Here is a 46,297-nt window from a genome sequence, read left to right on the forward strand (position 1 = left end):
GCGCACGTGCCGGTCGGCGTCGCCGACGGGGACGGAGACGGAGACAGAGAGGGAGACGGGGAGGGAGACGGGGAACGCGTCGGCGACGCGCTGGGCGACTGCGTCGGGGAGGGGCTGGGCGTGCCCGGGCTGCCGGTGCAGGCCACACCGTTCAGAGAGAACGAGGTGGGCACCGGGGTGGAGCCGTTCGAGGAACCGTTGAACCCGAAGTTGACGCTGCCTCCGGAGGGAATGGAGGCGTTGTAGGAGACGTTGGAGGCGGTCACCGACGCGCCCGACTGGGTGTGGGTGGCGTTCCAGATCTGCGTGATCTGCTCGCCGGCGCCGAACGACCAGGTCAGCCGCCAGCCGTCGACCGCGTCACCGAGGTTGTTGATGGTGACGCTGGCGTTGAAGCCGCCCGGCCAGCTCGAACTGACGGTGTAGTCGACCCGGCAGGCGACGGCGGCCTGGGCGGGCTGTGTGGCCACCAGGCCGCCGGCTCCGGCCAGCAGCACCGGGATGGAGCCGATCACGAGGCCGCGGCGCGAGGCCCGCCGGGGCGGCGCCGCGGTCGTGCCGGCGGAGGGGCGCGGTGACCGCGCTCGCCAGGGCAGACGCATCTGTGTTCTCCTCATCATCATGTCCGGCCGCCGTCAGGGGCTGTGCGGGTAGCGGTCGGGGTGGCCGCGGTGCCGTTCGCGGTGAACCCGAAAGTCGTGGAGCCGCCGACGGCGACGGAGCCGTTGCAGGAAAAGCGGACACGCGGGGTCACCCGCGCGATCGACGCCGCGCTCCGTGATCGGGGAACGCACACCACCAGGGCGTCGCGAACGGCGGTCCTCACCGCGCACCACCACATGGCAGGAGGAGGCCGCCTCTGGGACAGAGTTTGGGAAACCACGCCGAAATGTGTCAAGACCCGCAAGAAAGTTTCAGAGCCGTCGCGGCGGAGACCCTCGATAACGCCTGGTGAGCCGCACGCCCGTCCGCCGCCCCTCAGGGGTGCGAGGCGCGACCCTTGACATCGCCTCTTGGTCTTGTATTGGCTCCGACCTGTCACCACGGCCATCTGACAGAGAAGGAATCGCGCCAGGAAAATTGTTAGCGCTAACAGCCGACCCGTGGCCACCACCCGGCGGCATGGTGCGGGCGGTCCGGCGGACAGACACCACGTCCCTGGAGCCGCTCTCTCTCACCGATGAGGAGGTTCACGACGCCAAAGACGAACGTTACGGACGGTCGCCTTCGTCGCGTCGATCATCACCAGCGCAGCCGCGGGCCGTCCGGTGCCCGCGCGCGGACAACGTGCCTGATATCCGGCCCCACGCCGGCGGCGTACGGTCGTACGGTCGCGGGGCGCGTCCGCGCATGGCCCGCGGAGCCGGTCGCGCTCCCTACCACGTCCTCGCGCCGGTTCGGTCCTTGCCGCGGACCGCGAGGCGCGCCACAAGCACAGTGACGAGGGCGTTGCCGGTTACGCGGAGGGCCGGGGCCCCGCGGCGCGGCGGAGCCGGTTGGCGATCGCCAGTCCCAGCCCCTCCTCCACCGGCAAGGACGCGACGATGAGGTCGCACCCCCGCTGGTCGAGCTCGCGCAGGAACCCGTACAGCCCGCGCGCGTAGGCGGCCATCGAACCGGGGACCGCCACCACGGCGTGCGCCTTCACCGGAGCGTCGGCGAAGGCGGGAGGAAGAAGGACACCCACCCGGTGCCCGAGCTCCTGCGCGAACTCCGCTTCGGCGACGACCTTCTCGGGCTCGACGAGGACGACCCGCGCACGCGGCGCGTAGTGCGACGGATGCTGGCCCGGCACCCGAATGCGGCTCGTCGCGGGGACCGCAAGCGGGAATCCCAACACCGCTTCGAGGTCCTCGCGGGTCACCCCACCGGGCCGAAGGACGCTCGGGGTGTCGCCCGTGGCGTCCACGATGGTCGACTCGACGCCGACCTCGCAGGGGCCGCCGTCCAGCACGAAGTCGACGGCGTCACCGAGCTCCGTACGGACGTGGTTCGCCGTCGTGGGGCTGACCGAGCCGAAGCGGTTGGCGGACGGGGCCGCGACGCCTCCGCCGAAGGCCGACAGCAGCGCGAGCGCGACGGGGTGATCGGGCACCCGTACGGCCACCGTCTCCAGGCCACCGGTCGTTTCGAGGGGCACGCGGGGACCGCGTCGCAGGACCAGCGTGAGCGGCCCCGGCCAGAACCGTTCGGCCAGCAGGCGCGCCGTCTCGGGCACGTCCTCGACCCAGTCGCCGAGGTGCTGCGCGCCGGCGATGTGGACGATCAGGGGGTGGGAGGGCGGGCGCCCCTTGACCTGGAAGACGCGTGCGACGGCGGCGGGGTTCTCGGCGTCGGCGCCCAGACCGTAGACGGTTTCGGTCGGGAAGGCCACGAGGCCTCCGGCGCGCAGCACGCCGGCCGCGTTCTCGATGTCACTGGTTCTTGCCGTCACCCTCGCAATCCTCTCACTGTTCCGCTCTCCGCATGTCGGGGTGTCGTCGGCGGCCGAGCAGGGCCGCAGGCGCCGTATGAGCGCCCGGCGCACGAAATCCGTCACAGCTTAGAACCGTGTACGCGGTGGTGGCGCGCCAGACCATGTAGCCGGGCGTGGGCGGTGAGCGGCACGGCCGCCCTCCTCGCGCAATACGCACCCCGAAATGCGTGCCGTACGCACTTCCGCTGATGTCAGGGACGTGAGCGATCGCGAGAATCGTCGTCATCGCGGTGATATGCGCCGATTTCCAGGAGCACCTCAGGCAGCCGTGCGCGGGGAGACGAATGAGATACGAATTGCTCGGGCCACTACGCGTGGTGGACGAGGAGACGCACACGATCAGCGCGCCCAAGGTCGAGACGCTGCTGGCCGCGCTGCTGATCCGGGCGAACCAGCCGGTGTCGACCGACGAGCTGCTCGACGAGCTGTGGGGCAACGAGCCCCCGAAGCGCGCTCGCGCCGCCCTGCACGTGTACATCTCGCATCTGCGCAAGAACTACGTACAGCCCGCGGTGGACGGGGCCGCCATCCGGACGCACGCCCAGGGCTACCTGCTGGAGACGGACCGCGCGTCGGTTGACGTGTTCCGTCTGCAGTGTCTGCACGCCGCGGGCCGGGACGAGGCGGACCGCGACCCGGAGCGGGCGCTGGAGTCCTTCGCCGCCGCCGCTGCCCTGTTCCGCGGGCCCGTGCTCGCCGGGATCGACAACGGGCTCATCGTCGGAACGTTCGCCCGCTGGGCCGAGGAGGTCCGGCTGGAGTGCCTGGAGGCGATCGCGATGTGCTCGCTGCGGCTCGGGCGGCACCGCGAGGTGATCGGCGACCTGTCGCGGTGGGTCGAGCAGTACCCGTTGAACGAGAACCTGCGCGAGCAGCTCATGCTGGCGCTCTACCGCTCCGGGCGGCGGGCCGAGGCTCTGGAGGTCTTCCAGTCGGCCCGGCAGGTGCTGCGGGAGGAGCTGGGGCTCGACCCCCGCGTGACCATGCGCCGGCTCCAGTTCGCGATCCTCTCCGCCGACGCGGATCTCGCCATCGCCGGATGAACGTGGTCCACGGCACGGATACGACGCGGAGAAACGACACGAGGGGCGAGCCGGCTGCGGACGGCTCGCCCCTCGCCATGGGGCGCGGGAGGGACGGCCCCTTCAGCCCCCGGCGGCGGGTGTGGCCCCCCGCGCGCCGGGGCGATACCAGAAGACCAGCGCGACAAGCAGGGCGATCACCAGGGCGCCGCAGGCCCAGAGGAACACCGACGAGATGGTCCCGGCGAGACCACCCGTGCCCTGCGAGAGCGGGATCAGCATCGCGGCCAGGCCGAGCGAGCCGCCGATCGTGAGCGCCGTCTGCAGCACCCCCGCGGCGACCCCGGCGTACTCCTGCGGCGCGGTGGTCAGGACGATCATGTTGAAGGGGATGATCGCCACGCCGACGCCGAGCCCCATGACGATGAGGGCGGGGAGCACGCCGCCGGCGTAGGTGCTGCCGCCGTCGAGGCGGGTCAGCCAGGCCACCCCGGCCAGCACCACGAGCAGGCCGACGACGGCACGCGTCTTGAGACCGATCGTGGCGATGTACTTGGTGAGGATCTGGGTGCTGACGAGCAGCGCCAGGCCGAAGGGCAGGATGGCCAGGCCGCTCTGCAGCGCGTTGAGGTGCAGCACGCCCTGGAGGTACTGGACCAGGTAGATCAGGAAGCTCGTGAGCACGGCCGCGAGCAGCAGCAGGGCGAGGAAGGCGCCGGCCCGCTCGCGGCCGGAGAAGAGGGCCAGGGGCAGCAGCGGCTCGGCGGCCCGCCGGTCCACCAGCAGGAGAACCACGGCCAGCACGACCGCGGCGCCGAGGGCGGTCAGCGTCCAGCGGTCGCCCCAGCCCTTCTCCGCGGCGTGGACGAGGCCGTACACGGCGGCGGCGAGGGTGGCGGTGCTGAGCAGCGCGCTCGGCAGGCCGAGCGGGCGGGACCGGGTCGCCTCGTCCCGCAGGCCGAGGGCCCGGGCGGCGACCGCTATGATGACCAGGCCGATGGGTACGTTCACCAGCAGGCTCCAGCGCCAGTCCCCCGCCCACGTGAGCACGCCGCCGAGGACCATGCCGGCGGAGGCGCCGAGTCCGGTCACCGTGGAGTAGAGGCCGAAGGCCCGCTGCTGCCGTTCCCCCTGGAAGACGATCGCCAGCAGCGCCAGCCCGGTGGGACCGGCGATCGCCGCGCCGGCGCCCTGCAGGACCCGGCCCGCGAGCAGCACCTCCACGTTCGGCGCGAGACCGGCGACCAGCGACGCCACCACGACCAGCCCGATCCCGGAGAGGAAGACCTTGCGGTGCCCGAGCACGTCGCCGAGGCGGCCGGCGAACAGCAGGAGGCCGCCGAAGGCGAGGAAGAAGCCGTTCGGCACCCACGATCCCCCGGCCACCGACAGGTGGAGGTCGGACTGGAGGGTCGGGAGCGCGACGTTCACGATCGTGCCGTCGAGCTGGAGCATGAACTCCGCCCCGACGATCGCCGCGAGCACGAGGGCCCAGGCGCGGTCGGCCCGCGGCACGCCGGCCGAGACGTCGCCGGAGACGCTTTCGGTGGTCATGGAACCTCCACGGTCCGCTGACAGGGGGAATCAGGGTGAGGCGACCTCAGGTTAGTGGGCGCATTTATACTGAGGTCGTCTCAGGTTAAGTGAGAGGATTTAACCTGAGGCGACCTCAGGATGTCAAGCGGGAGGTACCGGTGGACGGCAAGCCCTACATCGCCCAGCGCCCCAAGCGGGCCGACGGCCGGCGCAACTACGACGCGATCCTGGCCGCGGCCCGCAAGGCGTTCGAGAGCGCCGGGGCCGACGCCTCCCTGGAGGACATCGCGAGCCAGGCCGGCGTGGCGATCGGCACGCTGTACCGGCACTTCCCCACGCGGGCCTCGCTCGTGGAGGCCGCGACCCGGGACGGCTTGGAGAACCTGGTCGCCCACGCGGAGCGGCTGACCGCCGGGCCCGACCCGCTCGGCGCGCTGGTCGCCTGGATGCGTGAGGCGGTGGTCCACTTCAGCACCTTCCGCGGCCTGGTGGGCATCCTCGCGCAGAGCATGTACGACGAGGGCACGCCCTCCCACACGATGTGCAGCGCGATGCACCGCAGCGGCGCGGACCTGCTGCGCGCCGCCCAGGCGGCCGGCAGGGTGCGGCCCGACCTGACCCCCGACGAGCTGTTCGACCTCCTCAGCGGCGCCGCCTGGGTGCGCGAGCAGGCGACCCCCGACCGGGACGGCAGCGCCCGCTTCCTGGAACTGGTGCTGGAGGGCATCACCACACGGGACTGACTCTCCGCACAATCGCACCAGCCCTTCGTGAGACGTACGTCACAAAACCAACTAAGCAGCTAGGTAATGTAGAGTAAAAGGACATCCCGTCCCGCACAGCCGGATCGACGAAGACCGGCGCCCGAACCTCCGCCCTCTGCTCCCACGGGAAGTTTCGGCCCAGATGCGAGAAAGGAGCGCAATTAGGGCCGTAAAGCTCTTTTCGGTCACCAAATGCCTGGGGTCGTCACAGAAGATGAGCGTGTACGAAGACAGACTGACCGACACCGCGTCGACCAGGGTGGTGCGCACGGCCGAGTTCGACCTGCTGCGGTCCCTGACCCAGGAGCCCGGCTCCGAGGGGCGTCTCATCGCCGTCCTCGGGGAGCCGGGGTCCGGCAAGACCCACCTGTTGTCGGCGCTCGTCCGGGAGCGGCAGTGGACCGCCCTGCCCGCCACCGTCTACCGATGCTCCTCGGGCGACCGGGAGCGGGCGATGAACGCCGTCAGGAAGCTGCTGTGGCGGGCGCGCCGGGCCGGCGAACGCGAGGAGGGCGACCGGCCCGTGATCGGCCTCGCCCGCCGGCGCCACCGGCCCGACCGCGAGCTCGTGGTCATCGAGGACGCCCACCTCGCCGACGACCAGACGATCGGCGAGCTGGTGGGCATCGCCGGGGGCGACCCCGCGCCGCTGGTCGACGTGATCGTCTCGCTGCGCCCCCGCCAGACCCCCGACCGCCTGGCCGAGGCGGTGTCCGTCACCGCGGCCTTCGGACGCACCGTGCGGATCGAACTGGGGCCGCTCGACGACGAGCAGATGCTCGCCATGTCGCCCGTCCCCGCGCCGTACGAGCTTCGCCACCGCAGCGGCGGCAACCCGTTCAACCTCCGGGCACTGCAGGCGCTGGAGCACAGCGCCCGCTCGGGCGGCGACGGCGCGCTCGCGCCGTACGAGTTCGCCGTGATGAGCGAGGTGCGCGACCTGGCGCTCGCCGAGCGGTACGCGCTGCACGCCGCGGCGATCCTGCGCTCGCGGTTCGACGCGGACCTGCTCGCCGAGGTCGCCGAACTCGACCCGCTGGTGGCCTCCGCCGCGCTGCGCCGCCTCGTCCGCCGGGACCTGGTGCGGGTGGAGCCCATCGGGACGCTCTTCTCGATCAGGGACGAGGTATTCGGCACGCTGCTGCGCCAGATGATCGACCCCTGCTGGGCCGCGCAGGCCCACCAGCGGGCGCTGCACCGGCTGTCCGCCCGCGGGCAGGCCGGCACCCAGATCGGCTTCCACCTGGTCAGCTCCCTGTCGCGGGCCCGGGCGAGCGAGCTGGCGCAGATCGTGGACGCGTCCCAGGAGATCATGGAGACCGACGTCAGCGAGTGCGTCTCCTGGCTCACGCCGGTGCTCGGCGAGGCGCCTGCCTCGACCGAGATCGGAGCGCGGGCCCGGCTGGCGCTCAGCACGGCCTTCGGCCGCCTGGGACGGATGGCCGAGAGCCGCGACCTGCTGTTCGTGGTGCACGAGTCGGGCGCGGCCGTGGACCCGGCGGCGCTGGCGGAGCAGGTCGCGTTCGTCTCGGTGGTCGAGGGCGTGCTCAGTCAGGACGTGCAGACGCTCGACCTGCTCGGCGACCTCCTCAGGCGGCCCGACCTGCGCGACTCCCCCGTCTGGCCGCGGCTGGTCCTGGCGCGCGGCTTCCGCGTGTCGATGCTGGGCCGTACGGCCGGCCGGGCCGAGACGGAGCCCGCGCTGCGCGCGGCGCGGGCCGCCGGCGACGACCCGGTCGCCGCGGGGCTGCTCGGGCTCGGCGCGCTGGCGTCGGTCGCCGCCGGAGACGTGGAGCGGGCCCTGGCCGAGGCCGACGCCGCCGCCGAGTCGCTGGACCGCACCCCCGAGCACCTGATGGCGCGCCACATCGAGTGCCTGCTGCTCGCCGGGCTCGCCTACATCTACCTCGGCCGCAACGCCGACGCCCAGCGGCAGGTCGGGCGAGGCGTGGAGATCGCCCGGCGGCGCCAGCGGCCGTTCCTGCTGCCGACGCTCCTGGTGCTGCTCAGCGAGGCCGAGCGCCACCTCGGCCGGCTCAGGCAGGCCAGGGACGCGGCCGACGCGGCCATCGTCGAGTCCGATGCGGGCAACCCGCTGCGGCACGCCCAGGCGGTCGCGCTGAAGTCCGCCGCCGAAGTGTGGATGCAGCCCCCGGGCAGCGGGCGGGCCAAGTCGCTCGCCCAGCAGGCGCTGGCGCAGCAGGCGCTGACCGGCGCGCACGTGAACGGCAGCGCCTCGATCGCGGCGCTGACGCTGGCCAAGTGCGCCTGGCTGGACGGCGACCCGGCCCACTGCGTCACGCTCCTGCTCAACGAGGGCCGGGGCGCCGACATGCGGGTGATCCCTTCGGGCAGCCGCCTCACGATCTGGGAGACGCTCTGCGCCGCCGGGATGGACGCGGGCATGCCCCTGGACGACTGGGCGCGCCGGGCCCAGGAGCACGCCCAGGCCGTGCCCGTGCCCCCCAACCTGGCGTACGCCGCCATGACCCGCGGCCACCTGCTGCGCGTGCAGGGGTCGCCGGGCGAGGCGGTGCGGTGCTACCGCGAGGCGGCCGACCTGTTCGCCTCGGTCGGCATGCCGGTGGAGCAGAGCTACGCCCTGGGGCAGGCGGCGCGGGCGCTCGGCGAGCAGGGCCGCGCCGAGCAGGCGGCCCACACGGTACGGCTCGCCGCCGAGATCGCGCGGCGGTCGGAGGCGGTGACCCTGCTCGACTGGCTGGGCCGGCGGACCGGCGGGCCGCCCGCGGCCGTCGCCCCGCACTCCGGGGCGCGGCAGGAGGTGTTCGGGCGACTGGAGGTGTTCGGCCGCCTGACCCACCGGGAACGCGAAATCGCGTTGCTCATCTGTTCGGGAATGAAACGGCGGGACATCGCCGACCGGCTCACGATAAGCATGCGAACGGTCGACGTCCACCTGACCCGCATTTACCGCAAGACCGGGGTCAGCTCGCGCATGGAACTCGCGCTGGCGATTCAGCGGAAGACGGCCGGGCAGGAATACGCGGCCCGCTTTTAGGGTCGCTTGAGCGCCTCCTTTTAGTGTCGGAACACGTTGTTTCCGCCCCGGGAGGCGAATATGGATCTGCGCGCGCTGTCCGACCGGATCGCGCCGGTGCACGAAGCGGTGAGCTCCTTCCTGCTGCCGTTCCTGGCCGCGCCGCCGGAGACCACCTCCGACCGGGTGGGGGCCCTCGCCCGGCCCGGCCGGTCGCTCATCCTGCGCGACCTCACCGAGAAGGTGGTGGAGTACCGCTCCAACAACGCCGACCCCACCGGGACGACCCCGACCGAGAAGGACTTCGCAACGGTCAGACTGGAGATCTTCGGCCCGGACGGCGAACCGCTCGGCGAGACGACCGGCGCGGGCCGCATGCTCTACAAGCAGGAGCACGACGGCCACTTCATCGCGTACTTCGGCGAGGAGATCCGGCTGCGGGACGGCAACGTCATCCGCTCCGGCGGCCTGGTGGACGACGCGCGGCTGACGGCGGGCGAGGCCGCGCACTTCCCGGCCGTCGTCGTCGCCGGGCCGCTGCGCGGGGCCGTCGGCGTCCGCTGGTTCCGCCCGCTGGTCAAGGAAGCCCACGACGCGTACGAGTCCGCGATCGTGGTCTACCGGTAGCGGAGGGACGCCATGACTCTGACCCGGCTGCCCGCCCGCAGAATCGGCTCCCTGACGGTCGGCGCCCAGGGGCTCGGCTGTCTCGGCATGTCCGAGTTCTACGGTCCGGTCTCGGAGGCCGAGGCGATCGCGACCATCCGGCGCGCCCTCGACCTCGGCGCCACCCTGCTCGACACCGCCGACGTGTACGGCCACGGCGCCAACGAGGAACTGGTCGGCCGCGCCGTCGCCGGGCGCCGCGAGTCGGCGGTGGTGGCGACCAAGTTCGGCGTCGTGCGCCCCGGCCCCGGCGTCGGCTCGGGGGTTCGGGGGGACGCGCCGTACGTGCGGCGGGCGTGCGACGACTCCCTGCGGCGGCTCGGCCTCGACCACGTCGACCTGCTCTACCTGACCCGGATCGACACCGAGGTCGGCGTCGAGGAGACGGTCGGCGCGATGGCGGAACTCGTGGCCGCGGGGAAGGTGCGCGAGATCGGGCTGTGCGAGGCGGCGCCGGAGACCATCAGGCGCGCCGCCGCCGTGGCCCCGATCGCCGCGCTGCAGACGGAGTGGTCGCTGTGGTCCAGGGACATCGAGCGGCGCGTGCTCCCCGTGTGCCGTGAACTCGGGATCGCCGTGGTGCCGTACGCGCCGCTCGGCCGGGGCTTCCTCACCGGCACCGTACGCTCCCGGGACCGGTTGGACGACGGCGACTTCCGGAGCTTCGGCCTGCCCCGGTTCTCGGCGGAGAACCTCCCCCGCAACCTGCCACTCGCCGACCGCCTGGGCAAGCTCGCCGAGGAGTTGCGGATCACCCCGGCCCAGCTTGCGCTGGCCTGGCTGCACCACCAGGGCGAGGACGTCGTCCCGATCCCCGGCGCGAAGCGGCGGGCCCATCTGGAGGAGAACGTCGACGCGGTGTTCCTGAGCCTGTCCCGGGCCGACCTGGCGGCGGTCGAGGCCGCCGTGCCGGCGGACGAGGTGCACGGAACCCGTTGGAACGAGCAGAGCATGCGTTTCGTCGATCTCTGACGCGTGCCGCGTCACCGGGCGGAATCGGGGGCGCGCACGCGGCGGAGATCGCCGCAGGCTCGCCGAGCCCGGCGAGCCGGAGGAGCGGAGCCGCGGGAGGGGCGGCGCCGCGGGAGGTCGTCCCGCGGCGCCGCCCCTCGCCCGTCAGTCCGCGGGCGCGGTTTCCGGGGCGGCCGCGTCGGACGAGGCCGCCACGGCGGCGGTGCGGAGGATGGCGATGGCGCGGGACGGGCACAGGTCCTCCGCCACCTCCACCTCCCGGCGCCGCTCCTCCCCCGGCTCCGCGTCCAGCACCACCACCAGCCCGTCCTCGCCGTGGTCGAAGACGTCCGGCGCGCTGATCGCGCAGTGCCCGGCGGCCATGCAGCGGCTCCGGTCGGCGGTCACCTTCATCGCTTCTCCTCTCCCGCCCCTGCCGGGGCTCACCACTCGATCGGCAGGGTGTGGACGCCCTGCATCGTGCCGCCGCTGCGCGTGGGCAGCGCCTCCAGCGGGACGCCGAGCCGCAGGTCCGGGATCCCCTCGAACAGGACGGAGAAGGCGACCTCCAGCTCCATGCGGGCGAGGTTCTGCCCGAGGCACTGGTGGATGCCGAACCCGAACGTCAGGTGCTGGCGGCCCGACGCGGCGTTCCCGCCGCGGGTGCGGTGGACGTCGAACTCGTACGGCCGGGGGAAGACGGCGGGGTCGCGGTTGGTCATCGAGGACGAGACCAGGACGCCGTCCCCTGCCCTGATCACCTCTCCGTCGATCTCGATGTCCTCGGTCGCCACCCGGACGCCGGAGACGTCGGTGATGGAGACCAGGCGCAGCAGTTCGTCGACGGCGGCGGGCAGGACGCCCGGGTCCGCGCGGAGCGCGGCGAGCTGCTCGGGGTGCTCCAGCAGCGTGACGACGCCCAGCGCGATCATCTGGGAGGTCGTGTCGTGCCCGCCGATGAGCAGCGCGAGCGCGATGCGCAGCAGGTCCTCGCGGGTCAGGTCGCCGTCCTCGTCGACCTCGCCCGCGAGCCGGCTCAGCACGCCGGCGCCGCCGGGCTCGCGCTCCTTGCGCGTGATCAGGCCGTCGAGGTAGTCCCACAGCTCCCGGCCCGCCCTCTCGGCGTCCTCGGCCGACTTGGCCTGCAGCAGCCCCACCGTCTTCGCCTCGAAGAACTCGTGGTCGTCGTACGGCACGCCGAGCAGCTCGGAGATCACCATCGAGGGGATGGGCAGCGCGTACGCCTCGACGAGGTCCACCGGCGGCCCCGCCCTGAGCATGTCCGCCACCAGCCGCCTGGCGAGGTCCTCCACGTGCGGGCGCATGGCGCGCACCTGCTTCAGGCTGAAGTCCGGGGCGAGCAGCCGGCGGTGCACGTCGTGGACGGGCGGGTCGAACCCGATGATCGCGATGGGCTTGAAGATGGGCGCGTCCAGCCGGGGCAGGACGGCGGGGAAGTCGTCGCGGGACCGGTCGGCCGACATGCGCGGGTCGGCGAGCAGCCGGCGGGCCTGGCTGTGGCCGGTGACCATCCAGATCCACCTGCCGTCCCAGAGCCGGACCCGGTGGAGCGGCCCCTGCCGCCCCAGGTCCTGGTAGCCCGGGGACGGCTGCCAGGGGCAGGCCCGGTCCTGCGGGTAGGCGAACAGGTCCTCGTTCGCGGTGGTCGTCGGAGCGTTCACGTGGGGGTACCTCGGTTCCTTCCGTGTCGAAGCCGGTCTCGAAGTGGTGAGGGTGCGTCCCGGTCAGGCGGTGGGCTCGGGCGAGCGGGCTCCCGGCAGCGGCGCGGCCCCGTGCCCGCCGACGGGCCTCGCGCCGGCCCAGGCCCGCATCGCCGGCTCCTCGACGAACCGCGTCAGCCCCCAGGCCAGCAGCGTCGTGACCCCGAACAGGGCCGTGACGAGGAACAGGGCGGACGGCGCGTCCCACGTCCGGCCGGCCCCGAGGGCGACGTGGGAGTACGTCAGGACCAGGTAGTGGACCAGGTAGGAGGCGTACGAGATGCCGCCGAGCCAGACCAGCGGGCGGGAGCGGAACGGGCTGAAGCGCCGCCGGTGGTCGGCGACGGCGACCGCGGTGATGAGCAGGGCGATCGGCAGCGCGACGGGCGCGGTGAGCCCGTAGACGGTCGGCCACAGGAACATCTGCAGGCCGAAGGCGGCGGCGAGGATCGCCAGCGCGGGCGCCCAGCCCAGCCGGATCCACCGGCCGGTGACCACGATCCTGGCCAGCAGGATGCCGAGGACGAAGTCCAGCGCCCGGGTCGGCGGGAACGACACGAGGAACCAGTTCTGGGTGAGCGACATCTCCTGGCCGGGCAGCTTCGGCGTCCCCGGCAGGACCGCGAGGGCGATCGCGGGCAGCACGGCGATCACCACGGCCACCGCGCCGGCCGCCGGCCACAGCCGCGCGGCCGGGATCCGCCGGACCAGCCGGTACAGGAACGGGAACGCCAGGTAGAACAGCACGTCGCAGGCGAGCGACCAGGTGACCACGTTGATCGAGAGGATGAAGTCGGCCCGGGGCAGCCAGGTGTGCACGAGCAGCAGGCTCGGCAGCGCCGTCAGGAGGTCGACGGACTGGCCGGCCCAGAGGGCGAGCCCGAGCGCGGCGAGCCAGGTGACGACGTGGTTGGGGTAGACCTTGACGAGCCGCCGCCGCCACAGGCGGGCGCGCGGCTCGCCCTCCCGGACCGACCAGGTCAGCACGAACCCGCTCAGCACGAAGAAGAACTCCACGCCGAGCCAGCCGGAAGTGAAGGCGTAGGTCTGGAGCGAGGCCGCGACGTCCTGGTGGAAGTAACCCAGCACGCAGGCGTGGCAGACGAACACGAGGAACGCCGCGACGAATCTCATTCCGGTCAGCGAGGGGAGAGGAGAGGCTTCCTGTGCCGTTTCTGTCATTTACGTCCGCCTGTTTCGGTTGTGCGTGAGCCATGGACCCCGGTGGGGCCCGGCGGATGGGGATCAGCCCTCGGAGGGGCCGTCGCCGATCCGGATCGCCCGCGACGGGCAGAGGTAGGCCGCCTTGCGGACCCGGTCCTCCAGCTCCGGCGCGACCTGCGGGGTGAGGACCACGACCAGGCCGTCCTCGTTCTGGTCGAAGACCTCGGATGTGGCGGCCATGCAGCGGCCGCCGCTGATGCAGCGCTCCTGGTCGGCCGACACCCACACGGCCGTCACCACGCGACCGGGAGTTGGAGCACCCGCTGCACGGTCCCCGCGCCGAGGATGGGCAGCTCGCCGACCGGGGCGGCCAGCCGGATCCCGGGTATCCGGGTGAACAGCTCCTTGAACGCGACCTCCAGCTCCAGCCGGGCGAGGTTCTGGCCGAGGCACTGGTGGATGCCGAAGCCGAACGTGAGATGGTGGCTGTCCTCGCGCAGGACGTCGAGCTCGTCGGCGCGCTCGTGCACGGCCGCGTCGCGGTTGGCCAGCGTCCCGGAGACGAGCACGCCCTCCCCCGCACGGATGAGGTGGCCGGCGATCTCGATGTCGCCCTTCGCGACCCGCGTGGCGACGAGGTCGGTGGTGGCGATGTAGCGCAGCAGCTCCTCGACCGCGCCCGGGAGCCGGTCGGGGTCCTCGCGCAGCAGCGCGAGCTGCTCGGGGTGCTCCAGCAGCGTGATGACGCCCAGCGCCAGCGAGGAGGAGGTGGTCTCGTGCGCGGCGATGAGCAGCACCAGCGCGATCGACACCAGCTCGTCGTGGCCGATGTCGCCGGTGACGACGCGCTCGCGGACCAGCGTGCCGAGCAGCCCGTCGGACGGGTCCTTGATCTGCTCGGCCACCAGCCGGTCGATGTAGTCGAACAGGTCCTGCGCCGCCGTCGCCGACTCCTCCTCGGTGCCGAGCATCACCTTGCCGCTGGCGTCCTGGAAGAAGTCGTGGTCCTCGTACGGCACGCCGAGGTGTCGGCAGATGACCAGGGACGGCAGCGGCACCGCGAGCAGCGGCACCAGGTCGGCCGGCGGGCCGTGCTCGACGATCCGGTCGACGAATCCCGCGACGATCCGCTCGATCTCCGGCCGCATCCGGCGGACCGACTTGAGGCTGAAGTGGGGGTTGAGGTAGCGGCGGTAGACGTCGTGGACGGGCGGGTCCATCGCGATGAGGGCAAGCGTGCGGGCGATCTGCGAGCGGAACCGGGGCGCCACGATGGGGAACCCGGGATGGGTGCGCTGCGAGGACAGGTTCGGGTGGGTGAGGATCTCCCGGGACTCCCGGTATCCCGTCACCATCCACGCCTCGCGCCCGTCGAAGAGGGTCACCTTGAGCACCGGTCCCCGCTCTCCGATCTCGCGGTAGCCGGCGGGCGGCTCGTAGGGACAGGTGCGCTTCTGCGGGTACGGCGGAGCTTCCGTCATTTCCCTTTTCCTTCGGCGAGAGAGAGGGACCGGACGTCATTCGTTGCCGGACGACGCCGCGATGTTAAGCAGCCGGGCAATTCAGGAACAAGGCGAATTAAGCGCCGCTTCAGAATGGCTTATGGGCCGGTCACGCCCGCCCTCCCGGAACGCGACGGAAACGGGACGAGAAACGGGGAACCGCGTCGATGAGCGCTTTCGTGTACGGATGCTCGGGATGGTCGAATACCTTTTCCATTTCGCCGCTCTCCACCACCCGGCCGTCTTTCATCACCACCACACGGTGGCTCAGCCGGCGGATGACACCGAGATCGTGCGAGACGAACACGTACGCCACGCCGAGCCGCTCCTGGACGTCCTCCAGCACGTCGAGGACCTGGGCCTGGATGGACGCGTCGAGCGCGGAGACCGGCTCGTCGCAGACGATGACCTGCGGTCCGGGGGCGAGCGCGCGGGCGATGGCGAGGCGCTGCCGCTGCCCCCCGGACAGCTCCCTGGCGCGCCGGCCGAGCACGTCAGGGGCGAGTCCGACGTGCTCCAGCAGCAAAGCCACCCGCCGGTCGCGCTCCTCGCGCGGCGTGCGGTCCGCCCGCAGCGGCTCCTCCAGGATCTGCCGGGCGGTGTAGCGGGGGTCGAAGGACGACAGCGGGTGCTGGTAGATCATCTGCACGCCGCGCCGCGCCGCGCGCCGTTCCGGGCCGCGCAGCCCGTCCCAGGGCCGCCCGTCGAGCAGCACGCGCCCGGCGTCCGGTTCCAGCAGGCCCATGAGCAGCCGGCCGAGGGTGGTCTTGCCCGAGCCGGACTCGCCGACGACGCCGAGGGTCTCCCCGGCCCCGACCGTGACCGACACGTCCTCCACGGCGGTGAACTCGCCCCGTCCCGGCAGGGTGTAGCGCTTGACCAGGCCCTCGGCGCGCAGCACCTCGCGGGCCGTCCCCGCGGCCTCCGGCGCGGAGGGGCTCACGCGTCCCGGCCGAGCCCCGCGCGCGTGCCCGGCGACCGCGCCCACGAGCGTCTTCGTGTGCGGGTGTGACGGCGACTCCAGCACCGCGGCCGCCGGGCCGTCCTCGACGAACCGCCCGTCCTTCATCACGTACACGTGATCGGCGATCTCGGCGACCACGCCGAGGTCGTGGCTGATGAGCAGCACCGCGGTGCCGTCGCCCACGCGCTCGCGCAGCAGCGCGAGCACCTGACGCTGCACGGTGGCGTCCAGGGCCGTCGTCGGCTCGTCGGCGATGAGCAGGTCGGGCCGCGCGGCGAGCGCCGAGGCGATGAGCGCGCGCTGGCGCAGCCCTCCGGAGAGCTGGTGGGGGTACTGCCGCGCACGGCTTTCGGGGGCGGGGATCCCCGCCTCCCCGAGCAGCCGCACGACCTCGGCGTCCACCTGCCGTCCCGGCACGATCCGGTGGGCGCGCAGCGGCTCGGCGACCTCCGCGCCCACGCGGCGCAGCGGGTCGAGCGAGCCCAGCGCGTCCTGCAGGACGAACCCCACCCGGCGCCCGCGCAGCGCCCGCCAGGCCCGTCCCCGCACCTGGCGGAGGTCGGCGCCGTCGAACGCCAGCTCGGCCGCGCCGACCCGCGCGCCCTCCCCCGCGAGTCCGACGAGGCTGCGGGCCGTGACGCTCTTGCCCGAGCCCGACTCGCCGACGATGGCGACGACCTGCCCGCGGTCGACGCGGAACGACACGCCCCGCACCGCCTCCACCACCCCGTGGCGGGTGGGGAAGCGCACCGTGAGGTCCCGTACGGCGACGAGGGGGCCGCCGCCCGCCGGCGTCACGAGAGCCTCCCCTCGACGCGGCGGTTGAGGTGCTGCCCGACGAACGTGACGGCCAGCACCGCGACCGTGATGGCCACCCCGGGGAACACGGCGGGCCACCAGGCGAGCGCGAGGAACTCGCGGCTGTCGGAGAGCATGGCCCCCCACTCGGCCGTCGGCGGCCGCGGGCCGAGGCCCACGAAGCTCAGCGAGGAACTCGCGACGATCATCGCGCCGAGGCTCACGGTGGCGAGCGCCAGGACCGGGCCCGCCGCGTTGGGCAGCACGTGCCGGGCCACCACCTGGGCCCGCGACCAGCCGAACCCGTGGGCGGCCTCGACGTACTGGGCCGAGCGCAGGCGGATCACCTCGCTGCGCGCCACCCGGGCGAAGCCGGGCATGGAGACCACGGCGAGCCCGACGGCTGCGGTGCCGCTCCCCGGACCGAGCACGGCCACGACGAGGAACACCAGCAGCAGGCCGGGGACGGACAGGACCACGTCGAGCGACCGGCTGAGCACCTGGTCGGCGACGCGGCCGAGCTGGGCGGCGGCGACCCCGATCACGACGCCCGCGGCGAGCGCCAGCAGGACCGCGCCGGTCCCGATGAGCAGGGACGGCCGGGCGCCGTACACGATCCGGGCGTACAGGTCGCGGCCGTTCTGGTCGGTGCCGAGCCAGTGCTCGGCGCTCGGCGGGTGCAGCGGGGCGTTCAGGTCCGCCGCGTCCGGGTCGATCCCGGTGAACAGCGACGGCACCGCCGCCATGACGGCCAGCACCACCAGCACGGCCGTCCACGGCCACAGGCTCCTGGGCATCGGCTACCTCCCCGCGTCCCGCGTCCGGGGGTCGATCACCCAGGTGAGGATGTCGACCGCGATGGTCACCAGCACGAACGCGACCGCCGTCACCAGGACGACCGCGATGACCATGGGCATGTCCTTGTTCGCCACGGCCGACAGCGCCAGCCGTCCGATGCCCTGCCGGGAGAAGACGATCTCGATGATGACCGCGCCGCCGATCAGCGAGCCGGCGATCCACCCGAGCAGCGTGGTGACGGGGAGCAGGGCGTGGCGCAGCACGTGGCGCAGGCGCAGGGCCGCCTCGCCGATGCCCCGGGCGCGTGCGGTCACCACGAACGGCTCGTCCATCGCGCGCAGCAGCCCCTCCCGCAGCACGCCTGCCACCACGGCCGCGGGCCCGGCGGCCAGGGCGGCGGTCGGCAGGACCAGCCCGGCCGGCGAGGAGGATCCGATGGCGGGGAACCAGTGCAGCGTGAAGGAGAAGACGGTCAGCAGCAGCAGCCCGAGCCAGAACGGGGGCAGGGCCACGACCAGCGACTCGGCCGACGCGAACAGCGAGCGCACCCACGCCCGGCGGTTCGCGCTCACCACGCCGTGCACCACCGCCGCGACGGCCGTGGCCAGCAGGGTGGTCGCCACCAGCAGCAGCGTGCCGGGAAGCTGGGCGGCGATCTCGTCCCACACCGGCCTGCGCAGCACGTACGACTCGCCGAACTCGCCGCGGACGATCCGGCCGAGGTAGGTGAGGTACTGCAGCGGGAGCGGGTCGTCGAGCCCGTACTCCGCGATGATCGCCGCCCGCACCTCGGGGCCCACCGCGGAGCGCGCGAGCAGGACGTCGGCGGTGCTGCCCGGCATGACCTGCAGCAGCACGAACGTCACCGTCACCGCGCCCCAGAGCACTCCGGCCGAGGCGGCCAGGCGCACCAGCACGAGGCGCACGAGCGTCTTCCGGCCCCGGCCGGAGCGGCGGCCGTTCCGCGCCGCCGCCGCCCCGGCCGGGGACGTCTTCAGGACGCCAGCCATATGCCGGACAGGTCGGGGGTGCCGTCGACGTTGAACCGCACGTCGCGGACGCCCTCGCGCGCCGCCAGGGTGGACAGCGGCGAGTAGATCGGCAGGACCGCCGCGTCCTCGGTGATCCTCCGCTGCACCTCGGCGTAGACGCCGAACTGCTCGGCCTGGTCCTTGGCGCCGAGCGCCCGCTTGAACGCGGCCTCCGTCTCGGGGTTGTCGTACCTGGCCATGTTGTTGCTGATCCCGCGCTTGGGCGTGGGGATGTTGTCGGCGCCGAACAGCACCCGCAGCACGTCGGGCCCGGGCGAGGAGAAGCTGGTGTCGATCAGGTCGTAGTCGCCGGCCAGCAGGCGGTTGACGAAGGTGCCGCCGTCGAGGTTCTCCTCGACGAGCTCGACGCCGAGTTGCTTGGCCGCGGCCTGGATCTGCACCGCGAGGTTGCCGACCGACGGGTCCGACCACATGTGGCGCAGGGTCAGCCTCTTGCCGTCCTTCGTCCGGTAGCCCTGCGCGTCCCGCTGCGTCCATCCGGCCTGGTCGAGCAGCCGGTTCGCCTCGGCGGGGTCGTAGCCGTACGCGGCGGCCACCGAGTGGTCGTAGCCCGGGGTGCTGGCCGACAGCGGCCCGTCGGCGCCGTCGTACACGCCGAAGTAGACGTTCTTCACGATCCGCCGCCAGTCGATGCCGGCGCGCAGGGCCTTGCGCACGTTCACGTCGCTCAGCGGGCCCTTCGCCGTGTTCGGCCAGTAGCTGTAGTTGGCGCCGGGGAACCGGGTCGTGTGCAGGGCGAAGCCGGGCGTGTTCTTCAGCGTGCCGATGCCGGCCGGGGCGAGGCCCGTGACCGCGTCGACCTGACCGCTGGTGAGCGCCCCCAGGCGGGCCGAGTTGTCCGGCACGACCGTGACCTCGATGCGGTCGAGCAGCGCGGGACCGCCGCGGGCCGCCCCCTCGGGCGCCCACGCGTACGCCGGGTTCCTGACGTAGTCGATGCCCTTCTGCGGGGTGAACCCGCCGTCGCTCTTGAACGGCCCGGTGCCGACGACGACGGCGCACAGCTTCGAGGCCGGTCCCTTCAGCGTGGCCGGGGACTCGATCCCGAGGTTGGGCTGGGCGAGCGCGGACAGGAACCCGGAGTCGGGCCGCTTCAGCTTCACCTCGACCGTCAGCGGATCGACGGCCTTCGCCGACTCGTACGCCGCGATGAGGCTGCCGGCGAGCAGCGACTTGGTCTTCGGGTCGACCACGTGGTCGAGGTTCGCCACCACCGCCGACGCGTCGAACTTCCGCCCGTCGGTGAAGGTCACGCCCTCGCGCAGCCGGAAGGTGTAGGTGAGCCGGTCGTCGGAGACCGTCCACTCACGGGCGAGCCAGGGGTGCAGGCCGCCGCGCGGGTCCTGGTAGACCAGCGAGTCCACGAGCGGCCGGGTCAGCAGCCGGGCCGACTCGGTCGGGCTCTGGTGGGGGTCCAGGCACTCCGGTTCCTTCTCCACCGCCAGGCGCAGGGTCCCCCCGCTGCGGGGGGACGCGACGCCCGCCCCGCCACCGCTCGCCGCGCCTCCGGCGACGCGGGCCGTCCCGTCCGCATCGGAGGAGCAGCCGGCGGCGAGAGCCAGCACCAGCATGGCGGCCCCCGCCGTCACGGCGGGGGCGGTGGTTCCGCGCCTCCTGGTGGTTCCGGGCCTCCTGGCAGCACCCATGTTCGTCTCATTCCTCGCCACGTCGCTCACGGCCGGAAGGGATCTCCGGCCCGTACACACAGTGGTGGCCGGTTCTAAAGCGGGACTGAACCGGCGGCGGCGCGGCCGTGCGGGACTACAGGGACGAGACGATCTTGGCGACGAGTTCGTAGGAGCGGATCCGGGCCTGGTGGTCGGGCACCTGCGTGAGCACGAACAGCTCGTCGGCGCGGGTGCGGCGCAGGAGGTCGCCGAGCCGGGGGGCGATGCGCTCGGGGCTGCCGACGAACTGGGGGTCGATCTTCTCGCGCAGGAACCGCTCCTCTGCGGCGGTGAACCGGTGGGCGGCCGTCTCCTCCTCCGTCGGCAGGACGGTGGCCGGGTCGACCGTGCGCATGAGGATCTGGCCGTACACGAAGGAGGCGGCGAGCCGGTGCGCGCGCTCGTCGCTGTCGTTCGCGACGGCGATCACGGCCACGCAGGCGTGCGGTTCCGCCAGGGCCGGAGAGGGCCGGAACGCCTGCCGGTACGCCTCCAGCGCCTCCGGCGCCCCGCCGCCCACGATCGCGTGCGCGTACACGTACGGCAGGCCGAGCCGGCCGGCGTAGGCGGCGCTGGAGGCGCTCGACCCGACCAGCCAGATCTCGGGCGGGGTGCCCGGCTCGGGGATCGCGCGCACACCGCCGCTGCCGCCGGCGAAGTACTCGTTCAGCTCGCGCAGCGCGTCGTCGAAGTCGAGCCGGCGCGGGTCGCCGAGGCGGGCCGCGGCCTCCCCCGAGCCGCCGGGCGCGCGGCCGAGGCCGAGGTCGACCCGCCCGGGGTGGAGCCCGGCCAGCACGCCGAACTGCTCGGCCACCACGTACGGCGAGTGGTTGGGCAGCAGCACCGCGCCCGAGCCGACCCGGATCGTGGAGGTCGCCGCGAGGATGGAGCCCGCGAGCACGGCCGGGCTGGAGGTCGCGAGCGCGGGCGTGTTGTGGTGTTCGGCCACCCAGTAGCGCCGGTAGCCCAGGGCCTCCACGGCCCGGGCCAGGTCGACGGAACGGCGCAGCGCGTCGCCCGCGGTGTCGCCGCGCCAGACGGGGGCGGTGTCGTGCACGGAGACGGCGATTCCCTCGGCCAACGTCCTCTCCTTCGCAAGGGTGATAGAGGGGGTCAACGGGACGTATCCGGAGGTTTCCTCACTTTACGTCGCGGCACAGTCAACCTGAGGTAGCCTCAGATTGTCAACGCCTCTGGGGACGCCTCCGGGACCACCGGGCCCTCGGCGTGCAGCGTGAGATGGGCGGGCACGCCGACGATCTCGCCGAGGTCGTGCACGAACCGCGCCCCCTCCTCCACGGGCGCGAAGCCGTAGTGCGGATAGAGATCGCGGACCTTGCCGTTCTTGGCGGTCGGCAGGTAGCGGCCGTGGACCTCGGCGAAACCGGCCTCCCGGGCCGCGTGGAGCACCGCCGACAGCACCGCCTGCTCGATGCCGCGGGAGAAGACCCGGCAGCTCAGCAGGAAGTTCTCGATCACCAGGCCCTCCGGCCTGGCGCGCAGGAAGACCGCGCCGACGACGCCGTTGCTCCCGAAGCGGTCCGCCGCCGAGATCGCCAGCACCCGGGAGCCGGGCCGCTCCGCCCGCTCCCGGACCTCCTCCGGCGACAGGCGCTCGGTGGTGAGGTTGAACTGGTTGGTCCGCAGCGTGATCTGGGAGAGCCGCGCGATCTCCCCCGGCTCCGCGGGGGCCAGCCGTACGGACACGTCCAGGCCGGCCAGGAACTCCTCGGCCGAGCCGGCGGCGGCGAGGAACTCCGACCGCGCCGCCTCCTCGTGGTAGCGGCGGGTCCGCGCCCGGTCCTCCGCGGTGATCTCGGTCGTGGTGAACCATCCGTCGGCGAGCAGCGTCGCCGCGTGCAGCGCCGGATCGTCGCCCAGATGCACCACGACGGTCTCCGGAAGCTCGGCCGCGACGGCGGCGCACTCGTGCACGCTGTCGTCGGCGAAGACGACGCTGTCGCCGCCGAGGTTGAGACCCTCGGCCAGCGCGCGCAGGTTCACCGGCTTGGGGCTCCAGTTGGCCAGGATCCGGACGAAGTCGTCCTCGCGCAGCAGCATGCCGGGATGGTCGCGCAGGGCGGCGAGCACCGTGTCCCGGTCGTTCTTGCTGACCGCGGCGAGCAGCACGCCCTGGGAGGCGAGCTGCTTCGCCACGCCCTGGAAGCGGCGGAAGGCCTCGCCGCGCGGGCCGTGCCCGACCTCGATGCCCTCCACGCCGTCGTCGCCGAGGATCCCGCCCCACAGCGTGCCGTCCAGGTCGAGGGCGAGCACCTTCCTGGCCCGCCCGGTCCTCGCTCTGACGAGGTGGCCCAGCTCCCGCGCGTACGCGCCGAGCAGCCCGTCGGACAGGTGCGCGCCGGCGTAGGTCTCGAAGCGGGGGTCGCTCAGCTCGGTCGCGGCCGACAGCAGCGGGTCGACGTCCACCACGACCACCCGGTCGGCGGACGCGCCGAGCTCCAGCAGCTCGGCGTTGGCCCGGCGCCAGGCCGCGCCCAGCCGGGCCCGCGACCTGTGGTCGAGCAGCCGCGCCTGCCACAGGCGGGGCAGCGGCACGGTGTTGAGCACGAGCGCCCCCGAGCCGCTCTCGCCGTACCGCGCGGCCAGCCCCCGCCACAGGGCCAGCTTCTCCGCGAGCACGCGCTCCACGTCCTCGACCGTGAACGGCACGCCCACCTCGTCGAACACGGTCGCGTGGTCGAGCACGCAGACCACGAGGTCGGGCTTCTCGGCGTACAGCTCGCTGCCGGGGTCGCCCAGCTCGAAGACGTACGAGCCGAAGCCGGTGAGCCGGACGGACGGCACGTATCCGTGGCGGGCCAGCTCGCCGACGAGCGCGACGCGCAGCGCCTCCAGCGTGCCGTGCCCGGTGACGGTCACCCGCACGGCCGGCAGCCGCGGATGGAGTTCGCGGGCGGCGTCCAGGTCGGCGCGGGCGAGCAGCCGCGCCGCCCGGGCGGCGTCCTCGGCCGACATCGCGGCGAGGAGCGGGCCCACTTCGTCGAAGCGCTCGGCGAGCGCCCCGTCCCGGTGCAGCCCGCGCAGCCGCGCGAGCGCGGCGGAGGTGTCGGTGGTCATCGAGGCTCCATGGCGTCGTGCTCGGATCGTCGCTGCAGCAGCTCGTCCAGGCGGGCGGCCAGCTCGTGGGCCATGCGGTGGTCGAGCACCAGGCCGGGCGGCACGTTCACGCCGGTCTCGCGGGAGATCCGCCCGGCGATCTCCAGCGCGCCGAAGGAGGTGATGCCCGCCTGGGTGAGGTCGTCGTGCGGGCCGACCGACCCGGCGGCATGTCCGAGGGCGCCGTCCACGGCCGCGAGGACCATGGCCAGCAGCACGCCGTGCCGCTCCGCGGCGGGCACGCCGTCGAGCGGGGACGACGCCGGCGCCGGGATCTCGCCGGGCCCCTGCCCGCTCGCCTCCGACCGCCAGCGCCGCAGCGCCGCCACCACCTCCCGTACGACCTCGGGAGGCGCGGCGACGCCGCCGACGAGGGCGGCGAACCGCCCGGCGTCGAGGTCGTCCACGGCGCGCCACAGCTCCCGCTCGCGGGGCGAGCCGCCCCGGACGCCGTACGAGGGGGTGATCCAGTGGCGCTCGTGCCGGAAGGGGTAGGTCGGGACGGCCGCCGGGTCGGCGGCCGGGCCCTCGCCGATCACCTTCGCCCAGGCGACCGCGACACCCCGCGCGTACGCCTGGGCGAGCGCCCGCAGCACTGAGCGGGCCTCGGCCGACGGGTCGCGCACCAGCGGGATCGCGGCCACCTCGCCGCTCTCCTCCGCGAGGCAGTCGGCGACCATGCCGGCCGTCGTGGCGTCGGGGCCGATCTCCACGAAGGTGTCCACTCCCAGGGCGCGCAGCGCCCGCACCCCGTCGTGGAAGCGGACCGGCTCGCGCACCTGCGCGGCCCAGTGATCCGGCGCGGCCAGTTCCTCGCGCGTCGCGACCCTCCCGGTGCGGGTGGAGACCAGCACGGCGGCGGGCTCCCGTACGGTCAGGGCCCGGGCGGCCTCCGCCAGGCCGGGCAGCGCGGGGTCCATGTGCGGGGAGTGGAACGCCTGGCTCACCGCGAGGGGCTTGGTGCGCACGCCCCGCGCCCGCCAGCCGGCCGCCAGCCTGCGGACGGCGGCGGCGTCCCCCGAGATCACCGTCGAGCGGGGGCCGTTGACCGCGGCCACCGCGACCAGGCCGTCCACGTCCTTCAGCGAGGCGGCGACCTCCGGCTCCGGCGCGCGCAGCGACACCATCGCGCCGCCCTCGGGGGCCGCCTGCATGGCCAGGGCGCGGGCCACGACCAGGGACGCCGCGTCGTCGAGCGAGAGCGCCCCCGCGGCGTGCGCGGCCGTGAGCTCCCCGATCGAGTGGCCGAGCAGCGCGCCGCCGGTCAGGCCCAGGTCTTCGGCCAGCCGGAACATGGCGAGCTGGGTGGCGAACAACGCCGGCTGGGCGAACTCGGTGCGCCGCAGCAGCGCGGCCGTGGGCGACCCCTCCGGGGCGAACACCACCTCGGCCACGCCAGGACCGTCCGCGCCGCGCCGCGTGCGGGCGCGGTCCAGCGCGGCGCAGGCGGCGTCGAACGCCTCGGCGTACGCGGGGAACCGCCGGTGCAGCTCCCGCCCCATCCCGGGGCGCTGGGTCCCCTGTCCGGAGAACACGAAGGCGACGGCGGGGGCGGGCCGGGCGGCGCCGACCGGCGCGGCGGGCGCGGCCAGCGCGTCCAGCTCCCGGGACAGCTCGGCGGCGTCGGCGCCGATCGCCACCGCCCGGTGGCGGAACGACGAGCGGGCGCCGATGAGCGTCCGCGCCATCGCCGCGAGATCGATCCCCTCCCCGGCCCGCAGGAGGTCGCGCAGGCGTGCCGCCTGGGCGCGCACCGCCTCGGAGGACCGGCCCGACAGCACCCAGGGGAGCGCCGCAGGTTCCCCATGCGGCTCCGCCCCGGATCCGGGCTCCGGCGCCGCCCCGGCCTGTCCGCCCGACGCCGAGGACTCGGGCATCGGGGGCTCCTCGACGACGAGGTGGGCGTTGGTCCCGCTGATGCCGAAGGAGGAGACGCCCGCCCGGCGGGGCCGGTCCGCCCTGGGCCAGGGCCGGGGCCGGGTCAGCGGGGCCACCCCGCCCTCGTCCCAGTCGACCAGCGCGGACGGCTCGTCCGCGTGCAGGGTCGCCGGAAGCGTCTCGTGCCGGAGCGCCTGCACCATCTTGATGACCCCGGCCACCCCGGCGGCGGCCTGCGTGTGTCCCAGGTTCGACTTCACCGAGCCGACCCACAGAGGCTCCCGCCGCCCCGAGGCCGTGCCGTACGCCTCGATCAGGGCGCCCGCCTCGATGGGATCGCCGAGGGCCGTCCCGGTGCCGTGCGCCTCGACGGCGTCCACGTCCGCGGGGGACAGCCCCGCCGACCGCAGGGCCGCCTCGATCACCTTGCGCTGGGCGGGGCCGCTCGGCGCGGTGATGCCGTTGCTCGCCCCGTCGGAGTTGATCGCCGATCCGCGGATGACGGCGAGGACCGGGTGACCCGCGCGCCGAGCGTCGCCGAGGCGCTCCAGCACCAGCATCCCCACGCCCTCGCCGAAGCCGGTGCCGTCGGCCGACCGGGAAAACGCCTTGCAGCGGCCGTCGGCCGCGAGCCCGCCCTGTAGGGCGAACTCCACGAACACCCGGGGAGTGGCCATGACCGTCGCCCCGCCGGCGAGCGCCAGGTCGCACTCGGACGCCCGCAGCGACCGTACGGCCAGGTGGATCGCGACGAGCGAGGACGAGCACGCCGTGTCCACCGTGAGGGCGGGCCCCTCGAACCCGAAGGTGTAGGCCAGGCGGCCCGAGGCCATGCTGGTGGCGTTCCCGGTCATCAGGTAGCCCTCGGCCTCGGGCGGCACGCCGTCCAGGGGCGGGGCGTAGTCCTGGTAGATCACCCCGGTGAACACCCCGGTCCTGCTGCCGCGCAGCGAGGCGGGGACGATGCCGGCCCGTTCCATCGCCTCCCACGACACCTCCAGAAGCTGGCGGTGCTGGGGGTCCATCGCGGCGGCCTCGCGCGGCGCGATGCCGAAGAAGGCGGCGTCGAATCCCGCGGCGTCGTCGAGGAACCCCCCGGCTTTCGTGTGCTCGTGCAGGGCCGGATCCCAGCCGCGGTCGTCGGGCGGCTCTCCCACCGCGTCGGCGCCCTCGGCGACCACCCGCCACAGGTCCTCCGGCGAGCGGACGCCGCCGGGGAACCGGCAGGCCATCGCCACCACGGCCACCGGCTCGGGCTCGGTCAGGGCCGCCAGCTCCCGCTTCACCCGCGTGAGCTCGGCGGTCGTCCACTGGAGATACTCGACCAGTCGCTTCTCGTCAGACATGCCGCCGTCCCTCGGATCGGAACTCGGAGTCGATGAACCGGAACAGCTCCTCCGCGGTCGCCGGGATCTCCCCGCCGGTCGCGGGAGCGGGGGGAGCCGTGAGCGCCGGGACCGCCGGATCGGGGGCGGGGTCGTTCGGGGCGGGGTCGTCGGGGGCCAGGCGGCCGAGCAGGTATTCCGCCAGGGCGTCCGGGGTCGGGTGGTCGAAGACCACGGTGGCCGGCAGCCGGAGGCCGGTCGCCTTGCCGAGCCGGTTGCGCAGCTCGACGGCGGTCAGCGAGTCGAACCCGAGCTCCCGGAAGCTGCGCGGCTCGCCGTCGTCGTCCCCGGGGGCCCGGCCGAGCACGGCCTCGACGTACCGCAGCACCGTCTCGTTCACCAGCGCGCGCCGCCGCGCCGGCTCGGCCGCGGCGAGCAGGCCCGGCAGGTCGGGGGCCGTCCCCGCCGGAGCGTTCGCCGGGGGTGCGCCCGCGCGGGCGAGCCCGCGCAGCGGCGCGGCGAGGTCCGGTGCGGCCGCCAGCCTCGCCGGGTCGAGCCGTACGGCGGCCAGGGCCGGGGCAGCCGCGTCCAGCGCCGCGTCGAGCAGCGCCAGGGCGTGCTCCGGCGCCATCGGCAGCAGGCCGGAGCGCGCCATCCTGGCCCGGTCGGCCGCCGAGAGCCCGCCGGTCATGGCGCTGTCCGACCGCCACAGGCCCCACGCGACGGAGGTCGCCGGCAACCCCTCGCGGGCCCGCAGGGCGGCCAGGGCGTCGAGGAAGACGTTGGCCGCCGCGTAGGCCGCCTGCCCCGCGCTGCCGACGATCCCGGCCGCGCTGGAGAACAGCACGAACGCGGCGAGGTCGAGGTGCCGCGTCAGCTCGTGCAGGTGCCAGGCGCCGTCGGCCTTCGGCCTGAGCACGGCGTCGAGCCGGCCGGCGTCGAGGGTGGCCAGCGTGGCGTCGTCGAGGACGCCGGCCGCGTGCACCACGGCCGTCAGGGGCCGCTCGGCGGGCACCTCGCCGAGCACGCGGGCCAGCGCGGCGTGGTCCGCGACGTCGGCGGCGGCGACCGTCAGCCGCGCCCCGAGCCCGTCCAGCTCGGCGCGCAGGTCCTCGATCCCCGGCGCCCGCTCCCCCTGCCTGCTCACCAGCAGCAGGTGCCGTACGCCGTGCCGCCGGGCCAGGTGCGCGGCGACCAGCCGTCCCACGCCGCCCGTGCCGCCCGTGACCAGAACCGTGCCCTCGGGATCGAGCGGGCGGGGGATCCGCAGCGCCACCTTGCCGACGTGCCGGGCGAGGCCGAGGTGCCGTACGGCCTCGGGGGCCCGGCCGGTCTCCCAGGCCGTCACCGGGAGCGGGGCGAGGACGCCCTCGGCGAGGAGCCCGGCGATGTCGGCGAGCATGGCGGCGATCCGGTCCGGCCCGGCCTCGGCCAGGTCGAAGGCCCGGTAGAGGACGCCGTGCCGGTCGCGGATCTCGGCGGGGTCGCGCACGTCGGTCTTGCCCATCTCCACGAAGCGGCCGCCCGGCGCGAGCAGTCCCAGCGAGGCGTCCACGAACTCGCGGGCCAGCGAGTTGAGCACGATGTCCACGCCCCGGCCGCCGGTCGCGGCGCGGACGGCCCCGGCGAAGGACAGGTCGCGCGAGTTCGCGACGCGCTCGGGCGGCAGGCCCGCCCGTTCCAGGTGCGGCCACTTGCCGGGGCTCGCGGTGCCGAAGACCGTGAGCCCCCAGTGGCGGGCGAGCTGGATGGCCGCGCCGCCCACGCCACCCGCCGCCGAGTGCACGAGCAGCCGCTCACCGGGCCGCGCGGCGGCGAGGTCGCGCAACGCGTAGTAGGCCGTGAGGAACACCGCGGGCACGGTCGCCGCCTGGGCGAACGTGAGCCCGGCCGGGATCGGCGCGAGCAGGCGGTGGTCGGTGACGGCCGACGGCCCGATGCCGCCCGCGACGAGCCCCATCACGCGGTCTCCCGGCGCGAGGCCGGTGACGCCGTCGCCGACCTCCAGGACGACGCCCGCGCCCTCGGTGCCGAGGTCGGCCACGCCGGGGTACATGCCGAGCACCAGCATCGCGTCGCGGAAGTTGAGCCCCGCGGCCCGCACGGCCACCCGCACCTCGCCGGGCCCGAGCGGCCGGTCCTCGGCGGGCCGGCACACGAGGTCCTCGGCCGTACCGCCCTCCCCCGCCTCCAGGCGCCAGCCGCCGCGCGGCCGTACGAGGTCGGGGCGGCGGGGGGCCAGCCGGGGCGCCAGCGGGCGGCCGTCCCTGAGCGCCGTCTGCGGCTCGCCGGTCGCGGCGGCGTCGAGCACCGCGGCGAGCGGAGCGCCGCCGTCGTCCACGAGGGCGATCCGGCCCGGCTCCTCGCTCTGGGCGCTGCGGACGAGGCCCCAGACGGCGGCGCCGTCGAGCGCGCCCACCGGGTCGCCCGGGGCGGCGGCGACCGCGTCCCGGGTGCGTACGACGAACAGCGTCCCGGCGAGCCGGGCGTCGGCGAGGCCGCGCCGCAGCGTGCCGAGCACCTCCAGCAGGGCCGTCCTGACGGCCTCCGGCACGCCGCCGTCCGGTGGAGCGGCGGGCGGGGTGATCACCAGCACGGCGGGGGCGGGCACCCCGGCGTCCAGGGCCGCGAGCGCCGCGTCCAGGCCGGGGAAGTCCGCGTCCGTGGTGCCGAGCGCCCAGGCCCGTTCGCGCGGGACGCCGGAGCCGGGGGTCACCGGCTCCCAGACGAGCTCGTACAGCGAGTCGCCCCCGGAGGCCGCGGCGAGATCGGCCGGGTCGGCCGCGCGGAACGTCACCGCGTCGATCGACGCCACCGGCGCGCCGTCCGCCGCGGCCAGTTCGACGGCCACCGCGTCGTCGCCCGCCCGGCGCAGCCGTACGCGGACGGTCTCCGGGGCCGGGCCGTGCGCGGTGAACCCCCGCCACGTGAAGGGCAGCCGTACGGCGCCGTCGTCGGGGAACAGGCGGGCGGGGGCGAGGGCGTGCAGGGCGGCGTCCAGCACCGTCGGAGCGAGCCGGAACCCCGCCGGGGCGTCCAGGGACACCTCCGCGACGACGTCCTCCCCCGACCGCCACACCGCCCGCAGGCCGCGGAAGGCCGGGCCGTAGCGGTAGCCCTTCGCCGCGAGGTCCTCATACAGCCCGTCGACGGGCAGGGGGACGGCCCCGGCGGGCGGCCACGCTGCCCCCGGGGACCCCCCGTCCGGGCCTGCGGACCCGGCGGGCACGGGCACGGCGGGGGCGAGGACACCGGCGGCGTGGATGGTCCACGGCGCGCCGAGTGGGTCGTCGGCGGCGTCCGGCCCGGAGGCGGGCCGGGCGTGCAGGCCGATCTCACGCCGCCCGTCCGTCCCGGCCGGTCCCACCGTCACCTGGATCTCCGTCGCGCCGGACGGCTCCAGGACGAGCGGCCGGGTCAGGGTCAGCTCGTCCACCCGCGGCGCGCCCACCGTCCCCCCGGCGAAGGCGGCCAGCTCCGCGAGCACCGCGCCGGGCACCAGGACCGTGCCCTCCACGGCGTGGTCGGCCAGCCAGGGGTGGCCGTCGAGACCGAGACGGCCGAGCAGCAGCACGCGGTCCTCCCCCGCCGGCCGCAGCACGGCGTCCAGCAGCGGATGGGCGGCCCGGCGGGCCCCCGGCACGGCGGCCGCGGTCCGCGCCGGCGCGTCCAGCCAGTGACGGCGCCGGTCGAAGGCGTAGGTGGGCAGGGTGGGAATCGGCCGTGGCGCGCGGCCCGACGGCCCGGCGAGCAGGTGGGCGCCCCAGTCGACCGGCACGCCGTTGACCCAGGCCTCGGCCACCGAGACCAGCACGCGGCGCAGGCCGCCTTCGTCCCGCCGCAGGGTGCCGACGACGGCGGGCGAGCGGGCCTCCGGGTGCGCGTCGAGGATCTCCTGGACCCCCATGCCGACCACCGGGTGCGGGCTGACCTCGATGAAGACCTCGTGCCCTGCCGCGAGGGCCGCCTCCACGGCCGGCTGGAGCAGCACGGGGCTGCGCAGGTTGCGGTACCAGTACGCGGGCCGCCCGAAACCGGGCTCCCCGCCGGGGTCGACCCTCCCGCCGGTCACCGTCGAGAAGACGTCGGCCGTGTACGCCGGCGAGGGCGCGGGCTCGGGCAGCACCTCGAGCAGCTCCGCCTCCAGCGGCTCCACCTGCGGAGAATGCGAGGCGTAGTCCACGTCGACGAGCCGGACGCGCACGCCCCGCTCCCGCAGCTCGCGCCGCAGGCGGTCGACCGCTTCCGCGGCCCCGGCGACGACGGTGGCGGCGGGCCCGTTGACGGCGGCGACCGCGATCCCGGCCGCCTCGATGGCTTCGATGGCCTCGGCGACCACGTCCGCCGGAGCGGCGACCGACAGCATCGCGCCCCCGCCGGACAGCGCCCGCAGCGCGCGGCTGCGCAGCGCCACCACCGCGGCCGACTCCTCAAGCGACAGGGCCCCGGCCGTGAGCGCGGCGGCGATCTCGCCCTGGGAGTGCCCGACGACCGCGGCGGGCCGTACGCCGAAGGACTCCCAGACCGCGGTCAGGCCGGTCATCGTGGCCCACAGGACCGGCTGCACGACGTCGACCCTCCCCAGGTCGGCGCCGTCGAGCAGGGCCTGCCGCAGGGACCAGCCGGTGACCGGGTCGAGGGCGGCGGCGCACTCGGCGATCCGGGCGGCGAAGGCGGGCGACTCCTCGATCAGGGCCCGGGCCATGCCGTCCCACTGCGCGCCCTGCCCGGGGTAGAGGAAGACGGGCCGGCGGGCCTGCCTTGCGTACCCGGTGACGGCCGTCGCGGCGGGCGTCCCCTCGGCGACGGCGGCGAGCCCCTCGACCGCCTCCCCGATGTCCGAGGCCACGACGACCGCCCGGTGCGCGAACTCGGCCCTGGTGCGCACCAGTTCCGCCGCGACGTCGGCCGTCGGGACGCCGGGGTGCCGTTCCAGGTATTCGGCGAGTTTGCGCGCCTCGCCGCGCAGCGCGCCCGGCGACTTGGCCGACAGGACCAGCGGGACCGCGGCGGCGGGCGCCGGCTCCGGCCGCGCGTCGGGTGCGGCGTCCGCGGCGGGCGGCTCCTCGACGATCACGTGGGCGTTGGTGCCGCTCATGCCGAAGGCCGAGACGCCGAAGCGCCGCGGGCGGTCCCCGGCGGGCCAGGGCACGGCCTCGGTGAGCAGTTCGAGCCCGCCCGCGTCCCAGTCCACGTGGCGCGACGGGCCGTCCACGTGCAGCGTGCGCGGCAGCGTCCGGTGCTCCAGCGCGAGGACCATCTTGATGACGCCGCCGACCCCGGCCGCGGCCTGGGTGTGGCCGATGTTCGACTTGAGCGACCCCAGCCGCAGCGGCGGGCGGTCGCCTCTGGCCGCGCCGTACGTGCGCAGCAGGGCCCGCGCCTCGACCGGGTCGCCGAGCGTGGTGCCGGTGCCGTGGGCCTCGACCGCGTCCACGTCGGCCGGGGACAGCCCGGCGGCGCGCAGCGCCTCCTCGATCACCCGCTCCTGGGCGGGGCCGTTGGGGGCGGTGAGGCCGTTGCTCGCGCCGTCCTGGTTGACGGCCGTCCCCTTCACGACGGCGAGCACCGGGTGACCGTTGCGCCGCGCGTCCGACAGCCGCTCCACGAGCAGCAGGCCGACGCCCTCGCTGAAGCCCGTCCCGTCGGCCGCGTCCGCGAACGCCCGGCATCGGCCGTCGGGCGACAGCCCGCGCTGGCGGCTGAACTCGACGAACGTCGCCGGCGTGGCCATGAGCGTCGCCCCGCCCACCAGGGCCAGGTCGCACTCCCCGTCCCGCAGCGCCCGTACGGCGAGGTGGAGGGCGACGAGCGAGGACGAGCACGCGGTGTCCACGGTGATCGCCGGGCCTTCGAGACCGTAGGTGTAGGCGATCCGGCCGGACGCCACGCTCCCGGCGCTGCCGGTGCCGAGATAGCCGCCGTGCTCGCGGGGGTCGTCCTGGGCCCGCGCGCCGTACTCGGTGTAGATGAGGCCGACGTAGACGCCGGTGCGCGAGCCGCGCAGGCGGGACGGGTCGATGCCCGCGCGCTGGAACGCCTCCCACGACGTCTCCAGCAGCAGCCGCTGCTGCGGGTCGGCCGCCCGCGCCTCCCGGGGGTTCATCTCGAAGAAGCCGGCGTCGAAGTCGGCGGCGTCGTGGATGAAGCCGCCCTGGCGGGCGTAGGACGTGCCCGGGGTGTCGGGGTCGTCGTCGAACAGCGCCGCGAGGTCCCAGCCGCGGTCGGCGGGGAACGGCCCGATGGCATCGCCGCCCGCCTCAAGCAGATCCCAGAGCTCTTCGGGGGTCGTGACGCCGCCGGGATAGCGGCAGGCCATGGACACGATCACGACGGGCTCCTCCGCCGCCGCGCCGCCGCGAAGCTCCGGAACCGCCGGGGCGGCAGCGGCTCCTGTCAGGGATTCGCCCAGATGGCGGGCGAGGGCACGCGGGGTGGGGTGGTCGAACACGAGCGTGCTCGGCAGGCGCAGGCCGAGGGTGCGGCCCAGGTGGTCGCGGAGCTGCACGCCGGTCAGCGAGTCGAGCCCCAGGTCGCGGAAGGGCCGATCGGGACGTACCTCCTCCGCCGAGTCGTAGCCGAGGATCCCGGCGACCGCCCGCGTCACCAGGTCGAGCAGGCGATCCTCCCGTTCTCGCGCGCCCAGGCCGTCCAGGGCGGCGTACGCCCCGGCGGCCGTCGCGGGAGAGACGTCGTTCCCGGAGGCCCGCCTCTCCAGGGGCTTCAGACGCAGCCCCGGGGACGCGGCGGGGGCCGCCTCGCGGCCGGCCTCCTCCGGTGCCGGGCGTACGCGCACCTCGTCGGCCGTCAGCACGACCCGGCCGTCGTCGTCGGTGAGGATCGCGGTGAAGGTGTCCGGGCCAGTCTGGACCAGCCGGGCCCGCAGGGGACCGCCGGCCGGGGCGTACGCCCGCACCCCGCTCCAGGCGAAGGGCACGACGACCTCGGACGGGCCGTCGTCCCGCGCCACGCGGTCCAGGAAGGCGGCCTGCACCGCGCCGTCCAGCACGGCCGGATGCAGCGCGAAGCCCTCCTCCCCCGGGGGCGGCGGCGCCGGCTCGTGAGCCGGTGCGGCCCCTCCGGCGGCCGAGGTGCCCACGGCGGTGACCGGGATCGACGCAGTGGGAACCGGGGCCGGCGAAGCGGGGACCGCGAGCTCGGCGAACAGCTCGCCGTCCCGCCGCCAGGCGGCGCGCACGGCGCGCAGGGCGGGGCCGTAGTGCACCCCCGCCTCGGCCAGCCGGTCGTACCCGGCCGCCACGTCGATCGGCTCCGCGCCCTCGGGCACCCACTCGCCGGGAGGGCCGTCCGGCCGCGTCTGTCCCGTCCCGGCCGGCGCCGCGCCGGGGGGACTCTCGGCGCGCAGGGAGCCGGAGGCGTGGAGCCGCCAGGCACCCGCGGCGTCGCCCTCGCCCGTCCTGGCGTGGATCGTGAAGGCGGCGCCGCCCGGCGCGTTCTCCACCTCGAGCTGCACCTGGACGGGGCCCGCCGTCTCCACCGGGGCGACGAGCGTGACGTCCTCCACCACGGGCAGGCCGACCCGCTCACCCGCCGCCAGCGCCAGCTCGACCAGCGCGCTCCCGGGCAGCAGCGCGCGCTCCCCCAGCCGGTGTTGCCGCGCCCACCCCCCGGCCGGCAGCGCGCCCGAGAACAGCACCCTCCCCCCGGCGGCGTCCTCGACGGCGACGCCGAGCACGGGGTGGCCCGTCAGGGGAAGGCCGGCCGGCCCGGCGGGCCCTGCGGTGACGGTGTCCAGCCAGTAGCGCCGCTCCTGGAAGGCGTACGTGGGAAGGTCGAGCACCCGCCCCGCCGCGAACGGACCCCACTCCACCGGGACACCGGCCGCGAACAGCGATCCGGCCGAGGTGAGCAGCCGGTCGAGCCCTCCGTCGTCGCGGCGCAGCGTGGCCACCACGTCCGCCTCCACGCCGGCCTCCTCGGCCGTGTCCCGCAGCGGCGCCGCCAGCACCGGGTGCGGGCTGACCTCCAGGAAGCACCGGTGGCCCGCGGCGATCAGGGCGGCCACGGTCTCGCCGAGCCGCACCGGCTCGCGCAGGTTGTCGTACCAGTACGCGGCGTCGAGCGTGGCGCCGTCCAGCTCGCCGACCACCACGGTCGAGTAGAAGGGCGTCCCCCCGGACCTGGGACGGATGCCCGAGAGGCGGGCGAGCAGGGTGTCGCGTAACGGCTCCACGGCGGGCGAGTGGGACGCGTAGTCCACGGGCACGAGCCGGGCCCGTACGCCCTCGGCCTCGCACCGGGCGACCAGCTCGCGCACGGCGCCCGCCTCGCCCGACACGACGGTGGCGGCGGGCCCGTTCAGAGCCGCCACCGCGACGCCGTCGAGGTCGCCGAGGCGGCGGCGGACCTCGGCGGCGGGCAGCTCGACCGACGCCATCGCCCCGCCGCCCGCGATGTCCGCGATGGCGCGGCTGCGCCGGGCGACGAGGGCCGCAGCGTCGGCCAGGTCCAGGACGCCGGCCGCGTACGCCGCCGCGATCTCGCCCTGGGAGTGGCCCACCACCGCGGCCGGTTCGACGCCGAGGGACCGCCACGCGGCGGTCAGCGAGGCCATCACGGCGAAGAGGGCCGGCTGCACCACGTCGACCCTGTTCAGAAGGTCGGCCGCGCCGCCCTCGGGCGAGGTCACCACCTCGACGAGGTCCCAGTCGACATGGGGAGCGAGGGCGGCGGCGCACCGCAGCATCTCCTCCCGGAACGGCTCGGAGGCGGCGAACAGCTCGCGGGCCATCCCCGCCCACTGGGACCCCTGGCCGGGGAAGACGAACACCGGCCGCACGCGCCCGCCGTCCGGGGCCTGTGCCTCCCCCGACACGGCACGCGGGGACGGCAGGCCCTCCTCCAGCGCGGCCAGCCCTCCGGTCAGTCCGCGCAGGTCCGTCCCCACCACGACCGCGCGGTGCGGGAGGTCGGCCCGTGCCGTGCGCAGCGTGTGGGCGACGTCGGCGGGGTCGGCGCCGGGGTGGTCCTCCGCCCACCGCCGCAGCCGGCCGAGCTGGGCGCGCAGGGCCGCCTCGGTGTGCCCGGACACCGTCCAGACCACCGGCCGCTCCGCATCGGGCGCCTCCGGCGTCCCCGTCTCGGCCGCCGGGGGCTGCTCGACGATCACGTGGGCGTTGGTGCCGCTGATGCCGAAGGAGGAGACCGCGGCCCGGCGGGGGCGGTCCCGATCGGGCCAGGGACGGGCGGCCGTGAGCGGGGCGAGACCGCCTGCGGCCCAGTCGACGTGCGGGGTGGGCTCGTCGATGTGCAGGCTCGCGGGGAGCACGCCGTGCCGCATGGCCAGCGCCATCTTTATGACGCCGCCGACACCCGCGGCCGCCTGCGAGTGCCCGATGTTGGACTTGAGCGAGCCGAGCCACACCGGGTCGTCGGCGGCGCGGGCCCTGCCGTACACCTCCATCAGGGCGTTCGCCTCGATGGGGTCGCCGAGGCCGGTGCCGGTGCCGTGCCCCTCGACCGCGTCCACCTCCTCGGGGCCGAGACCGGCGTCGGCGAGCGCGGCCCGGATGACCCGCTGCTGCGCCGCGCCGTTGGGCGCGGACAGGCGGCTGCTCGCGCCGTCGGAGTTGACCGCGCTGCCGCGCAGGACCGCGACGACCGGGTGGCCCCTGCGCCGGGCCTCCGACAGCCGCTCCACGAGCACCAGTCCGACGCCCTCGGCCCAGCCGGTGCCGTCGGCCGCCGCCGCGTACGCCTTGCACCGGCCGTCGGGGGCGAGCCCGCGCTGGCGGCTGAACTCGACGAACGTGGCCGGGGTCGCCATGACGGTCGCGCCTCCGGCCACGGCCAGGTCGCAGTCGCCCCGGCGGACGGCCTGCGCGGCGTAGTGGAGGGCGACCAGCGACGACGAACACGCCGTGTCCAGGGTGACGGCCGGCCCCTGCAGGCCGAAGGCGTAGGCGATGCGGCCGGAGGCGATGCTCCCCGCGCTGCCGGTGCCGATGAACCCCTCGAACCCCTCGGGGGCGCGCACGTGGCGGGAGCCGTAGTCGGAGTACATGACCCCCACGAACACTCCGATCCGCTCGCCCGACAGCCCGCGCGGGTCGAGCCCGGCCCGTTCGAAGACCTCCCAGGCGGCCTGGAGGAGCAGGCGCTGCTGAGGGTCGACGGCCAGGGCCTCGCGCGGGCTGATGCCGAACAGCTCCGCGTCGAAGCCCGCGGCGTCGTGCAGGAACCCGCCCTCGGAGGCGTAGCTCGTGCCCTCCCGGTCCGGGTCGGGGTCGAACAGCTCGTGGAGTGGCCACCCCCGGTCCCGGGGGAAGGGGGTGATCGCGTCGGTACCCGACTCGACCAGCCGCCACAGGTCCTCGGGCGTCCGTACGCCGCCGGGGTAGCGGCAGGCCATGGCGACGATCGCCAGCGGCTCGTGCGCGGCCTGTTCGAGCCGCTCCAGCTCCGCGCGGGCGCGCAGCAGGTCGGCCGTGGTCCGCCGGAGGTAGTCGCGCAGCTTGTCTTCATTCGCCATGGATGAACCGCTCTCCGTCCTGAGGATCCGTGGTTCTGCGGGAAAGGGCGTGCGGCGGGGTCACTCGCTCAGCTCCCGGTCGAGCAGGCCGAACAGCTCGTCGTCGGAGGCCGCCTCGACCCCGGCCAGGGCGTCGCCGCCGTCGGCCTGCTGCCGTCCCCCGGCGGGGTCGAGGACGCTGAGCGCGCCGCGCAGCGCCCGTACGAGCTCGGCCCGCTGCCGGTCGCCGTCGGTGCGGCCGGAGGCGGCCGACACCCAGACGTCCAGCGCCGCCGGGTCGAACACCGGCCGCTCCCCGTGCACGCGGTCGAGCAGGTACGCGGTGAGCTCCCGTACGGTCGGGTGGTCGAACAGCACGGTCGCCGGGAGCCGCTCGCCCGCCTCCTCGCCGAGCCGGTTGCGCAGCTCGATCGCCGTGAGCGAGTCGAGACCGAGATCGAAAAGCCCGCGGTCCTCGGGCACGCGCGCCCCGCCGGGCAGGCCGAGCACCTCCGCGACCCGGCTCGCGACGACGCCGCGGACCAGGGCCCTGGCCGCCTCCTCGTCCAGCCCGTCGAGACGCCGGGCCAGCGGCACGGCCCGTACGGCGGGCGCGGCGGGAGCGGGAGGAGCGAGATCGGCGAGCACCTCGGGCAGCTCGCCGTGCCGCCGGGCGAGCGCGGCCCGGTCGAACCGCGCCGGAACGAGCACGGCGGGGCCGGCCGCCAGCGCGTGGTCGAGCAGGCCGAGCGCCTCCTCCGTGTCCAGCGGGCGGACGCCCATCCGGTCGAGCCGGGCCCGCGCGGACGCGCTCAGCTCGGCGGCCATGCCGGCGCCGCTGTCCCACAGGCCCCAGGCGAGCGACAGGCCCGGCAGCCCGGCGGCCCGCCTGTGCCGGGCGAGCGCGTCCAGGAACGCGTTGGCCGCGGCGTAACCCGCCTGCCCCGCGTTGCCCAGCACCCCCGCGACGGACGAGAACAGCACGAACGCCCTCAGCGGCAGGTGCGCGGTGAGCCGGTGGAGGTTCCAGGCCGCGTCCACCTTCGGGCGCAGGACGCGGTCGAGCCGCTCGGGGGTCGTGTTCTCCAGCACGGCGTCGTCGAGCGCGCCCGCCGCGTGGACCACCGCGACGAGGTCGCCGGCCACCCCGGCGACCAGCGCCTCCGCCGCCACGGGGTCGGCCACGTCGCAGGCGGCCGTACGGACCTCGGCGCCGTCCCGTGCCGCCAGTTCCTCGGCGAGGGCGCGCAGCGCGGGATCGGCGTCGCCGCGCCGGCTCACGAGCAGGAGCCTGCGGGCTCGGTGGCGGGCGGCCAGGTGCCGCACGACCTCGCCGCCGAGCGCGCCGCCGGCCCCGGTGACCAGGACCGTGCCCGAGCCCAGGTCCGGCGCGTCGCCGGGGGCGCCGGTCAGGGCACGCAGGCGGGGACGTACGGCCTCGCCCCGGCGGAGGGCGAGCTGGCCGGGCCGGGCCGCCAGGGCGCGTGGCAGCTCGGCCTGCGACTCCGGACTGCCGTCGAGGTCGACTACGCCGACCCTGCCGGGAAACTCCTGGACCGCCGCACGGACGAGGCCCCACAGCGCCGCCCCGATCAGGCCGCTGAGATCGCCCGGCCCGCCGGAGCCGCCCGATCCCGAACCACTCATTGCCGGTGGTCCCTCGTCTCCGGTGGCTCCCCGGGTCACCACGACGAGGTGACCGTCGTCGGGCAGCCCGAGGACGGCCGCGCGCGCCGCGTCCAGGGCCGCGCGGACCGCCGCGCCCGGGCCGTCCGGGGACGCGGCGCGGCCGCCGGGGTTTTCGGCATGCCCGCCGTATGGGCCGGTGGGGTAGGTGACGACGGGGCAGGGCGCGTCGATGAGGAGCCCCTCGGGAGCCAGGACGACCGCCGGCCACCCGGACCCGGGCCCCCCGGAAGCGAGCGTGTCAGACGCGGGCGCGGCGTCGAGCGGGGCCGGGACCCAGACGACCTCGTACGGCCGCGGGCCGGCTCCGCCCGCGCTCCGCAGCGCTCGCTCCTCCACCGGGCGTACCCGGACCTCCGCCACCGACAGCACCGGGGCTCCCCCGGCGTCGGCCGCGTCGAGCGCGAACGTCTCCTCTCCGGTGTGCCGGATCCTGACCAGCAGCCTCTCCCCGGGCTCGGCGTGGAGGCGCACGCCGCGGAAGGCGTAGGGGACGGGGATGCGCCCCTCCGGCGGCTCCCCGGCGCCGACGATCCACGGATGCAGGGCCGCGTCGAGCAGCCCGGGGACGATCTCGCTCTCGACCTCGGCGTACAGCTCGTTCCCGGTCCGCCACATGGCGCGCAGGCCCTGGAACGCGGGGCCGTACGCGTAGCCGCGCGCCGCGAACTCGGCGTACGCGCCGGTCACGTCCACGGACGCGGCCTCGTGCGGGCGGCGGCCGGACCAGCCGGGCCCCGGATCGTCGTCGCCGAGCACCGCCTCGGCGTGCAGCGTCCACTCCCCGGCCCCGGAGGGACGGCCGTGGACGCGGACCCGGTCGCCGTCGACCGTGATCCGCAGGTGGACATCCCCTTCCGCGGGGATCGGCAGCGGGGAGCGCAGCTCCAGTTCCCGCACCCCGGCGGCGCCGTGCCGGGCCGCGAGCCGGGCGGTCACGTCGAGGAGGGCTGCGGCCGGGAGCACCGGGACCCCCGCCGGCGCGTGGTCGGCCAGCCAGGGCTGCCGCCCGGCCGACAGCACGCCGGTGTAGACGGTCTGCCCGCCGTCGGGGACGGTGACGGCGGCTTTGAGCAGCGGGTGGCCGGGATCGTCCGCGCCGACGCCGGTCGCGGTCGCGTCCGCAGCGGGGGCCGCGAGCCACAGGCGCTCGCGGCGGAAGGGGTAGGTGGGCAGCGGGACCACGGCGCCGCCGCCCAGCAGCGCCCGCCAGTCCCACGCGACCCCGGCCACGAAGGCGTGGGCCACGAACGTGTAGAGCGCCGTCACCTCGCCGGTCCCGCGGCCGAGCGCGGCCGCCGCGACGGCGTCCTCGCCCAGGTCGCACTGGCGGACCATCGCGGTGAGCGCCGCGTCGGGGCCGATCTCCAGGAAGCGGGCGGCGCCGAGGCCGCGCAGCCGCGCGACCGCGTCGGCGAAGCGCACGGTTCCCCGCACCTGCTCCGCCCAGTGGTCCGGCGACGCCAGCGTGCCGGCGCCGGCCTCCTCTGCGGTGAGCGTCGACACGAGCGTGCGGTGCGGGGGCGACGCGGCCAGGTCCGCGATCTCCGCCCGGAAGGGCGCCAGCATCGGCTCCATGCGGGCCGAGTGGAAGGCGTGGCTCACGGTGAGCCGCCTGGTCCGGTGCCCGCGCTCGGAGAGGATCGCGGCCAGCCTCTCCACGGGCTCGGCGTCTCCGGAGATCACCACCGAGCCGGGCGCGTTGACGGCGGCGACGTCCACGGGCGCCTCCGCCTCCCGCGCCAGCCGTTCCACCGTCGCCCGGTCGGCCTGCACGGCCACCATCAGGCCGCCTTCCGGCAGTTCCTGCATGAGCCGCCCGCGTGCGGCCACGAGCGCCGCCGCGTCCGGCAGGGTCAGCGCCCCGGCGACGTGCGCGGCGGCGATCTCGCCCACCGAGTGCCCCGCGAGGGCGTCGGCCGGCAGGCCCCACGACTCCAGCAGGCGGAAGAGGGCGACCTCCAGCGCGAACAGCGACGCCTGCGTGTAGCGGGTCCGGTCGATGAGCCCCGGCTCACCCTCCCCCGCGATCACCGCCGCCACGTCGACGCCGTCGATCCGGCGCAGCTCCTCGCGCACCTCGTCGAAGGCCCGCGCGTACGCCGGGAACGTCCGGTACAGCTCGGCGCCCATGCCGATCCGCTGGCCGCCCTGGCCGGCGAACAGCACGGCGGTCCGGCCGCGCACCGCCGTACCGGTGACGACGACGGGGAAGCCGTCGGCCGCCGGCCGCGTCCCCGCGACGAGGTGGTCGAGCCCGGCGATCAGCTCGGCCCGGTCCCGGCCGAGCACGACGGCCCGATGGTCGAACGCGGTGCGCGTGGTGGCGAGTGACAGGGCGACGTCGGCGATCCGCAGCCCGGGGTCGGCGAGCACGTGCCGCCTGAGCCGTGCGGCCTGCTCGCGCAGCGCCTCGGCGGTGCGGGCGCCGAGCACCCACGGCACGACCGGCGTTGCGGGCGTCTCCTCGTCGGGCGCGGCGGCGGGCGCCGGGGGCTCGTCGCCCATTTCGAGGATGACGTGGGCGTTGGTGCCGCTGATGCCGAACGAGGAGACCGCGGCCCGGCGCGGCCCGGGGGTGTCGGGCCAGGGGACCGGCTCGGCGGGCACGGTGACCGCGCCGCCTGACCAGTCGACGTGCTCGCTGGGCCGGGCCAGGTGCAGTGTGGCGGGCACCCGCCCGTGCCGCATGGCCAGCACCATCTTGATGATCCCGGCCACCCCGGCCGCCGCCTGGGTGTGGCCGATGTTCGACTTGACCGAGCCCATCAGCAACGGCGCGCGCCCGTCCCGGTCCCGGCCGTACGTGCCGAGCACCGCGCCCGCCTCGATCGGGTCGCCGAGCCGGGTGCCGGTGCCGTGGGCCTCAAGCACGTCGACGTCCGACGGCCGCAGACCGGCGCCGCGCAGGGCGGCCCTGATCACCCGCTCCTGGGCCGGGCCGTTGGGCGCGGTGAGTCCGTTGCTCGCGCCGTCCTGGTTGACCGCGGAGCCACGGACCAGGGCGAGCACGCGGTGGCCGTTGCGCCGCGCGTCGGAGAGTCGCTCCAGCACGAGCAGCCCGACGCCCTCGCCCCACGCCGTGCCGTCGGCGTCGGCGGAGAACGGCTTGCAGCGGCCGTCCGGCGCCAGCCCGCGCTGACGGCTGAACTCGACGAACGTGGCCGGGCTCGCCATCACGGTCGCGCCGCCGGCGAGGGCCAGGGCGCACTCGCCCAGGCGGAGGGCCTGCGCGGCCTGGTGGACGGCGACCAGGGAGGAGGAGCAGGCGGTGTCCACGGTCACCGCCGGGCCCTCGAGGCCCAGCGTGTAGGAGATGCGGCCGGACGCGACGCTGCCCGCGCTGCCGCTGACCAGGTAGCCCTCCAGGTCGCCGGCCGCGCCGCGGCGCTGGTGGACGCGCGCGCCGTAGTCGGAGTACATGACGCCGACGAACACCCCGCTCTGGGTGCCGCGCAGCGTCGCCGGATCGATCCCCGCGTCCTCGATCGCCTCCCAGGCCGTCTGCAGCAGCAGGCGCTGCTGCGGGCCGACGGCCAGGGCCTCCCGGTGGCTGATCCCGAAGAACTCGGGGTCGAACTCGGCGGCGTCGTGCAGGAACCCGCCGTACCGGGTGACCGACGTGCCCGGATGCTCGGGATCGGGGTCGAACAGGTCGGGGTCCCAGCCTCGGTCGGCGGGGAACTCGGTGATGGCGTCGGTGCCCGAGGCGAGCAGCTCCCACAGCTCCGCCGGTGTCCGTACGCCGCCGGGGAACCGGCAGGCCATGCCGACGATCGCGACGGCGTCGTCGTCCGGCCCGTACGGCTCCCGCGCCCCCTCGGCCTGGTCGCCGCGCGTGTCCGGGCCGGCGAGAAGGCCGTCCAGATGGGCGATCAGGGCCGCCGGGGTGGGGTGGTCGAACACCACCGTGGCGGGCAGGCGGACGCCGAGGTCGCCGCCGAGCCGGTTGCGCAACTCGACCGCGGTCAGCGAGTCGAACCCGAGATCGGTGAACGCCCGATCCGGATCGATCTCCGAGCCGCCGGCGTGCCCCAGCACGGCGGCCACCGCGTCGAGCACCGCCCGAGCGGTGTCCGGGCCTTCGGGCGGCACGCTGCCCGGCCCTTCGGGCCGAGCGCCGGGCCGTACGTCGGCTCGTACGGCGGCTCCTGCGGCGGGTCGTGCGTCGGCGGGGCGGATCCGCTCCCGCGCGGCCGGGAGGTCGAGACTGCCCGCCACCACGACGGGGGCGTCCAGCCGCAGGGCGCGGTCGAACAGGCCGAGCCCGTCGGCCGGGGCCATGGGCCGGATGCCGGCCCGCCCGAGCCGGGCGACGTCCCGCCCCGCCAGACCGCCGCTCATCCCGTCGCCGACGTCCCACAGGCCCCAGTGCACGGTCAGCCCGGGCCGGCCGGCCCGCCGCCTGCGCCACGCCACCGCCTCCAGCGCGGCGTTCGCGGCGGCGTACGCGCCCTGACCGGCCGTGCCGAGCACGCCGGCCACCGAGCCGAACAGCACGAACGCGTCGAGATCCGCGGCGCGGGTGGCCTCGTCGAGGGCGCGGGCGGCCGCGAGCTTGGCGTCGAGCACCCGCCGCAGGGCCTGCGCGGTGAGCCCTTCGATGACCGCGTCCTCCGCGACGCCCGCCGCGTGGACGACGCCCGTCAGCGGGCCGTCGAGGCCGCCGAGCAGGGCGGCCAGGGCCCGCGGGTCCGCCGGATCGCAGGCCCGTACGGCGACGGCGGCGCCGAGCGCGGTCAGTTCCGCCTGGATCGCTGCGGCGTCCGGATGGCGCTCGCCCCGGCGGCTCACCAGGAGCAGGTTCCGCACGCCGTGCCGGGTGACGAGGTGAGCGGCGATCCGCCGGCCGAGCGCGCCGAGACCGCCGGTCACGAGCACCGTGCCGCCCGCGGCGCTGCGGGGCCACAGCGGCGGCGTTCCGGAGGCCGGTGCCGCGGGCTCGGCGACGAGTCGCGGCACCAGCGGCGCTCCCCTGCGGATCGCGGCCTCGGGGAACGCCGCGCCGACCGCCGCGAGCAGCCCAGGATCGAGGTCCCCCGACGCAGCGTCTTCCCAGCCGGCGTCTTCCGGACCGATGTCTCCCGGGCCGGCGTCTCCCGGGCCGATGTCGAGCAGGGCGAACCTGCCGGGATGCTCGGCCCGGGCCGACCTGACCAGGCCCCACAGGGCGGTGGTGGACGGCCTCGCGTCCTCGGCGCCGTCCACGGCGAGACCACGCGTCAGCACCACCAGGCGGGCGTCACCCGCCGCGGGATCGGCGAGCCACCGCCGCAGCACCTCGCGGGCCGCGTCCAGCGCGGCGTACGGGTCGTCGTCGCGGTCGAGCCCGTCCAGCAGCACGAGCGGCGGCGGGTCTGCGGGGAGGTCACCGGCGAGGGCGAAGTTCCCGACCGGCTCGGGCGGTGCCGCCGGCTCCCAGGCCAGGCGGTACAGCGCGGCGGCGGCCGGGAGCGGGCGCAGCCGCAACCGCTCCACGGTCAGCACCTCGCGTCCGTCGTCGCCGATGAGGTCCACCCGGAACGCGTCGGAGTCCAGCGGAGTGAGCCGGGCGCGGACACGGGTGGGACTCGCTCCCGAAGGCCGGGCCGCCCCCGGCGCCGGACGATGCGCGCGGACGCCGCTCAGCGCGTACGGCACCCGCCGGGGGCCCTCGAGCCCGTCCAGCGAGAGCCCGTCCAGCGAGAGCGCGTGCAGTGCGGCGTCCAGCAGGGCCGGGTGCGCGGCGTACCCGGCGGCCTCGGTGCGCAGCGACGACGGCAGCGCCACCTCGGCGTACAGGTCGCCCTCGTCGCGCCAGGCGGAGACGAGCCCCTGGAACGCCGGGCCGTACTCGTAGCCGTGGTCGGCGAGCAACCGATAGGTGTCCTCGGGCGTACCCGGATCGAGGCGGGTGCCCGGACCCGACGCGACCGGCCGTCCGGGGAGGACCTCGTCCTCGGTGAGCGTGGCCGTGGCGTTGACGGCCCACTTCGCCGGTCCCTCGGCGCGGCTGCTGCGCACCGTGAGGTTCCCGTCCGCGGACACGGCCACCTGGAGACGGACCTCCGCCGTGCCCTCAAGCTCGATCGGCGCGTGCATCACGAACTCGCCGAGCGTCGGCCGGCCGGCCGTCGCGCCCACGGCGAGGGCCAGCTCGACCAGGGCCATGGCCGGGACCAGCACCCGCCCGCCCACCCGGTGGTGGGCCAGCCACGGCTGGCGGCGGATGGACAGCACGCCGGTGAACAGCCGGTCGCCGTCCGGCAGCTCCGCCGCACCGGCCAGCAGCGGGTGCGGGGACGTGTCCAGCCCGTACGCCGACGGCCGGTCGTCGTCCGCGGGCGGCAACAGCCAGTAGCGCCTGGTCTCGAACGGGTACGTGGACAGGTCCGTGAGCCGGCCGCCCTCCACGAGCGGCCCGAACTCGACCGGCACGCCCGACACGTGCAGGCGGGCCAGCGCCGCACGGAACGCCTCCGCGTCCGGACGGCCGGGCCTGAGCAGCGGCACCGCGACCGCCGTGCCGGCGGTCTTCGCGCCATCGGTCTCCGCGCCATCGGTCTCCGCGTCATCGGTCTCCGCGTCATCGGTCTCCTGGGCAAGCGCGGCGAGCGACCCGTCCGGGCCCAGCTCCGCGAACCGGGTCACGCCCGCCTCCCGCGCCGTGCGGACCGCGTCGGCGAACCGCACGGCGCCGCGCAGCTGCGCCACCCAGTAGTCCGGCGACGACATCTCCCGCTCCCCGGCGAGCTTCCCGGTCGCCGTGGAGACGACGGGCACCTGGGCGGGGCCGAACGTCAGCCCCGCCACCACCTGGCGGAACTCCTCCAGTACGCCGTCCATGTGGGCCGAGTGGAAGGCGTGGCTCACCTTGAGACGGGTGGCCTTGCGGCCGGCGGCCTTCCACCGCGCCGCGAGCCGGTCGACCTCGTCCGCGTCGCCCGAGAGCACCACCGACGCCGGTCCGTTGATCGCGGCGATCTCGACGCCACCGCCCGCCGACGCGGCCAGTTCGGCCGCCTCCTGCGGCGTGGCGGCGAACGCGGCCATGGCGCCGCCCTCCCTGGCCGACTGCATCAGCCGGCCGCGGGCGGCCACAAGCGCACAGGCGGAGGCGAGGTCGAGCACCCCCGCGACGTGCGCGGCGGCGAGTTCGCCGACCGAGTGCCCGATCAGGAAGTCGGGCCGCAGCCCGTACGACGCGGCGAGCCGGTGGAGCGCGACCTCCACCGCGAACAGCGCCGGCTGGGCGTACCGCGTCTGTCCCAGCCGCTCCGGGTCGGCCAGCAGGTCCCGCAGGGCGACACCGATGTGCGGCTCCAGCGACGCGGAGACCTCGTCGAACGCGGCGGCGTACACCGTGGAGGTCTCCAGCAGCCCGGCGCCCATGCCGGCCCGCTGCGCCCCCTGCCCGGAGAAGAGGAAGGCGAGCCGCTGGTCCGGCGCCGCGCGCCCGGTGGTCACCCCGGGGTGGCGCGCGCCGTCGCGGAGGGCGGCCAGCGCCTGAGCGGGGTCCCCCGCCGGGCCGGCGTCCACGACGGCCCGGTGCTCCAGCCGCGGCCTGCGGGTGAGGGTGTACGCGATGTCGCGCGGCTCGGCGGACCCGGCGGCGAGGGCGTCGTGCACGAGGCCCGCCTGGGCGCGGAGCGCGGTCTCCGTCTTCGCCGACAGCACGAACGGCACGCCCCCGCCGAGGTCCGCGCCCACCCCGCCGGGGACCTCGGTCGTCGTGTCCCCGGCCGCCGAGCCGGTGTCGGTT

Annotated in this window: 22 protein-coding genes; 5 read left to right on the top strand and 17 right to left on the bottom strand. The window is 75.4% G+C overall.

What is annotated here, in order from left to right; all coding sequences use genetic code 11:
• Both Msi02_RS39160 and Msi02_RS39165 read right to left on the bottom strand, forming a co-directional pair.
• Positions 1 to 602 (bottom strand): cellulose-binding domain-containing protein (locus Msi02_RS39160; protein ID WP_204052810.1); only part of this gene is annotated, 602 nt, incomplete at its 3' end.
• 854 nt (positions 603 to 1,456) lie between these two features.
• Positions 1,457 to 2,434 (bottom strand): L-threonylcarbamoyladenylate synthase, encoded by a 978-nt coding sequence (locus Msi02_RS39165; protein ID WP_239109188.1) that lies wholly within the window; start codon positions 2,432 to 2,434, stop codon positions 1,457 to 1,459.
• A 326-nt stretch (positions 2,435 to 2,760) separates the two neighbouring features.
• On the opposite strand from Msi02_RS39165, the gene Msi02_RS39170 reads away from it, so the two are divergent.
• Positions 2,761 to 3,519 carry an AfsR/SARP family transcriptional regulator gene (locus Msi02_RS39170; protein WP_204052811.1) on the top strand — a complete coding sequence of 253 codons (759 nt, stop codon included), beginning with the start codon at positions 2,761 to 2,763 and terminating at the stop codon, positions 3,517 to 3,519.
• Between the two features lie 102 nt (positions 3,520 to 3,621).
• Here the strand turns inward: Msi02_RS39170 and Msi02_RS39175 are convergent, their stop codons facing one another.
• Positions 3,622 to 5,052, bottom strand: a complete 1,431-nt coding sequence (locus tag Msi02_RS39175; protein ID WP_079317079.1) for an MFS transporter — start codon at positions 5,050 to 5,052, stop codon at positions 3,622 to 3,624.
• Between the two features lie 140 nt (positions 5,053 to 5,192).
• On the opposite strand from Msi02_RS39175, the gene Msi02_RS39180 reads away from it, so the two are divergent.
• The 4 genes from Msi02_RS39180 (at position 5,193) to Msi02_RS39195 (ending at position 10,434) form a co-directional block, all read left to right on the top strand.
• Positions 5,193 to 5,777 (top strand): TetR/AcrR family transcriptional regulator, encoded by a 585-nt coding sequence (locus Msi02_RS39180; protein ID WP_079317081.1) that lies wholly within the window; start codon positions 5,193 to 5,195, stop codon positions 5,775 to 5,777.
• Positions 5,778 to 6,018: 241 nt separating this feature from the next.
• The gene (locus tag Msi02_RS39185; RefSeq protein WP_204052812.1) at positions 6,019 to 8,817 is read left to right on the top strand and encodes a helix-turn-helix transcriptional regulator; all 2,799 of its coding nucleotides are present in this window, start codon (positions 6,019 to 6,021) and stop codon (positions 8,815 to 8,817) included.
• 60 nt (positions 8,818 to 8,877) lie between these two features.
• On the top strand, positions 8,878 to 9,423 hold the full coding sequence (locus Msi02_RS39190) for an allene oxide cyclase barrel-like domain-containing protein (RefSeq protein WP_193207336.1): 546 nt from the start codon (positions 8,878 to 8,880) through the stop codon (positions 9,421 to 9,423).
• A gap of 12 nt (positions 9,424 to 9,435) precedes the next feature.
• Positions 9,436 to 10,434 (top strand): aldo/keto reductase, encoded by a 999-nt coding sequence (locus Msi02_RS39195; RefSeq protein WP_204052813.1) that lies wholly within the window; start codon positions 9,436 to 9,438, stop codon positions 10,432 to 10,434.
• A gap of 144 nt (positions 10,435 to 10,578) precedes the next feature.
• On the opposite strand, the gene Msi02_RS39200 is transcribed toward Msi02_RS39195, so the two are convergent.
• The 14 genes from Msi02_RS39200 to Msi02_RS39305 all read right to left on the bottom strand — a co-directional run bounded on the left by Msi02_RS39200 (position 10,579) and on the right by Msi02_RS39305 (position 46,245).
• Positions 10,579 to 10,827, bottom strand: coding sequence for a ferredoxin (locus Msi02_RS39200; protein ID WP_204052814.1), 249 nt, complete (start codon positions 10,825 to 10,827; stop codon positions 10,579 to 10,581).
• Between the two features lie 29 nt (positions 10,828 to 10,856).
• Entirely contained in the window at positions 10,857 to 12,095 is a 1,239-nt protein-coding gene (locus Msi02_RS39205; RefSeq protein WP_239109190.1) for a cytochrome P450, read from the bottom strand.
• A gap of 63 nt (positions 12,096 to 12,158) precedes the next feature.
• Positions 12,159 to 13,268 carry an acyltransferase family protein gene (locus tag Msi02_RS39210; protein WP_204052815.1) on the bottom strand — a complete coding sequence of 370 codons (1,110 nt, stop codon included), beginning with the start codon at positions 13,266 to 13,268 and terminating at the stop codon, positions 12,159 to 12,161.
• A 111-nt stretch (positions 13,269 to 13,379) separates the two neighbouring features.
• The gene (locus Msi02_RS39215) at positions 13,380 to 13,595 is read right to left on the bottom strand and encodes a ferredoxin (protein WP_239109191.1); all 216 of its coding nucleotides are present in this window, start codon (positions 13,593 to 13,595) and stop codon (positions 13,380 to 13,382) included.
• Positions 13,592 to 14,779 (bottom strand): cytochrome P450, encoded by a 1,188-nt coding sequence (locus tag Msi02_RS39220; RefSeq protein ID WP_204052816.1) that lies wholly within the window; start codon positions 14,777 to 14,779, stop codon positions 13,592 to 13,594. The genes Msi02_RS39215 and Msi02_RS39220 overlap by 4 nt, the downstream gene beginning before the upstream one ends.
• A 130-nt stretch (positions 14,780 to 14,909) precedes the next feature.
• The gene (locus Msi02_RS39225) at positions 14,910 to 16,562 is read right to left on the bottom strand and encodes a dipeptide ABC transporter ATP-binding protein (RefSeq protein ID WP_204052817.1); all 1,653 of its coding nucleotides are present in this window, start codon (positions 16,560 to 16,562) and stop codon (positions 14,910 to 14,912) included.
• Positions 16,559 to 17,359 carry an ABC transporter permease gene (locus Msi02_RS39230; RefSeq protein ID WP_204052818.1) on the bottom strand — a complete coding sequence of 267 codons (801 nt, stop codon included), beginning with the start codon at positions 17,357 to 17,359 and terminating at the stop codon, positions 16,559 to 16,561. Before Msi02_RS39230 ends, Msi02_RS39225 begins: the two co-directional genes overlap by 4 nt.
• A gap of 3 nt (positions 17,360 to 17,362) precedes the next feature.
• Positions 17,363 to 18,370 carry an ABC transporter permease gene (locus Msi02_RS39235; protein ID WP_204052819.1) on the bottom strand — a complete coding sequence of 336 codons (1,008 nt, stop codon included), beginning with the start codon at positions 18,368 to 18,370 and terminating at the stop codon, positions 17,363 to 17,365.
• Positions 18,355 to 20,058: an ABC transporter substrate-binding protein gene (locus Msi02_RS39240; RefSeq protein WP_204052820.1), complete on the bottom strand. Its 1,704-nt coding sequence runs from the start codon at positions 20,056 to 20,058 to the stop codon at positions 18,355 to 18,357. Before Msi02_RS39240 ends, Msi02_RS39235 begins: the two co-directional genes overlap by 16 nt.
• Positions 20,059 to 20,173: 115 nt before the next feature.
• Entirely contained in the window at positions 20,174 to 21,160 is a 987-nt protein-coding gene (locus Msi02_RS39245; protein WP_204052821.1) for an LLM class flavin-dependent oxidoreductase, read from the bottom strand.
• A 95-nt stretch (positions 21,161 to 21,255) separates the two neighbouring features.
• On the bottom strand, positions 21,256 to 23,157 hold the full coding sequence (locus Msi02_RS39250; RefSeq protein ID WP_204052822.1) for an HAD-IIIC family phosphatase: 1,902 nt from the start codon (positions 23,155 to 23,157) through the stop codon (positions 21,256 to 21,258).
• Positions 23,154 to 26,420: a type I polyketide synthase gene (locus Msi02_RS39255; RefSeq protein WP_204052823.1), complete on the bottom strand. Its 3,267-nt coding sequence runs from the start codon at positions 26,418 to 26,420 to the stop codon at positions 23,154 to 23,156. Before Msi02_RS39255 ends, Msi02_RS39250 begins: the two co-directional genes overlap by 4 nt.
• Positions 26,413 to 36,891, bottom strand: a complete 10,479-nt coding sequence (locus Msi02_RS43700; RefSeq protein WP_239109193.1) for a type I polyketide synthase — start codon at positions 36,889 to 36,891, stop codon at positions 26,413 to 26,415. The genes Msi02_RS39255 and Msi02_RS43700 overlap by 8 nt, the downstream gene beginning before the upstream one ends.
• Before the next feature lie 60 nt (positions 36,892 to 36,951).
• Positions 36,952 to 46,245: a type I polyketide synthase gene (locus tag Msi02_RS39305; protein ID WP_204052824.1), complete on the bottom strand. Its 9,294-nt coding sequence runs from the start codon at positions 46,243 to 46,245 to the stop codon at positions 36,952 to 36,954.
• Positions 46,246 to 46,297 lie beyond the last annotated feature (52 nt).

The sequence above is a fragment of the Microbispora siamensis genome, from assembly GCF_016863095.1.
Taxonomy (GTDB): domain Bacteria; phylum Actinomycetota; class Actinomycetes; order Streptosporangiales; family Streptosporangiaceae; genus Microbispora; species Microbispora siamensis.

What these genes read in the sequence shown, in the direction of transcription:
- Msi02_RS39170 (WP_204052811.1), top strand. Translation starts at nt 2,761, where the DNA reads ATGAGATACGAATTGCTCGGGCCACTACGCGTGGTGGACGAGGAGACG.
- Msi02_RS39175 (WP_079317079.1), bottom strand. Translation starts at nt 5,052, where the DNA reads ATGACCACCGAAAGCGTCTCCGGCGACGTCTCGGCCGGCGTGCCGCGG.
- Msi02_RS39190 (WP_193207336.1), top strand. Translation starts at nt 8,878, where the DNA reads ATGGATCTGCGCGCGCTGTCCGACCGGATCGCGCCGGTGCACGAAGCG.
- Msi02_RS39195 (WP_204052813.1), top strand. Translation starts at nt 9,436, where the DNA reads ATGACTCTGACCCGGCTGCCCGCCCGCAGAATCGGCTCCCTGACGGTC.
- Msi02_RS39200 (WP_204052814.1), bottom strand. Translation starts at nt 10,827, where the DNA reads ATGAAGGTGACCGCCGACCGGAGCCGCTGCATGGCCGCCGGGCACTGC.
- Msi02_RS39210 (WP_204052815.1), bottom strand. Translation starts at nt 13,268, where the DNA reads ATGAGATTCGTCGCGGCGTTCCTCGTGTTCGTCTGCCACGCCTGCGTG.
- Msi02_RS39220 (WP_204052816.1), bottom strand. Translation starts at nt 14,779, where the DNA reads ATGACGGAAGCTCCGCCGTACCCGCAGAAGCGCACCTGTCCCTACGAG.
- Msi02_RS39230 (WP_204052818.1), bottom strand. Translation starts at nt 17,359, where the DNA reads ATGCCCAGGAGCCTGTGGCCGTGGACGGCCGTGCTGGTGGTGCTGGCC.
- Msi02_RS39235 (WP_204052819.1), bottom strand. Translation starts at nt 18,370, where the DNA reads ATGGCTGGCGTCCTGAAGACGTCCCCGGCCGGGGCGGCGGCGGCGCGG.
- Msi02_RS39240 (WP_204052820.1), bottom strand. Translation starts at nt 20,058, where the DNA reads ATGGGTGCTGCCAGGAGGCCCGGAACCACCAGGAGGCGCGGAACCACC.
- Msi02_RS39250 (WP_204052822.1), bottom strand. Translation starts at nt 23,157, where the DNA reads ATGACCACCGACACCTCCGCCGCGCTCGCGCGGCTGCGCGGGCTGCAC.
- Msi02_RS39255 (WP_204052823.1), bottom strand. Translation starts at nt 26,420, where the DNA reads ATGTCTGACGAGAAGCGACTGGTCGAGTATCTCCAGTGGACGACCGCC.
- Msi02_RS43700 (WP_239109193.1), bottom strand. Translation starts at nt 36,891, where the DNA reads ATGGCGAATGAAGACAAGCTGCGCGACTACCTCCGGCGGACCACGGCC.